The sequence below is a fragment of the Rheinheimera metallidurans genome, from assembly GCF_036983985.1.
Lineage (GTDB): Bacteria > Pseudomonadota > Gammaproteobacteria > Enterobacterales > Alteromonadaceae > Alishewanella > Alishewanella metallidurans.
Genome location: NZ_JALAHQ010000001.1, coordinates 576,717 through 634,387 on the forward strand (window position 1 = coordinate 576,717; position 57,671 = coordinate 634,387).

A 57,671-nucleotide genomic window follows, 5' to 3' on the forward strand; every position below is an offset into this window, starting at 1 on the left:
TGTTTACCGGTTTTTACCTTTAAGCCTAAGGCTTGCATGACTTCAGTAGCAATTTGCAGATCAAGCATGTTGTCAGTAGCTTTAGACGGGCTAACCAGGGCAACGGTGTCGCCAGGATTAAGTTGCACTGGTAAAATACGATTAGTTAATTTGCTGGCAGGGGCAGCAATGACACTCGCGCAGCTGGCTAAAGGGATTAAGGTAGCAGCAAGGGCGCAGTTTTTTATAAATTGTCTTTTATCCATTACGCAACTCCAGTTGGCTAATAATTTATTCAGCTTATCAATAGCAGCTTTACTAAATAATTCCAACTGTGTCTGGCATAAATGCGATAACTGCCACAGTTTTTAGGGGTGGCAGTTATAATAATAAGAGTTTATTTTTTGGTTTTTTTGGCTAATTTTTTGGCCGCTGCTTTAGTTGGCTTTTTCTTTTTTACCGGCACGTTGGCTTCTTTGTTTTTTGCTCTTAAACCTTCTATGTTACGGCGTTTCAGTTTCTGTTCATGATAACGCTCAACTTTAGCCAGAATTCCCATATCGTGTGCTTCTACTAACGAAATTGCCGTGCCTTTTTTGCCCGCACGACCGGTACGACCAATGCGATGTACGTATACATCGGCGGTACGCGGCATATCAAAGTTAATAACGTGGCTAATATCGTCAATATCTAAACCACGGGCGGCAATGTCGGTAGCTAATAAAATATTAACCCGACCCGAACTAAAACGCTCTACCGCTTGCATGCGTTTATCTTGCGGCATTTCGCCTTGCAACCAACCGCAGCGTAAACCAGCAGTTTCTAGCTGGCCAGTTAAGCTGGCTAAACGTTCACGGGTTTTAATAAACACAATAGCTTTGGTAACATCTTCTTGTTTTAGCAAATGAATTAAAAGTGCCAGTTTATGCTGGGCATCATCAGCTAAGTGCACCCACTGCAGAATTTTCGCTTTTTCTTTACGTGACGGAATAGCTTCGACTCGTTCCGGTTCTTTTAGCGCTTTTTCAGCAAAACGCTCTAAATTATTACCTTCTAATGTGGCAGAAAACAAAAATGTTTGCCGGCGGCGGCGTGCTTCTAGCACGATACGGTTCATTTCGCCAATAAAGCCCATATCTAGCATGCGATCGGCTTCGTCTAAAATAAGCACTTCGATTTCATCTGCTTGAAAGCTTTCTTCGTCTAAATATTCGGTTAAACGGCCGGGGGTGGCGACTAAAATATCGTTGTTTTTCTCTAAAGTGTCTTTATGGCTGCCGTAGTTAATGCCACCCGTAATTACACCTACGTTTAAATTGGTGTGCTGGCTAAAAAACTTAAACTCGTCATATACCTGATAGGCCAATTCACGCGTTGGTAGCATAACCAACACTCTAGCGAAACCTGGGTCTTTACGGCCAAAATCCAGTAAGTACTGAATAGCAGGTAGCACAAAGGCTAGGGTTTTACCGGTACCGGTAGGCGCGCTGGCCAAGATGTCTTTGCCTTCTAGCGCTAATGGGATCGCCATTTCCTGGATCAGTGTGGGTTCGACATAACCACGAGCACTAATTGCGCGGTTAATATCGTCGTCCAGTTGAAAATCTGCGAATGTTGTCATCTTGTCCTCAGCATTATTGCCTAACCTGTGACACTGCGTCTGCTTCGCCGTAAACTGGCGGCAGGAGGTGCTAATGTCAGCTGGTTTTCAATGTAAAAAATTCTATGTTGCTCATGACCAATGTGCGATGAAAGTCGGCACTGATGGTTTATTGCTTGGCGCTTTTGCGCCGTTGCCGCAGCCAGGCCGCCCTATTTTGGATATTGGCACTGGTTCTGGCTTAATCAGTTTGATGTTAGCTCAACGTAGCTGCGGTGCAAATCCTATTGATGCTATCGAGTTAGACAACACTGCCGCCTTGCAAGCTGCCACTAACATAGCCAATAGTCCTTGGCCAACAGCTGTGCAACTGATAAAGGGCGACATTCTAACCTATCAGAGCAATAAACGTTACAGCTTAATTGTGTCTAATCCGCCGTTCTTTCAACAAGCATTGCCGGCAACTGATGCCAGACGACATCAGGCCAGACATACCGATAGTTTACCCTTTGCTCGCTTGCTAGAAAAAGCCAAAGCATTGTTAGTAGAAGAGGGGGTTTTTGCGGTAGTACTACCCCTGGTTAGTGCTGAAATATTTTGTGCGTTAGCCCAGCAGCAGGGCTGGTTTATTTCGTGCTATTGCGCGGTTAAAACTACACCCAATAAACCGATACAACGGGCATTGCTATGTTTACGCTTGCAGCCCAGTACGAAAACCGAGTATCAGCTAATTATTACCGCCGCCGATGGTAGCTACAGCCAAGACTATAAAGCGTTATTAAAAGATTTTTATTTGAAGTTCTAATACGCCTATAGCTGCTGCGCTATTTCTTGCAAAATTTGGCTAACCCAGTCGTTTAGTCGCTCATCGGTAAGGTCGTATTGGTTTTCATCATCGAGCGCTAAACCATAAAATAATTCGCCATCCTCGGTTAAGGCTTTAGAGGCAATAAAGTCGTAACCGGCGCTAGGCCAAAAACCAATACGGCTGCATTGTTGCGGCGCTATTACATCGTGCAGCATACCGACGGCATCGATAAACCATTCGGCATAGCCAATTTGATCGCCCATACCATAAATGGCAATAATTTTACCGTTAAGATCAACGCTGCTGATATCATCCCAATGCGCTTCCCAGTCTTCTTGAATTTCGCCAAAATCCCAAGTTGATAAGCCGAAAATTAACGTATCGTAATCGGCCATTTTGCTTAGCGGTATGTGTTTAATATTGTTCAGCTCTACAGTATCAGCACCAATTAATGCTTGAATTTTTTCTGCCACTATTTCGGTGTAACAGGTGGTTGAACCATAGAATAAACCAATTTTCATAGCGCGCTCGCAACAGCAGATAGAACAAATACAGGGACGCGCAGTGTAGCAGATTAGCGGCACGAGAAAAATCCTCTCTTTGCCCAAAGCCCTGGCTTGCGCTACCATGGCGGCAGTTTTTTAGGTGGGTGACCATGGCAGAGCAAGTAGCACAACCCCAAGCGACCGATCTTTCGCTAATTACTGAGTTTCTTGATCAGTTGTGGTTAGATAAAGGTGTAAGTGAGCATACACTTAGCGCTTATGGCACAGATTTAAAGAAATTCGCACTATTTATTGCCACGCAGCAGCATACTTTAATTAATGTAGATAGCTTATTAGTTAATCAGTATTTGGCGCACCGGGTAGATAAGGCCTTTAGCCCGCGCAGCACGTCACGAGCGTTAAGTAGCTTGCGACAATTTTATGCCTATGCCCATCAAACGGGTAAAATAACCAGCAACCCGCTAACCCAGTTACTTAACCCTAAAATAGGCCGCAGCTTACCTAAATCGCTATCTGAGCAAGATGTGGATACCTTGCTAAATGCGCCTGACTTAACCGACCCAATACAGTTTCGCGATAAAGCCATGCTTGAGCTGTTATATGCCAGTGGCCTTAGGGTGTCGGAATTAGTTGGTCTTAGCATGCAACAAATTAACCTGCAACACGGTCTAGTAAGAGTGTTAGGTAAAGGGCAGAAAGAGCGGTTAGTGCCAATGGGCGAAGAGGCTGCGCACTGGTTAATGCGTTATTTGCGTGAAGTACGGGTGGTTTTACTTGGCGGACAACAGCTAGATGTGGTGTTTCCTAGTAGCCGAGCGCAGCAAATGACGCGGCAAACGTTCTGGCACAGGGTTAAGTTTTATGCCAAAGTAGCGCACATTCAGGCTGAGCTATCACCGCATACATTGCGCCACGCTTTTGCTACCCATTTATTAAACCATGGCGCCGATTTACGCGTTGTACAAATGTTGCTAGGTCATAGTGATTTATCAACAACACAAATTTATACCCATGTTGCGCAGGCTAGGCTACAAAGCTTGCATCAGCAACATCACCCGCGCCCCTAGGCGTTGAATAGGAAATAATATGAATAAGTTTGTAATAGCCTTGTGTGGTATTGGATTAATGGCCTCAGTGCAGGCACAAGTTAAGGCTCCTACAGCAGAGTATGACCAAGTTCGTCAACAATTTAGCCAGCTGAATTTAAAAGTGAATTCGGTTGCTGATGCGCCCATGGCGGGTTTGTTGCAGGTGTTTACTGACCGTGGATTATTTTTCACGACAAAAGATGGCCAATATTTTATTGAAGGCAATATTTATGACTTAACTAACAAAGTGTTGGTTAACGACGCGCAAATGCGGCCTTACATTCAGCAAAAGGTAGCGGAGAGTAAAAACGACGTTATTGAATATACCGCTAAAAATGAAAAGTATGTTATTAACGTATTTACTGACCCTACCTGTGGTTACTGCCGTAAGCTACATAACGAAATGCAAGAATATAATGACGCGGGTATTACCGTGCGTTATTTGGCGTTTCCACGCGGTGGTTTAGACTCTGAAACCTACTTACAGATGCAACATATTTGGTGCGCTAAAGACAGCCGTAGTGCTTTGTCAGCCGCTAAAGAAGGTAAGTCAGTTAAGCCCGCGATGTGTAACAACCCAGTAAAGGCGCAGTATGAATTGGGTCAGTCATTTGGTGTTAGTGGTACACCGGCGATAATTTTACCCAGTGGTCGGTTAATCCCAGGCTACCAGCCGGTAAAAGCATTATTGGCGCAATTAAAAGCAGAATCTTAAATAGTTATGACAACGATCAATCGTTTTATTCAGCGCCGGGTTTTGCCCGGCGTTTTTACAGAGTTAGCGGCTGTTTCTCATCCAATATTAGCGCGCTTATATGCTAGCCGAGGCATTAGCGCTATGGCGCAGCTAGAGCGTGGCGCAGGCGCGTTGTTACCGTTTAGCGCATTAAAAGGTATTGATGATGCGGTTAAATTGTTAATTGACGCCTTACAACAGCAGCAGCGCATTGTGGTAGTCGGTGATTTTGATGCCGATGGCGCAACCAGCACTGCAGTATTGCTCAGCGGCCTAGCCGCATTAGGTTTTAAGTATGTTGAATACTTAGTACCTAACCGCTTTGAATATGGCTATGGCTTAACCCCGCCGATGGCTGAATTAGCGGTAGCGCAAGGGGCAGAGCTTATAGTTACCGTCGACAATGGTATTTCTGCCATTGATGGCATAGCGCTAGCCAAAAAGGCTGGAGTGAAGGTGTTGGTTACCGACCATCACCTAGCGGGGCACGAGTTGCCCAATGCCGATGCCATTGTTAACCCTAATCAGCCAGGTTGTACCTTTCCTAGTAAAGCGTTGGCCGGTGTCGGCGTGGCGTTTTATCTATTAATGGCGCTACGGGCAAAACTACGCGAGCAAAACTATTTTACTGAAAACCGCCTAGCTGAACCTAATTTAGCCGAACTGCTCGACTTAGTGGCATTGGGCACCGTAGCCGACGTCGTGCCGCTGGATACCAATAATCGTATTTTGGTGTATCAAGGTTTAATGCGTATTCGCAGCGGTAAATGTCGCCCAGGTATTCAGGCTTTGATAGACGTAGCAAATCGCAATACGGCAAAGTTAACCGCCAGTGATTTTGGTTTTGCGCTGGCGCCACGCTTAAACGCCGCCGGCCGGTTAGATGATATGTCGTTGGGTATAAGTTGTTTGCTAGCTAAAGATTTAGGTCTAGCGCGCCAGTATGCTGCCGAGCTAGATAGTTTAAACGTCGAGCGGCGTGCGATAGAGCAAAGCATGCAAGTTGAAGCTCAAGCATTTTTAAGCCAGTTGTCGTTTGATGGGGCAGAACTACCGGAATGCTTGTGTTTATATCGACACGATTGGCACCAAGGGGTTATTGGTATTTTGGCCGGGCGCATTAAAGAGCAATTTCATCGGCCAACTATCGTGTTTGCCCAAGGTGATGACGGCGAGCTAAAAGGCTCAGCGCGGTCAATTAATGGCTTACATATTCGTGACTTATTAGATGAAATTTCTACTCAGTATCCAGGCTTAATTAAAAAGTTTGGTGGCCATGCTATGGCAGCAGGATTAACCATTGATGAGGACCGGCTAGACACGTTTAAATTAGCGCTAAATTTAACGGCGAAAAAGCACCTCACGCCTGAGCAATTAACTGCGGTTATTTACACCGATGGCGAATTGCCGGCTGACTGTTTTGCGCTTGATTTTGCCCAGTTATTGCAGAACTCTGGTCCTTGGGGGCAAGCCTTTCCAGAGCCGGTATTTGATGGTGAGTTTCAGCTGGTTAGTCAAAAAATGCTCGCCGACAGGCATTTAAAAATGATGCTACAAACCGGTGATGGCAAGCTAGTCGATGCAATTTGGTTTAATGCAGATAACAAAGCTTGGCCGAATGTTAACGTGCAAAAAGTGCAGCTAGCCTATCAGTTAGACATTAACGAGTATCGCGACAAACAAAACTTGCAATTAATTATACGACATATGGTGAGTATTGATGCTTAGTAGGTGCACTGCGAGTAATAAATTTGCTACAATCGCCGCCTATTTTTTATCCCATGATTCAAGGTTACAAACAACAGCATGTTAGAAGTTAATCCGGCATATATCAGCATTAAAGACCTAACTGAACGTACTAACGTGCTTCGGGGGTATCTTTGACTACGATAGCAAAAAAGAGCGCTTAGAAGAGGTTTCTCGCGAGTTAGAAAGCTCGGCTATTTGGAACACTCCAGATAAAGCCCAAGCGCTAGGTAAAGAGCGTTCTAGCTTAGAGCAAATTGTCGGCACTATCGACACGTTAGATCGCGGCCTTGAAGATGTGGAAGGCCTAATTGAACTTGCGGTTGAAGCTCAAGATGAAGAAACCTTTGAAGAAGCCAAAGCTGAATTAGCTGATTTAGACAAGCAACTCAGCTTGCTAGAATTTCGCCGTATGTTTTCCGGCAACCATGATCAGAATGACTGTTACCTTGATATTCAGTCAGGCTCAGGTGGCACTGAGGCACAAGACTGGGCCAGCATACTGATGCGGATGTATTTACGCTGGGGTGAAGATAAAGGCTTTAAACCCGAGTTATATGAAGTTACCGATGGCGACGTAGCCGGCATTAAAGGCTGCACTATTAAGTTTTCTGGCGAGTATGCTTATGGCTGGTTACGCACCGAAACTGGTGTACACCGTTTAGTGCGAAAAAGCCCGTTTGACAGCGGTAATCGCCGCCATACCTCGTTTGCATCGGTATTTGTCTCACCTGAGATTGACGATGATATTGAAATTGAAATCAACCCGTCAGATTTACGTATCGATACCTATCGCGCCTCGGGTGCCGGTGGTCAGCACGTAAACCGAACCGATTCAGCGGTACGTATTACCCACGTGCCCACTAATATTGTGGTGCAGTGTCAAAACGACCGTTCTCAGCATAAAAACCGTGACAACGCTTACAAGCAATTGCGTGCCAAGCTATATGAGTATGAATTGCAAAAGCAAAATGCGGAAAAGCAGGCATTAGAAGATACCAAGTCTGATATCGGTTGGGGCAGCCAAATTCGCTCTTACGTACTAGATGATGCGCGGATTAAAGATTTACGCACCGGCATTGAAACGCGTAACACCCAAGCGGTGTTAGATGGCGATTTAGATAAATTTATTGAAGCTAGCTTAAAGGCTGGCTTGTAGTTGTTAACGATCGAAACTTTCGATCTCAATCAGGAAAAGCACTATGTCTGACCAACCACAACAGCAAGAAGAAATACAGGACGTAAACAAACTGATTGCTGAGCGAAAACATAAGCTGGCTGCGCTGCGTGCTGATGGCTTTATGTTCCCGAATGATTTTCGCCGTGACAGCATATCAAGTGATCTTATTGCCAAATATGATCACTTAAGTAAAGAAGAATTAGAGCAAGAAAAAGTAACGGTTAGCCTAGGCGGTCGTATTCTTACTCGCCGTATTATGGGTAAAGCCAGCTTTACAACTATCTCCGATATGGGCGGCAAAATTCAGTTATATGTAGCACGCGACAGCCTGCCTGAAGGTGTATATAACGACCAGTTTAAAAAGTGGGATTTAGGCGACATTATTGGTGCAACTGGACATTTATTTAAAACTCAAACTGGCGAGCTAACAGTATGGTTAAGTGACATTCGCCTGCTAACCAAAGCGCTGCGGCCACTACCCGATAAGTTTCATGGCTTAACCGATAACGAAGCGCGTTACCGCCAGCGTTACCTCGATTTAATTTCGAATGAGCAATCACGTAATACCTTTTTAGTGCGTAGCAAAACCGTAGCCTATATTCGCCGTTTCTTTACTGACGAAGGCTTTTTAGAAGTAGAAACGCCAATGCTGCAAGCTATTCCTGGTGGTGCTTCGGCACGCCCATTTGAAACCCACCACAACGCGCTAGATATGCAGATGTTTTTGCGTATTGCTCCTGAGCTGTATTTAAAGCGTTTAGTGGTTGGCGGCTTTGAAAAGGTGTTTGAGCTTAACCGCAATTTCCGTAACGAAGGCGTATCTACTCGACATAATCCAGAATTTACCATGTTAGAGTTTTACTGGGCCTATGCCGATTACAACGACTTAATGGACCTAACTGAAAAGTTATTCCGTGGTTTAGCGCTGCACGTTTTAGGTAGTACTGAAGTGCCGTATCAAGGCGAAGTGTTCGACTTTGGTAAGCCTTTTGCACGCATGTCGGTAACCGAATCTATTTTGCACTACAACCCAACAGTTACAGCAGAACAACTTGCTACTCGCGAGTCGGTAGCTGAGCTGGCAAAAAGTTTAGGCATTGAAGTTAAAGCTAACTATGGCCATGGTCGTATTTTAATGGAAGTATTTGATGAATTGGTAGAAACCAAGTTACGTCATCCTACTTTTATTACCGAATACCCAGCTGAAGTATCACCGCTGGCGCGGCGTAACGACCATAACCCAGCTATTACCGACCGCTTTGAATTCTTTATTGGTGGTCGAGAGCTAGGTAACGGTTTTAGCGAATTAAACGACGCTGAAGATCAAGCTGAACGTTTTCGCGAGCAGGTGGCACAAAAAGATGCCGGCGACGATGAAGCGATGTTTTATGATGAAGACTTCGTTACCGCATTAGAGCACGGTTTACCGCCAACAGCTGGCCAAGGTATAGGTATTGACCGCTTGGTTATGTTGCTTGCTGACGCGGCATCAATTCGTGACGTTATTCTGTTTCCGCATATGCGTTTACAGCACGAAAAATAACTATTTCTACCAAAGCTAGAGCTATAATTAAAGCCAGACTGTACAGTCTGGCTTTTTTGCTTTCTTACTCGGTAAAGCTTACTTTAAGTAAGTAATTTCTACCGCTAATAGTCAGCCGCCGTTAATATCTAAAATGTTATTTTTATAGTTAAGCTACTGTTTTGGCAATGTTTTAAATTAATGGTATAGCCATTGCAGTAGTTAAGATGTATTTCACAGCATAGTGCTGAATTTTTTAGCCTTAATCAAGGAGACATCTTATGGCTACTTCACAACCTACATTAGCGCAAAGTAATAGTTCATTAAATGCACCCGTAACTGAACGTGCCAGCCAAGCTGCACATCATGCGGTAGATAACGTAGCAACAAAAGCCTCAGCGGCTGAAGACACGCTACGTAAAACTGCCGCTGAATCAGCCGAGGCTATTGCGCAAAAGCAAGAGGCGATTAAGCAACAACTGCAAAGTTCATACAGCAAAACGCGTGAACTTGCAGCACAAAACCCATTAGCTACTGCCGGTATTGCCTTTGCCGCGGGTGTGCTATTTACTGCTTTACTACGTCGTCGCTAGGCCAAGCTTATGCAAAGCCGACATTCTGCAGAGGCGCCAGAGCAGGCGCCTGCTGCTGATAACCAAGCTGCTCAGCCAAAAAACATGGCTGAGCAAGCCTTTGAACAACTTACTGAACTGGCCGCCATTAGCTGGTCAGTTACGGCTAATTATACCGAGCAAGTAAAGCTTACCGGCCAAACAGCCAATGCCGAATGGCAGCTATCTAGCCGTAGTTTAGTTATTGCTGCCGCACTTATTGTATTCTTTGGTGCCGGTCTTATTCTGCTTTGGGGCAGTATTCTATTACTACTGGGTTATCTGCTATTTCAAGCCACTATGTCATTGGCAATAACTGCGGTGGCACTATTCGTCCTGCAATTTGGCGCATTACTTTGGTGTTGGCGCAGCCTTGCATATGTCTTAAAACAGGTTGGTTTTAAGCAAACTTGGCGGCATATTCGCAGAATGTTGCGGGTTAAAGACAAGGATCCAGGCCATGCTGATTGATAAACTACTAGTACGACGGCGCATTAAGGTAGCGCGGCTGGCAGAAAAAAGCCGCAAGCAGCAACAGTGCATTCAGCTAGAAAGCCAGTTACTAAAACAACGCGCTAGCGAATTTATTGGTACACCACCAGGGTTAATGCTCAGCTTTAGCGCTGGCTGCTTATTTCAACTACGCCATAACAGCGCCGTTAAAACCATGCGCCGTTTGGTTGGGGTTCAATGGTTACGCTGGTTTTAATACGCTAGCACCGCCACCGCAATACAACTCTGAATTACACTCCAACTTTTCGTAAAAATTATAACATTAACAACTATTTGTATAATTAGCACACAGCTGTTTTGTGCTGTGCTATCAATTAACCAGCGTTTATTGATCATGTTTTATATTAGAGAAATTCTAAGGGTGAGCAATGCAACAAGACATTATTGAGTTTTGGTTTACAAAACCAAATAATTCGAAGTGGTTTCGCAAAAGCAAAACCTTTGATCGGGAAATTAGCGTTAAGTTTTCGCCGGTTCATGCTCAGGCGGTACAGTGCGAGTTAGCTAGCTGGCGCTCAAGTGCGTTAGGTAGCCTAGCTGAAATTATCGTTTTAGATCAGTTTTCTAGAAATATGTTTAGAGGTACGGCTGAAGCATTTCGTTATGATGCCTTAGCCTTGGCGTTGGCACAAAACGCGATTGCCAAGGGTTTAGATACAGAATTAACTACCGAGCAAAAAGCCTTTATGTATATGCCTTTTATGCATAGCGAGTCGTTGTATATTCACCAACACGCCGTTGAGTTATTTGCGCAGCTGGGTAAAAAAAGTAGTTTAAATATTGAATTAAGACATCAAGCAATAATTATGCAGTTTGGCCGCTATCCACATAGAAATGCTATTTTAGGCCGTACTTCAACTGCCGAAGAAATTGAGTTTTTAGCCACGCCCGGCTCGAGTTTTTAAATCACTAGGGCAATTTTCATAAATTTTAACGTATTAATATCGGCTGTTGTTGTTTGCCGTCAAAAGTAGCTTTGGGTTGATAAACAACTCACTTAACGATAGGTTAGTGCTCTCATTACGCTACGGAATTAATCTGATCATGGCATTTAAATATAAGCCTATAGTATGTTCATTTGTTGTTAGTGCTTTGTTTGCTTTTTCACCCTCTTTATTCGCAACGGCAGTCGTTACTGATAAAAATATCAATGCTGATAATACCGCCACTATGTGGCCAGGTAGCCAATATAATGCGGCTATTCCCACGTTTAAAAGCGTGTTAGGCTACGACGTAGGTGAGCGTATTACTAGCCATAGCGATATGCTTCGCTACTTTGACGCCTTGCAACAGGCTGAGCCACAGCGAATAAAAGTGGTTGAATATGGCCGCACATGGGAAGGTCGAAAGCTTATTTATGCTGCTATAGGTAATGCGAAGCATATTGCCGATCTTGATGGTTTTGCCAAAAATATGCAGCAGTTATCGGACCCACGTAAAACCAACAAAAATACAGCTAAAGAACTCATTGGCCAATTACCCTCTTCAGTATGGTTAGAATATAGCGTACACGGTAATGAAATTAGCAGTACCGATGCGGCTATGATGATGGCTTATCATTTACTTGCTGCGCCTAATGAGGCAACTAACCAAAAGATTTTAAACAACACCATCGTTTTTATTGACCCGTTACAAAACCCCGACGGCCGTTCACGCTTTATTAGCCGCTATTACGCCACAGTTGGTTTGCAGCATAGTGGTGATAGGTTAAGTGCCGAGCATAACGAGCCTTGGCCCAATGGCCGGTCTAATCATTACCTGTTTGATATGAATCGAGATTGGTTAGCAATAACTCAGCCAGAAACGGCGGGTAGAATTAAAGCCATGAACCATTACCGGCCGTTAGTCGTGATCGACTTGCATGAAATGGGTGGCGATCAAAGTTACTATTTTTCGCCATCGGCCCAGCCGTTTAACCCGCATATGACCAAAACTCAAATTAACAATATGAATACCATTGGTAAAAACAACGGTAAGCACTTCGATCGCTTTGGCTTTGACTTTTTTACCCGTGAAGTTTTTGATGCGTTTTACCCTGGCTACGGCGATAGCTGGCCAACCTTTTACGGGGCATCGGCGTCTACTTATGAAGTGTCATCTTCTCGTGGTGAGCTGTTTAAAAAGCACAGTGGCGAAAATTTAACGTATTTAAATACGGTGCAACGCCATTTTGTTGCCTCGGTGTCGACCGCTGAAGCCGTAGCCGATAATCATGAACAATTATTAAACGATTATTACCAATACCAAGTAACTGCCATTGAAGCTGGTAAAAACAACAAAAATGGCCGGGTTTTTATTATTCCCAATGAGCGAAACAAAGCCGGATCGCACCGCCTTGCTACCTTGATGGCGCAGCATGATGTTGATGTATTTAAGGCCACAGAAGCGTTCTCAAGTTGTGGCAAGCAATATCAAGCGGGGGCTTACTTTATTGATACAGCTCAGCCTAAAGGCCGGTTTGTTACTACAACCTTTAGCAAGCAGGTTGATATGGACAGCCAGTTTATTAAAGAACAAGAACGTCGGCGTAGTCGTAAATTACATGACGAAATTTATGACATAACCGGTTGGTCATTACCGTTAATGTTTGACGTTGACGTAGAGCAATGCGCTAAGCCCGTAACCGTTGCCAGTGAAGTGGTGAATAGCGATGACAAACTGCTCGGCAATGTTAGCAATATCGACGCTACGGTCGGGTTTATTGTGCCTTGGGGTGATATGGCGGCAGGCCGGTTTTTAACCGCTGCGTTGTTGCAAAATATAGTGATTAAAAGTGCCGATAAAGCTTTTGTTTTAGATGACAAGCAACAATTTGCAGCAGGCTCGTTAATTATCGAAAAACGCAGCAATGATGCCGACTTGGCAGCCAAAATTGCAAAAATAGCCGAACAAACCGGTGCGCAAGTGGTGGGTGTAAACACCAGCTGGGTTACCGAAGGCCCCAGTTTTGGTAGTGACAATACCGTTAATATGATTGCACCGAACATTGCTATGGCGTGGGATGAACCCACCAGTTCGCTTAGCGCCGGTAACTCGCGCTTTGTTATCGAGCGCCAATTTAACTATCCGGTTACGGCGATACGCACAGCTATGCTCAAATCGGCTGATCTTGCTAATTATCAGGTGCTTATTTTACCTTCTGGTGACTACAAAGCGGTACTGGGTGAACGTGGCGCCGCCAATATTAAGCAATGGGTAGAGCGCGGTGGTGTGTTAATTACCTTAGGCGATGCCACTAAATTTGCCGCTGAACCTGAAGTGGGTTTGCTAGATGTTAAAAGAGAACGCGCGTTTAAAGATAAAGCCACAACTGACACGCAAGCCGCGAAGCACGCAGACGATGAGGCTATGGTTGATGGTCAATTAATAACCTCAAAAGATAGCTTGATTAAAGCCAGCGAAAACCTGCAAGAAAGCCCAGATTTTGTCGCCGGTGTACTGGCTAATATCGAAGTTGATCAAGAGCATTGGCTTACCGCTGGCGTACATAAAAACTTGGTAGCTATAGCTTATGGCAATGATATTTATACACCAATAAAGCTGGCGTCAGGTAAAAACGTAGCATGGTTTGCTGGTGCCGATAATGTTTTAGCCAGCGGTTATCTGTGGCAAGAAAACAAACAGCAGCTCGCGTATAAACCTTATTTAATTCATCAGCCTATGGTCAAGGGTATGGTAATTGGCTTTACCCAAGAGCCAACGGCAAGAGCTTATCTGGATGGTTTAAACGTAATGTTATTGAATACTATTTTTAGAGCATCAGCTCATGCTTCGCCATTAAGGTAAAATGATGAATTATCGCTTTGGTTGTCTACCACGGTGCTAAATGTATAATAAAAAACGCTAACGCGCATGCGTTAGCGTTTTTTGCTTAGTTTTTGACAGAAAATAGCAGATATTGGCGGTTATATTCTACTCATCCATGTAGAATGCGTTTTTAAAAGCTGGTTCAGCTTTTTACTCATTAGTGCAGATCTGTAGGAATTTCGATGAAAAAAACATTCGCCTTAACTCACCCTAAGCTGAACCCAGCTCGGTTGGTGGATTCAATTAAATATGATATTAAAAAATACCTAAACCGTGAGCGTCGCAAGGCCTTGCCTGATGGTATGGATTACTGGACGTTTGATTGTCGCTTTGGTGCGTCGGTAGATGTTGCTGAAAAAATATTTACTGCTGAAATTAATAAACATATTGATACCGCCGTTGCGCAAGAACTACCAGAATTCTATATTGAAATTCTTGCCAAAGCCTGTAAACACAAGCCGAACACCACAACTGCTGATTAATTTTTACCCCATTCTTGACTGTAGCAATTCTACAGAGGATCTCTTATGCAATTTTCATCTTTAGATTTGGCTCCAGATTTACAACGCGCCGTTGTTGAATGTGGCTACAGTACTATGACACCAGTGCAAGAGCAGGCTATTGTGCCTGCGCGTCGCGGTAAAGATTTACAAGTAACTGCGCAAACGGGTACGGGTAAAACAGCGGCTTTTGCTATTCCTATATTACAGCGCATGCTGGACAAACCTAAAGCCACCGCTGAAAAACGGCCGCGTGCGTTAATTTTAACGCCAACCCGTGAATTAGCTGAGCAGTTAGCCAATACTATTGCTGCCTATGCCCAGTTTGTGCCTATTAGCGTTACGGCATTATATGGTGGCGTTAAAATGGGTGGGCAGGCGAATAAATTAAAAGCCGGTGTTGATATTGTTATTAGTACACCAGGGCGTTTAATTGAACATATGACCTTGGGCAACGTAATATTAACTGACGTTGAGTTTGTCGTGCTAGATGAAGCCGACCGTATGTTAGATATGGGCTTTAGTACTGATGTGCTGAAATTGATGCAAATGACCGCGATCACACGGCAAACCTTGCTGTTTTCGGCAACAACCTCACCGGCGGTGAATGAGTTATCGCATAAAATTTTAAATAATCATCAGCAAATACGTGTAACTAAAATAAACAGTACAGCTGATACCGTAAACCATGTGGTATATCCGGTAGAAGAAAACCGTAAAATTGAATTGTTTGAGCAACTATTAGCTGAAAACAACTGGTTTCAGGTGTTGGTGTTTACGAGCACTAAAGAGCAAGCAGACCGCTTATTAGCTGGCTTACAAAAAAGTAAAATTAACGCTGATGTTTGCCATGGTGATAAAAGCCAAGGCGCAAGACGCCGCGCTATCGCTGATTTTAAATCGGCTAAACTGCAGGTTTTAATAGCCACCGAAGTTGCTGCCCGTGGTTTAGATATTCAAGGCCTTGATTACGTCGTTAACTTTAACTTGCCTTATTTACCAGAAGATTACGTGCATCGTATCGGCCGCACCGGTCGTGCAGGCGCGAAAGGCGACGCTATTTCATTTGTTAGCCGTGAAGAAGAGCAAACCTTAGAGCGCATTCAAAAGCTGATTGGCGCTGATATCAAACGCATTGTTAAACCAGGTTTTGAAGTAAGCAACCGTGGCTCATTGTTAAAAAGTATTTCACGTAAGGTGTTATCCGGCCGCTCAAACAAAGCCAGCGAAACCACCATTAATCTAGATGCTGCTAATAAACCTAAAGCTAAACCTCGCGTTAAAAAGTAAGCCTATACCTTCATTCCACAAAACAGTGCCACCTAAACTAATTGTTACTAGGTGGCACTGGCTTTATCTCGACACGCTTCGTCAGCAAACTCTAATTCTATCGTGGTATGGGCAAAATTGAACTCGGCAAGCTGTTGTTGCAGTTGCTGTTTTAGGTTTTTTATCGCTACTAATGTTATTTCAGTTTTCAGCACTAAATGCACCGTCATTACACTATGCTCACCGTCTAGTGACCAAATATGAAAGTGGTGCAGTTCCGCCACTTCGCCTTTAGACAGTAATAGGGCACGTACCTGTTTCATCAACTTTTTATCTGGCGTGCCTTGTAAAAATAGCAGTAGGGTTTCTTTAAGGTTACGGCCAACGTTAAACAAAATAAACAAGGTAAAAGCAATTGATAAGATAGGGTCTAAAATTGGCCACGGTTTAAACATCAAAACAATAGACACAATTAGTACTGCTACCCAGCCGAGTACGTCTTCCAGTAAATGCCAATTAAGCACGCGCTCGTTTAGTGATTTACCGCCGCTAAGCTTGTAAGCCGCAAAACCATTTACCGCAATACCAAATATCGACAACAACAGCATGCCCTCAGCTTGTGGCATAACCGGGCTAAATAGTCTGGGGATGGACTCTAATAAAATCCAGATTGAGCCAATAGTTAGCACTATGCCGTTAATTAACGCGCCCAGTAATGAAAAACGTTTATAGCCATAAGAGAAAATCGCATTCGATTTTTTATCACTAAGCTTATTCAGCCCCCAAGCGGTACCAATAGACAAGCTATCGCCTAAGTCATGTACGGCATCGGCCATAATCGCCGTGCTATTGGTTAACCAACCGCCAATAAATTCAATAATAGTAAAACTAAGATTGAGAAAAAACGCCCAGCCAATTCTGTTGGATGCAGTATCAGCACGAGAGTGATGATGATGGTGGCTATGGCCGTGATTATGCTGGTGCATTTATTCAGTTCAACTTACTTCATACGACAATCACTATAACCTAACCGATAAAAAGCAATAAAAACAGTGTTGCTTTTTTACTGTGTGCCGCTTAGTATAATGCTATGTGTTGCATAGTATGCGGCATACAGTGTTCGCTGGGTAGTAATAGGAATGAAAAATGACTACTGCACAACTTGATAAAATGCGCTTAGAACTACGCCGTGGTGTGCTAGTGCTGGCGGTATTGGCCTCGCTAAAGCAGCCGCATTATGGCTACTCACTGCGAAAGCAACTGCAAGACGGCGGCGTTGATATAGATGAAGGCACCTTGTATCCACTGATCCGCCGTTTGGCCGATCAAGAATTACTTAGCAGCGAGTGGCGACAAGGTGAAGGCCGCGAGCGCCGTTATTATCAGTTATCTGAGCTAGGTAGCCAGCTGTTAGCGCAACTTACGGATGAATGGCAAAACCTTAATAACGCAATAGGTAAATTGTTATTAGCTAACAGTGGGGAGATAGAATAATGGATTTAGTTAAACGTTATGTGGCTGCCGTACAGCGCGAACTGCCAGACAATAAGCGTGAAGAAATTGGCCGCGAATTAGAAGCCAATATTATGGATCAGCTAGATGCACAAGCGGAGCAAAACGGGCCATTAACCGATAATGCTATTGCTTCGGTGTTAAAAGCTATGGGCCATCCGCGCCAAGTTGCACAGCAGTTTGCGCCTATCGCACCGTTAATTGCTAGCGAACATATGCAAATTTACCGTTATACGCTGTTTATGGTGCTGGGTATTTTGTTGGTGTTGCAAGTATTTAATAGCACGGCCAACTGGCTAGAGCACGACTTTGGTTTGCTGCTATTTGTAAAAAGCATACTAAGCGGCTTTATTGAAGATGCGAGCTTTGCTTTTACCACTATAACGCTAGGTTTTATCGTGATATCCAGAGCTAAACCACAGTATTTACAACAAGCTAAAGAATGGCAGGTAGAGCAATTACCTTCGTTGCAGGCCAGCAAACAGCATATTTCACTGCAAGATATTGTTACCGATTTAATAACAGATACTTTTTTACTGGCGGTTATTAGCTATTTGCTACTGTTGTCACCAGAAGACTTGGCCGGTAAAACGGTATGGCTAACAGCACACACACAACAGGTGTTGCTATTGGGCTTACCGCTATTAGTTGTGGGTGTATTGCTTAGTTTATGGCAGCTAAGTGCTAGGCAATGGAACAAGGGCATGCAACTGCTGAATATTGTGCTGAATATCGGCTTTGTAGTAATAATGCTGTATTTAGCTTTCAACGGCCCACTATTACAAATTGACCAGCAGAATTGGCCACAGATCTATGGCTGGGAAAGATTACAGCACGCTGCTACATGGGCATTACTTATTGGCGCTTGTTGGCCAGCTTACGAAGTAATACGCGACGTAATACGATTACGCCGGCTAAGCCTAAGCAAAATAGGCTAAACACAGTAATAGGTGCCCAAGCACCTTGGGTTAACTCATATGCCGCCGTTAATAGTAAGCCAAACAGCAATACCCAAATAACACTGCCATTGCGCAGCGCTATTAGTTGCTGCTTTAACTCGGGGCTATTGGCATGCTTTATGGGCAGGTGCATACCGCCGACAATTGCTACTACCCCTGCTAATGCGCCAAACATTGCGCCACCCAATAGCAAAAATATTTTAGTTACACCACCTGCTTGGCTAGTTGCAACGGCATCAACATCTTTAACAATAGCCAATGCAATACTGCAAACGCTACGCTGACAACGACCAATTAAACGCTCAAACGCACGCATATCACCTTGCTGAGCAGCCGCCACATCGGGAATAAGTTGTTGCTCTATTATTGAGATGCTCATGTGCCTTAATCCTCTAATGCCGTTGCACTGCGTACGGTTAAGCAATTGCGCTGTTCGAGCAAAATAAAATGCCGTTTCGGCAGCTTAAACTCAACAGTTGATTTGGTTACCGCTTCAACATTCAAACTTTGCGCCGCGTTAGTTTTAAAATTAGCCGCTAACGTACCTGCGACAACACTTAAACTGATAGCAAAGTACTGCCAAAAAGTGATGCGTTTTTTCATCATAATTCCTTAGTAATAAACAAGTGACATTACTAAGTACCGCCAACCGCATTAGCTGTGACAAAAAAATTAAAAGTATTTTTATGTACCGATTAAGTGGTAATTATCACTATGTGTATTGTTAGCATACAGGTGTTTTTGTACAGTGTTGTTAAAACAGGGAAAGACGCTAGAGTGTTAGTGTTATTTAAAAGGATATGTTCATGGATGATTTTTCACCATCAGACTTAAAAAGTATTTTGCACTCCAAGCGGGCCAATATGTATTACTTAGAATATTGCCGAGTAATGCAAAAAGATGGTCGCGTTTTGTATTTAAGTGAAGGACTCACTAATAAAAAGACCGGAGAAAACCAATATTTTAATATTCCCATAGCCAATACCACAGTGCTATTACTGGGTAATGGCACGTCAATTACTCAAGCGGCGATGCGGATGTTAGCTCAAGCTGGGGTATTAGTTGGTTTTAGTGGCGGCGGTGGCACACCTTTGTATATGGCCTGTGAAGTCGAGTGGTTTACACCGCAAAGTGAATATAGGCCCACTGAGTACTTACATGGCTGGATGCAGTTCTGGTTTGATGACAGCAAGCGCTTAAACGCCGCCAAAGTGTTTCAGCAAGCGCGTATTCACTATATTGAAAAAGTATGGCAAAGGGATCAGCAGAAAAACAGGGTTCACTGCCGCACAGGCAGCTTAGAAATGCCCATACAGCGGTAAAAATTCCTCCAATATGTTCACTGCCGCACAGGCAGCTTAGAAATTTGGTTTGAATTGCCGCGTAATAGCATTATTGTTCACTGCCGCACAGGCAGCTTAGAAAAATCCCATTTGAGATAGTGTAGTTTCTATCTGGTTCACTGCCGCACAGGCAGCTTAGAAAACACAATAAGCCATTGCAATTTGTCTGCAAGGGTTCACTGCCGCACAGGCAGCTTAGAAATGATTGGGGCAATACCCTCGAGGGTCAGATCCATACCCTCGAGGGTCAGATCCAAGTGTTAATGCTTGATCTGGCACTCTTAATTGCAAACCCGTCGAATTCGACGGGGCTAGTAAGTAGGGACAATTTTAAATAGTTTTCTTTAACACTGGCGCCGAGGATAGAATAAGCCGAGCAAGTCTACTTGCTACAAATAATTAAACGGAGAGCCAATAATGCGTTTGACCTTAATAGCGCTAATAGCCATGTTGGCTTATCCGGCTTTAGCTGCGCCGCAATATAGCCAATCTGAGTGTCAAAAGCTTAATGCTAAGCGCTTGGAGGTGCAAAAGCAGTTGCGGCAGCCTTATACGGCTGAGCAGGGTAAGCAGTTGCAGGAGCAGCAACGCGAGTTGCTAAAGCTGTTACAACTGCATTGCAAGCTGCCAATAAAAGACCCGCCGCCGGTTATTGCGGCGGTGGTGTTATAGCCGGGGTTACGGTAAAGCGGGTAAGGCCAATAAGCTGCTCTGATTCGGTAACGACTTTTACTTGCCACTTGCCTTCGGCGTTAGCCGGAAATTTTTGTTTGTGGGTCCACGCGCGGTAGCCTTGCTCTCTGCCTCCGGTAATATCTAATACTATGCGATCGACTTCTTTACCGTTTTGTAGCCACACATGGTAAATTTTTTCGTTTAACCCGCGCGGGGCTTTTACCGCAGTAAAGCTAAACAAACCTTGCTGATGCAGCGCTGCGGCGTCAAGCCGATGAATGCTTGGGCCGGGTTTACGTTGCGCATAATCTATTTCGTGAGACAAGGTAATAGCCGTTAAGCGCAGCGCGGCGGGTGGTACAAAGCTGCGTAACTGCCATAAGCCGGCACTAAGTACAGCTAATAACAGTATTACTAGCGGAAAGCGCCACCAGTGACCGGTGGGCATTAAGGTGCTTAAACTGGGTAAGCTAAGCACACCAGCAATAGCCAGTGCGGCGCCTAGGCTTTGGCTAGTGGTAAGTTGAAACAAGGTGGGCAAAATAACCAACAACACCACAAATAAGGCAAACGCATGAAATACGACAAATAGTGTACGCCGTGGTGCCAGTTTTTTGTAATACAGCGGGTCTATTAACGAGATTAAAGCGCAAAGCATAATTAATGCGGTAAATGCGGCTTGGCCGTGGTTCCAGCTGGTAACAGCAAGAAAAAACGGTAGCGCAAAAAACAAACTTTCTTGGTGTACCATTTGTAAGGTAAAGCGCACTAACGTTGGCGGTATGGCAACACCAAAGCGTTGTTCAATGCGTTTACGCAGCCAGTTGTCAGATAACAGCCATAGCCAGCTTAGCAGCAGAAATACGGCAATAAATTGTGCTAATGACTCTTTGCGTTCAACCAGAATATAGCTGGCGATACCGGAGGTAAATGCCAGTACCGCCATTAAACCGGGATAGCGCTGTAGCTGCTCAACTAATTGCAATAACAGTCTTTTTAACGATTTCATCCCGATAAGGTTCCATAAGCGTTGAGCAGGGCGGTAACACAGCATACAGCTATTAGCTTAACCAGCCCTGTTTACGGTGTATATTATCGGTGTTTTTTTAGGTTAACTGCAATAAATTAGCGTTTAAACACTGACTAAAGCGCATTAACTAAACCACGGCTTGCCATTAGTTGCTCAATTTCTGGCAAACTGGCTGGGTCGTCTATGGTTGATGGCACAACGTACTCGCTGCCATCGGCTATTTGCCGTAATAGTTTGCGTAAAATTTTACCCGAGCGAGTTTTTGGTAAACGTTTAACAATTATCGCTTTTTTAAAGCAGGCCAGCGCGCCTATTTCTTGGCGTACCATAGCGACCAACTCAGCTTCTAAAATAGTTTCGTCTACCGTTATGCCATTTTTTATCAGCACTAGAGCTAAAGGTTGCTGGCCTTTAATTGGTTCGTTAATGCCAATAACACAACATTCAGCAATGGCAGGGTGGTTAGCGACAATTTGCTCCATTTCTCCGGTTGATAAACGATGGCCGGCAACGTTAATAACGTCGTCAGTGCGGCCCATAACAAACAAATAACCATCGTCGTCAAGGTAACCGCCATCGCCGCTAGCGTAATAGCCAGGAAAGGTATCTAAATATCCGGCAATGAAACGCTCGTCGTTACGCCAAATAGTAGTTAGGCAGCCCGGTGGCAACGGTAATTGTAAGGCAATATAGCCTTGTTCATTTGGGCGCACGGCTATGCCACTGTCATTAAGAATATGTATGTTAAACCCAGGTACGGGTACGGTTGACGAACCCGGTTTGGTGGGTAGCAAGGTTAAACCGGCTAGGTTCGCCGCTACTGGCCAGCCAGTTTCAGTTTGCCACCAGTGGTCTATTACCGGCTTGCCTAGTTTGTCGCTAACCCATTGATAGGTTGCTGGGTCTAGCCGTTCGCCAGCCATAAAAATACTGCGTAGTGCGCTTAAATCATAGCGTTGTAAAGCTGCCTCGGGGTCTTCTTTTCTAATGGCACGAAAGGCAGTGGGGGCGGCGAATAAAATATTCACTTTATACTCGGCACATACTCGCCAGAAGGCGCCTGCGTCGGGGGTGAAAACTGGCTTACCTTCGTATAATACGGTGGTGCAACCGGCAATAAGCGGGCCGTATACAATGTAAGAGTGGCCGACAACCCAGCCGACATCAGATGCTGCCCAAAATACGTCACCAGGGCGCGCATCGTACACCGCTTGCATGCTGTAATTAAGCGCGACGGCATGACCACCGTTATCGCGCACTACGCCTTTAGGTTTGCCAGTAGTACCTGAGGTATATAGCACGTACAGCGGGTCGGTAGCCTTTACCGGCACGCAACCGTTGCTTTGCGCTTTGCTCATAGCCTGTTGCCAATCAATATCACGGCCAGCTTGCATCTGGGCGTGTAGCTGTGGCCGTTGAAAAATAATGCAGCGCTCGGGCTTATGTTCGGCTTTAGCGATGGCGTCATCAAGTAACGGTTTGTAGGCAATCAGTTTACTAATTTCAACACCACATGAGGCACTCACTACCACTTTGGGTTGGGCGTCATCAATACGCATTGCCAATTCGTGCGCTGAAAAGCCACCAAATACCACTGAGTGAATAGCGCCTAAGCGCGCCACTGCCAGCATAGCAATAGCGGCCTGTGGGATCATCGGCATATAAATAACAACGCTATCGCCTGGGTTTACGTCTAAGGCTTTAAGGACACCCGCAAAACGTGCCACTTCATCGCGCAGTTCGTTATAACTGAAACGTTGCTTAGTATTGGTAACCGGAGAGTCATAAATTAATGCCGTTTGGTCGCCTCGGCCTTGCTCAATATGATGATCGAGTGCTAGGTAGGCGGTATTAAGCACGCCATCGGCAAACCATTGATAATGCGCGCCATCTAATTGCTGTAGTATGTTGCGAGGTGTTTTATACCAGCTAAGTTTTTCTGCCTGCTGTTGCCAAAACTCGACAGGTGATTGCACAGAATGCTGATATTCAAGCTGATAACGGTTTGCAGAAGTAGTAGCCATAATGGTGTCCTCACGGCGTCGATAGAAGGTCAACGACAATAGCTCTACTGTAGCTAATTTTTTGCTGAAGCGAACTTAGACTTAAGCCGCATAGACTTTAGCCGTGCCATAACAGGCGATAAACTTGTATGACACTCTTGGTTATGGTCTGATCGGGTTATCGTCGTGGCAACAAGGAAATGATATGGCAATTGAGATTTCAACTAGCGTTCAGTTAGCGGACAACGAGCTGGAATGGCAGTTTATTCGTGCTAGTGGCGCGGGCGGCCAGCATGTAAATAAAGTATCGACGGCAGCGCAGCTTATTTTTGATATTAATGCTTCTAGTTTGCCGCAGTTTTATAAAGATAAGCTGTTGGCCAAGTCAGACCATCGTATTACCCAAAGCGGCAAAGTAATTATTAAATGCCAACAAAGCCGTAGCCAAGAAATGAACCGTGAAATGGCACTGGCACAGTTTATCGAGTTGGTGCAATCGGTAGCGCGGGTAGCAAAAAAACGTATTGCCACTAAAGCAACGTATGGCAGCCAGCAGCGGCGGTTAGAGCATAAAAAGCAGCGCGGTGCCACTAAAGCACTGCGCCAAGGTAAACCCGATACTTAGATAGTAAGCTTAGCTAAGTGCGCGAGCGCGAATAGATTTACCTTTAATTTTACCCTGTTGGATAAGCTGTAGTGCTAGGCGTAGCGCACTGCGTTTTACCGCAACAAAGCTCCAAATGTCATGCAGTTGAATTTTACCTAAATCGTCATTGCTTAGCTGCTTGCTGGCGGTTAACGCACCAACAATATCACCAGCGCGAATTTTATGTTTTTTCCCGCCATCTAATTGCAAAGTCGCCATTAATGGCTTGGCCGGTAATTGCTGCCCAGTAACTTCGGGTAGCTCTGCCGGCTCAATTTTCATGCCTAAGCCATCTTCTAGGCTAACTAATTTTCCCGCGTCGCTGGCAGTAAATAAGCTTAGCGCCATACCACTTTGCCCTGCGCGTCCGGTACGACCAATGCGGTGGGTGTGAGTGTCGGCGTCGTGCGCTAGCTGGTAATTAAATATCGCGTCTACGCTGCTAATATCCAAACCACGGGCAGCAACATCGGTGGCAACCAACACACAAGCGCTGCCATTGGCAAACTGAACTAGGGTTTGGTCTCGGTCTTTTTGTTCCATATCACCATGTAGTGCTAGCACGCTAAAACCGTATTGTTTTAGGTCGTCGGCTACGTCTTGCGTTTCGCGTTTAGTATTACAAAACACAATGCTACTTTGGCCTTGATAATGCAGTAGCAAAGTGCGTAGTGCGTCAAAACGCTCATCGTTGCCGCTAACTTGAAAAAACTTTTGCTCAATACTGGTGGTGTTGTGCTGCTCAGTTACGGTAATGCGCACTGGCGATTTCAGTAAGCGTTCGCTCAGTTTAGCAATCGCATTTGGGTAGGTTGCACTAAATAACAGTGTTTGCCGATCGGCTGGTGCTTTGGCAATAACGTTATCTAAATCGGCTTGAAAACCCATGTCTAACATGCGGTCTGCTTCGTCTAGCACGAGAGTGGTTAAGTCATCTAAATTTAATCGACCTGCATCTAAGTGATCAATAACTCGGCCTGGGGTGCCAACAATAATGTGCGCGCCATGTTCTAGCGAGCCTATTTGTGGGCCTAGAGGCACACCACCACAAAGGGTGAGTATTTTAATATTATGAATACTACGGGCGAGTTTACGCAGCTCGGCGGCAACTTGGTCGGCCAGCTCGCGAGTTGGGCATAATACTAGCGTTTGCACGCGAAAATATTTGACGTCTAACTTGGCTAATAAGCCTAAACCAAAGGCTGCGGTTTTACCTGAGCCTGTTTTAGCTTGGGCGATAACATCTTGCCCAGCCAAAATTGCCGGTAAGGCTTGAGCTTGAATATCGGTCATGCTGGTATAGCCTAAGTCAGTTAAATTACTGACCAATGCTGCTGGTAGGGCTAAGCTAGAAAAAGAGGTGTTGCTCATGCTGGTACTCCGCAAAAAAACAAACTGCGGGCCTTGGCCTGCAAAAGGGGCGGCATTGTATCAGAATGTTGGGCCTTTGCGTCAGCTAGTTGTTGAAAATTTCGGCAAGGTAACTAAGGCTACCTTGCCGTCTATCTGCCAATGAATTAACGTCTAGTTTAGCGCTTTGGCATTAAATCTAATAAAGCGATAACTGTGGCCTCTACGCCGGTGGTTATGGCTGGTTTAGGGCTAATTTTAAATAATGGGCTATGATGGCTTGGTACTGCTGGGCCACCGGCTTTCTCTGCTGCAAAGGCTTCAGGTGGTGTGCCACCTACGGCAAAGTAAGTGCTAGGAATGTAAGGTTTAGTAGTGAAAAATGGAAAGTCTTCTGCGCCCATGCCTAAGCGCTGATAGCTATTATCAAATATTTTGTCGCCCATATTGGCGGCCCACGCTTTTTTAAGCCGCTGCGTTAGCGGAATATTATTTACTGTTGGTGGTGTTGGCTCGTCAGAAATAGTCACTTCAGGCAGTTGGTCTTCAGGTAAACCTGCGGCTCGGCCTAGGTTTTCTGCTACGCGCTTAATAGCGGCCATTAAGTATTCGCGGGTTTCCCAGTTATCGTTACGCACAGTAAGTTGTAGTAGCGCTTGGTCAGAAATGATATTATTTTTGGTGCCGCTATGAAAGCTACCTACGGTAATTAGCGCTGCTTCTCTGGGCGCAATTTCACGGCTTACAATGGTTTGCAGCGCCATAACAATTTGTGCACCTAGCACGATAGGATCTTTACCGCGATGCGGGCTGGCGCCGTGTGCGCCCACGCCGTGAATAAGAATATCAACACTGTCGACACCTGAATAAGGCGAGCCTTCTTCGGCGACAATTTTGCCAGTTTCAATGTCAGACGACACGTGAAACGCTAAGGCATAATCGGGTTGACCGAAACGACCCCAAATATTGTCGTCCATCATGCCTTTAGCACCACCTACGCGCTCTTCGGCGGGTTGGCCAACTAGCATTAACGTGCCAGACCACTGATCTTTCATTGCGGCCATACGCCGAGCTGTACCTACCAAGCTAGTAATATGCACGTCATGGCCGCAAGCGTGCATTACGCCTACCTCATTACCGTCCCAGTCTTTTTGTACCACTTTAGACGCGTAAGCTAGCCCCGACTTTTCTGCCAACGGCAGACCATCCATATCCGCACGCATCATTACTAGTGGGCCAGCACCGTTTTTCATTATGGCGACGACACCGGTTTTACCCACACCTTCGGTAACGTCAAAGCCTGCTGCGCGTAGCTCTTTAGCTAAACGCTTAGCAGTTTGGGTTTCCATATGCGAAAGTTCAGGGTGTTGATGAAAATGAGTGAATAGGGCACCAAGGTGCTGTTTGTAGTCTTGTTGAATTTGTTCGGGTAGCGAGTTTGCCGCCATGAGCGAAAAACTGCTAAAACACACTAAACTGGCAAGAAGCGTTTTTTTCATTGTTATACTGCCTTAGGTTTAAATAGTGCATTTAACCTAAAGCAGGTAGAAACAAAACGCCAGTGTTTGCGACCAATCACACGTTGGTTGCGGTTTAATTTTTAGCCGTTTTATTTTCCAGTGACGGTTTAGCTTGGTCCTCGTTTTCTGCTTTAGGCAGGCTAATAACCTGATCCGAAGACGTGGCCAAGGTTTTACCTAAGAAGCTACCACCGCGCTCGATGCTTAAATCATCACAGTGCACAACACCATGGGCTTTACCTTGCGGTAAAATTTCTACTGCGTTGGCGTAGCATTCGCCATCAAATATGCCATTAATAATAATTTTATCAGCAGTAACTTCGCCTTTTACGCGGCCTGAAGCGCTGATAATGAGTGATCGATCACAGACCACTTTGCCTTCAATATAACCGTCAACCTGCACATCACCGCTTAATCGGATATTGCCGTTAACTGTACATCCTTGTGCGATGACAGTTGTAACTGCGTGCTTACCTTGGTTTCCAGCATGCTTACTAAAGAATCCCATTTAATGCTCCTTTCCTTCTCAAACACCAGATCAAAATTTGCTGAGTCCCAATCCATAAAACTTTGTGGGTTCAGCGTTCGATCAAGGAAATGTACTTCGTAATGAAGATGTGGTGCGGTAGATAACCCAGTACTACCCGAGGTAGCAATTAGCTCGCCTCGATGCACAAAGTCACCGCTTTTTACTTTGAAACTATCAAGATGGGCGTAAAGCGTAGAAAAACCAAACGCATGGCGCATTTTAAGTAGATTGCCATAACCTTCTTTACTGCTACGCACAACCTCAATTACGCCATCGGCAGGCGCGTAAACCGGCGTGCCACGGCTGGCAGATAAATCGACACCTTTGTGGTGCTTTTGTGTACCTAAAATTGGATGTTGACGCAAGCCAAAACGGGATGAGCGTCGGTTAAACTCTAACGGAGAGCCATTAGGCACTACTTGCAACATAGCTTGGCGAGCTGCTGAGTTAATACTAGCGGTATCCAGCCGGCCTTCTAAATTCTGTGGGTATTGTTGTTCTAAACCCAGTGCCAGCTCAATTTCACCGACCCGATTTATTACTTGTAGCATTTCGTCTTTTTTCAGTGTCAGCTCTTGTTGCAGCTGTAACTTATTGTTTTGTAAGGTGTCTATTTCACTGCGCAAGGTATTAGCTTGCGATGCAAGTTGAACGCGTTGCGCTTTACTTTTATCTACGGTGCGCACTAAGTAATCAATAACTGCAGCGGTGATAATAAGACTGAACAGCAGAAGCCACATTGCGATAATCGCGTTGCGCTTAAATAATTTGCTGACATTAAAATGGCGAGTACCATTGATTGTCGACACAGAAATGATAATACGATCTTTCATTTAGGTAGCTTTCGCTCAATGGTTGATAAATACATAGGAAGGGGAAAATAAGTGTCTTTATAGGCTTTGTCAAGAACTTACTGGCTATTGCTAATAGAAGGTTACCAGCGAGCAAAATGGTCTTCAGCTAAACCAGGCGTTTGATCTAAATAAAGTTTCTCACCGTTTTCTAACTGTATTTCACCGCAAAACACACCACAATATTGACGAAAATTACTGGCTAATAAACCAAAATTTAGTCGTTCTTGCCTACAGTGTTGCGGTGTAAATTGTAAATTTACCTGTTGATCTGAACTGCTAAATTGCCAGGTTTGCTGCGGTAACTGGCGATTAAAATTGATATTTATTGGTGCTAATAGCTGCTTTTTACCATTAAGCCATAAACAGTTTTCTGTAGTGCCTGTTTCGTTAACGCCATTAGCTAAATTTAAACCAAAACAGCCTTGTGGCAGTTGTGCGCTAATGCTACCCCAACGCCAACTGGTTTCACGACGCATATAGCCAGCAGAAAAGTCATAACCGGCTAAGGCGCTGCTTAAATCCAGAGCTTGGCCACGATACTTAAGCTCACCTTGTAACCTAAGCGCATTGTGTTTTTGCGTATAGGTCCAGCCGTTGTATCCAGTGGGGGTGCATAAGGCTAGCGGCTGAGGTGCTACGCCGCCTTGCAGCTGCAGCTCGCCGGTTAATAGCTCACCCTTGAGTGACAGCTGCCAGTTGTAGCCGGTTGGGGTAATACGTATTTGCTGCTTACCGCGCACGCTTGCTGTGCCAGATACGGGTGAGGCGCTCATGACTACACCCAAACTGAGCGGTTTAAGTAGGCTAACTTCATCTAAGGTTTTGCTGTTGCGATCGTAAAAATAACAAAAAGCAGTAGTTGCATAACGAATGTCAGCGATAGCGATACCAATTTGCCAGTTAGCATGACTAATACTAATAAATTGAAACTGTTTAAAATGCAGATATTTCGCCAGGGCCGATGCCGGTTTGTCCATTAGATTAAAATAGGCAAAGCTGTCGATATTAAGCTGGGTTATAGGTGTAGCAAAATGACCAAACCGTGGTTGGCCATAGCAATTGAACAGAGGATTTTCGGTTAGTTGGTTTGGCATAATAAGCTATCAAGCTGGCCAATACGGGCCAGCATTATGATAAAAGCTTAATGATCAGCATGACCATCTAAGCCATGAACGTGGCCGTGATCTAGCTCTTCTTCGGTGGCATCGCGTACAAGTATTACTTCAACGTCAAAGCGCAAGTCTATGCCAGACAATGGATGGTTACCGTCTACTACAACTTCGTTTTCGGTTACTTCAAGCACAATAACCGACTGCTCGCGCCCATCAGGGCCGGCAGCGCGAAAACGCATGCCTACAGCAACATCCATATTATCGAACATTGATTTTGGTACAGCTTGAGTTAGTGCGTCATGGCGCTCACCGTAGGCTTCTACTGCGGCAATATCAGCGGTAAATTTATCACCTGCAGTTTTACCGACTAATGCTTGTTCTAAACCTGGTATCAGTGAACCGTGGCCATATATAAAGACTAAAGGCTCGCCGCCAGCGGAGGAGTCTAATTCGTTACCTTGATGATCGGTAACGGTATAATGCATGGCGACAACTTTGTCCTGAGAAATGGTCATGAAAACCTCTTTAATTTAACGAGTAAGGTAACGGCACTATGCTAAGCGCTGGTGCACTATCGCTGCTAAGCCGCAATGAGTCAGCCGGCGTTATATCGTTAGGCAACACAGCAATTAACCATAATTGGTTGTTAATATTCGCTGCGTTGACAACCTGGCCGCTTCGGCGCCAGTTTTCACCTAGTTGTATTTCAATATCTGTACCTGCGGCAGGCAAGTCGGCGCTATTTGCTTGCAGTATATAAGCAGCCCTTTTGTTACCACCACGGTATTTTAATCTAGCAACGGTTTCTTGGCCAATGTAACAGCCTTTAGTAAAGCTAATGGCGTCTATAGCTTGTAAATTAAGCATTTGAGGCACCAGTGCGCCAATTAGTGGCTGCTCTAAATAGCTATAACCATAGCGAATATGCTGAGCCAACCAGACGTTTGGCGCCGCAAATGGCAATGGCTGTGCCATTAGCTGCTTAGCTGTATCTAATGGCGCAAGTAATAAGAAGTGTCCCTCGGCTAGGGCGAGCAATAGAGCGCCATTATATCGACTTACACTACCGATTGGCGGTACGGCAAAACCGAGCTCGCTAATTAGTGTTGCTATATTGTCGCCACCTAAGCCAAACACTGCGTATTGTTGTTGGCCACTACTAAAGCTCACTTTGGAAAATACACCAAACTTTTTCCACTGCGCGCTAGAGGCGGCCATCTCATCACGAAAGGCAATACTAATTAGTTGCTCATCTATGGTGGCTAAATAAAACTGTGACCACATTTTACCTTTGGCATCACAGTGAGCGCCATGTAAAAAGTTATCATTGGTTAATTGGTCAAGGTCGCAGGTAGTTTGGCCTTGCAAATACTTTCGATTATCAACGCCACCTATTAACAAGCTTTCAAAAGCGGGCAGAGGCGCAATAAATGCGCCTTGAACTTGACTAGATAAGCTAGAGTATTGTTCAGCGGTTAACCAAGATGTATGCATAATAATTTTGTACTCTATATCTGGCGGACAACGTATAAGCCTATGATTGGGGGAAACGCGTAAAAGCTCAACCCTGTTTAGGAATTTTTGTTAGAATTGGTAACAGTAATCTTACTCGGTCTGCAGTGGCAGAATGTTTTTCAAGGAAAATTATGACTGACTTAATGATTAAACCACGGCTGCGCTGGGCGTGTCGTCGCGGTATGCTCGAGCTAGATGTATTGTTGGCTCCGTTTGTTGAAGAGGGTTATGACGCACTGACGCTAGAGCAGAAGTACGATTTTGAACGTTTACTTGCTGCTGATGATCCCGATTTATTTTCTTGGTTTATGGGACATGCTAAATCATCAGACGCGGCGATACAGGCTTTGATTCAGGTAATTTTGGATCGTGTCCGCGTATAATATTGTTATACGGCCATCGCGTTATGCGAAAGCGGCGCTGATCTTGCTAGCATTTATGCCAGCATTGGTGTTGGCGTTCTCGCCATTAACTGGATTTTGGCTGTATATAGTAGCTGTGGCGTCGTTTACCTATTATTGGCAATGGTTCGCGCAGTTTCAACGATTAACAGTAACTGCTACGTTGGCGTTAAACTTAGACGGCGGTTTACAGTGGTTTGGTAAAATTGCGGGTAGTGGCAACTTAAGCGCAGGTGGGCTTATTTGCCCTTACGCACTTAAGTTGTGCTGGCGCGATAATTTACATCACCGTCTGCATCAGCGTTGGGTTTTTGTCGATCAGTGCTCTGATGAGCAGTTCAGAGCACTGGCTCGGGCAATTAACCAGTGTAACTGGTCGGCTTTATCTACCCGCAGCGTTTAGTTATCGCTGCTCGCTGTATCCTTTGGTGTCAGTATTGACGGCTGGCTAACAGCTAGTTTGTCGGGGTAATCTAAATTGTAATGCAAACCGCGACTTTCATTGCGCTGCATGGCACAACGTATAATCAGCTCGGCAACTTGCACCAAATTGCGTAACTCTAGCAAGTTATGGCTAAGACGAAAGTGCCGGTAGTACTCGCGAATTTCACGCTGCAATAATTCAACCCGATGCAATGCGCGTTCTAAGCGCTTGTTGGTGCGGACTATACCAACGTAATCCCACATAAATAACCTTAGCTCATGCCAGTTGTGGGTAATAACCACTTCTTCATCCGAGTCGCTAACGCGGCTGTCGTCCCACGGCGGCAACAAGGGTAAATCGCTACTAGGGTCTAGCTGTGCCAAAATATGCTTAGCAGCTGCTCTAGCAAATACGACACACTCAAGTAATGAGTTACTTGCCATACGGTTAGCACCATGTAAACCGGTGTAAGCGACTTCGCCCACTGCATATAAATTTTCAATATCGGTTTGACCATTAAGATTGGTCATAACGCCGCCACAAGTATAGTGAGCTGCTGGCACTACAGGTATCGGTTGACGGGTGATATCAATGCCTACACTTAAGCACTTGGCATAAATTGTCGGAAAGTGTTCAATAATAAAGTTTTTTGGTTTATGGCTAATATCTAAATACACGCAGTTTGCGCCAAGCCGCTTCATTTCGTAATCAATCGCGCGGGCGACAATATCACGAGGAGCTAATTCAGCGCGCTCATCAAATTCGGGCATAAAACGGCTGCCGTCAGGCCGTTTTAAATAGGCGCCTTCACCACGCATGGCTTCAGTAATTAAAAAGTTGGGTGCATCTGGATGATACAGACTAGTTGGGTGAAACTGGTTAAATTCCATATTAGCAACACGACAACCAGCACGCCACGCCATTGCAATGCCGTCGCCACTGGCAACATCAGGGTTACTCGTATAAAGGTATACTTTACTTGCGCCGCCGGTAGCTAAAGCTATAAAGCGCGCGCGAACTATTTCAACCTTGGCGGCATTTTTATTCCAAATATAGGCGCCATAGCAACGTTTAACATTTTGCTTAATTTTACTGCCGTTAATCAGATCTATCGCATTGTAGTTTTCTAGCAATTGAATATTCGGGTGTGCTTTTACTTTATCAACTAAGGCAATTTGTACAGCTTGCCCGGTCGCATCTGCAGCATGCAAAATACGGCGGTGGCTGTGGCCACCTTCACGGGTGAGGTGATATTTAAGCCCGCCATCTTCATCTTGATACTGGTCAAAGGGCACGCCTTGGGCAATAAGCCACTCCATCGCCGCTTTGGCATTACCGGCAGTAAACTGCACGGCAGTTTTATCGCATAAACCGGCACCAGCGATTAAGGTGTCGTTAACATGCGAGGCAATGCTGTCGTTTTCGTCAAATACTGCCGCAATACCGCCCTGAGCATAAAAGGTTGACCCTTCACGTAATGGGCCTTTACTTAGTACCAGTACTTTAGCGCTGTCGGCCAACTGCAAAGCCAGCGATAGCCCTGCGGCGCCACTGCCAATAATTAAAACGTCACAAAGATATTCTTTTGCTTGCGTCATGCGATACACTTGCTATCAGTTTATGTCTGGCCATTGTAACTATTTTGCCATATTTAACAGAACTATTTCTGCGTTGTACGGTCATACCAGCAAGCTAGACCAACGCCAGTTAGCATAACAGACAGTATTACAGGGGAAAGGCTCGAACATGAGCGAGCAAGAATTGGACTGGCAGATTGTCCAGCGCGTGCAGCAAGGCGATAAAGCTGCGTTTAATGTACTAGTAAAAAAATATCAGCACCGGATCGCGAACTTAATTTCGCGTTACGTCTCTAACCACGGAGACGTAGCAGATGTCGCTCAGGAAGCTTTTATTAAAGCGTACCGAGCTATGCCAGGTTTTCGCGGTGAAAGTGCATTTTATACTTGGCTGTATCGTATAGCGGTAAACAGTGCTAAGAATTATTTAGTTGCCAATGGTCGCAAGCCACCGGCAACAGATGTTGACGTAGAAGATGCCGAGTACTATGAAGGCAGCGATGCGTTAAAAGAACAAGACTCACCAGAAAAGCTATTGTTGTCTGATGAGATACGTAATGTGGTGTTTGGCACCATTGAAAAATTACCAGACGAGCTACGCACAGCAATTACGTTGCGTGAACTTGAAGGGTTAAGTTACGAAGAGATCGCGGAAGTGATGGGGTGCCCAATAGGTACTGTTCGCAGTCGTATTTTCAGAGCGCGTGAAGCCATTGATTTGCAGCTTAAGCCGTTAATAAGCTAGCAGTCAGAGCAAAAACCAGTAATTAGGACAGGAAACATTATGTCGTCAGAAAATCAGGATTGGCTCTCTGCTGCCAGTGATAACAAGGCACTAACTAAGGTACAGCTTGATAGCTTGCTTGGTGATGCCCAGCTACAGCAAAAGTTACAGCGTTACCATCTGATAGGCTCGGCCATGCGTAGTGAAGTATCAAGTGCACTACCTGCTAACTTTGCTGATAATTTTATGGCACAACTGGCTGATGAACCGGTATATCAATTACAGTCTGACCGTAACTTAATGCAGCGTATTAAGGCGTATGTTGCTGTTGCAGCCAACGGCAGCTGGTTACAACCGGTGGCACAAGGCGGTATTGCCGCTGCAGTAGCGTTAATTGCCGTGTTTGGTGTTCAACAGTATCAACAGGGTGAAGAATACTTAACGCCGCAACCATTATTGCAAACGCAACCTATTGCCGGTTTTGCTACGCCAGTGAGCTTAAGCCAAACCACAGTAACCGATCGTTTTGCTGCGCAGGAACAACAGGCTATGCTTGAGCAACAAAAGCGGCTACAGGCTATGTTAAATGCCCATCGCCAACAATTGCGAGTAATGGAGCAAACGCAGCAGGCAAAGCAAAGTGCGACACCTCACAATGGGTCTGAACAAAACGAGCAATAATGATGCGATTCTCTGGCGTATGTAGTGCCATAGTGTTGATAGTAGTGTCAGGACTTGCCCAAGCTGAACAAGCAGGCTGGGCATTGTTCGATAAGGTTCAACACGCTGTTAAGCAATATAATTTTGATACCTCTTTTGTCGTGTTAAAAGGCGGTAAAGTAGATACTTATCGTTGGTTACATGGCCGCACTGAAAACCAAGAAATTGAACACCTTATTCCTTTAGATACCAGTGGCGTAGATATTTTACGCCGCGACGCTATTGTTTATTATTTATTAGCTGACCGGCCTGCTTTTGTTACGCAGAGCCATAGTATTCCAGAATTGCCAGCGTTATTTTTTGAATCTAAACAAGAAATTAGTAAATTATATAATGCTGTTGCAGGTAGCAGCTCGCTAATGTCAGGTCGCAGTGCTCAGCTACTTCGATTAACGGCAAAAAATGCTGGGCGCTATAACTACTGGTTATGGTTAGATGATGAATCCGGCTTTCCGCTTAGAATAGATACCTTATCTGATCAGCAAAATGCATTAGAGCGCTGGTTAGTTACTCATATGCAAATTAATCCAGAGATGCCTGACAGTTTACGCGCGTTAATGGAGGCCGAATTACCCGCAGCCACTTCAGTGACAAATAAGGCATTGGCAAATAATAATCAAAAATTAACGTGGCTACCGGAAGGCTATACCGAGGTGGCAGAGCCGGCCAGTATTCCGCAGTTAGAAAAAAGCTTACTTAGCTACTGGCTATTGAGTGACGGTTTGCATCAGGTGTCAGTATTTGTGCAAAACCCCCAACATTTGCCAACCCAAGCGTATCGAGACGGTGCCACCACTATTTATGTGCAAACGGCAAACCAATTAGAGGTTACCGTTATTGGCCCAGTAAGTATTGATACCGCCCGTCAGCTGGCCGCGGCAGTGCGCTAATGGTAGAAGAAATTGCCACAGTGGTATCAACAGAATATAACGGTATTTGGTTAACCACTACGCCCGTATCCAGCTGCAATGCTTGTAACGTTAGCGATGATTGCGGTACGGGCATAGTTGCGAAAACCCTTACGCCAAAAAACATCCATTTTTTTGTGCCAAGTGAGCTTAAATTACTACCTGGCGAGCAAGTGAAAATTGGCTTGCAAGAAGACAGCCTAGTGATGGCCGCGTTAATGGTGTACTTGCTGCCATTAATATTGATGATGGTGTTGGCCTTATTAGCTAACGCTGCTGGGTTTAGTGAAGGTTGGATAATGGTGGCTGCAGCGTTAGGGGCAACCATTGGCTTTATGTTGGCGCGCTATTATGGCGTTAAGCAAGAAAAAACCACCAAAATTCATATTCTTGAAATTTTGCCTTCGTTAGGTATTAAACCTTACGCGTTAAAATAGCGCTGCCATAGCGTAAGCTTAACATTGGCCGTTAATAACACATAGCCAGCTGGCAACGGATAGAGTACAATTCGCACTAATTTATCGAAATAACCCGCGTTAATGCAGGAGGTTGTAACTTGCTATAGCAAAGTTTGCGGCCTTGCATGACGCTTACTGTTTTGCGGACAAAATGCCTAAACTTAATCACATCAGAAATTTTTCTATCATCGCCCATATAGACCACGGTAAATCGACGTTATCTGATCGGCTAATTCAATATTGTGGCGGTTTGTCTGACCGCGAAATGCAGCAACAAGTGCTGGATTCTATGGATCTTGAGCGCGAGCGCGGCATTACGATTAAAGCACAAAGTGTAACCTTAAATTACACTGCCGATGATGGCGAAACCTATCAGTTAAATTTCATCGATACACCTGGCCACGTTGACTTTACCTATGAAGTTAGCCGCTCGTTGGCGGCTTGTGAAGGGGCATTATTGGTCGTTGATGCTGGGCAGGGCGTTGAAGCGCAAACGGTAGCAAACTGTTACACCGCACTAGAAATGAATTTAGAAGTACTGCCAGTACTAAACAAAATTGACTTACCTCAGGCCGATCCCGACCGCGTAGCACAAGAAATTGAAGACATTATAGGTATTGAAGCCATAGGTGCGGTGCAGTGTTCTGCTAAAACTGGCTTAGGCATTAAAGATGTGCTTGAAACCATAGTTAAGAAAATACCACCTCCAGAAGGTGAGCCTGATCAGCCTACACAGGCGTTGATCATTGACTCATGGTTTGATGCCTACCAAGGCGTTGTGTCGCTGGTAAGAGTAAAACACGGTTCGATTAAGGCAAAAGACAAAATTAAAGTTATGTCGACAGGCCTATCTTACGAAGTAGATAAAATTGGTACCTTTAGCCCTAAAGCGACCAATACCGGCGAGTTGAAAACTGGTGAAGTAGGCTTTGTTATCGCCGGCATTAAAGAAGTTAAAGGTGCACCGGTTGGTGATACGTTAACACTGGCAAAAAACAGCGCACAAACGCCACTACCTGGTTTTAAACGCATAAAGCCGCAGGTGTATGCTGGTGTGTTTCCGGTATCAAGCGATGATTACGAAGACTTCCGTGACGCCTTATCAAAATTAAGCCTAAACGACTCGTCATTATTTTATGAACCAGAAAGTTCTGGTGCATTAGGCTTTGGCTTCCGTATTGGTTTCCTGGGTATGTTACACATGGAAATTATTCAGGAACGGCTAGAGCGCGAGTACGATCTTGACCTTATTACCACCGCCCCGACCGTAGTGTATGAAGTGCTGAAAAAAGACGGCACAGTAGTAATGGTTGATAACCCAAGTGCGTTGCCTGCGGTAAATGATATTGAAGAAATACGCGAACCTATAGTGGAAGCGCATATTTTAGTGCCACAAGAATACTTAGGTAGTGTTATTACACTGTGTATAGAAAAGCGTGGCGTGCAAACCAATATGTTGTATCACGGCCGTCAAGTTGCCATAACTTATGAGCTGCCAATGGCAGAAGTGGTAATGGACTTCTTTGACCGTTTAAAGTCGACCAGCCGTGGTTATGCATCTTTAGATTATGCGTTTAAGCGTTTTCAAGTATCCAATATGCAGCGGGTAGATATTTTAATTAATGGTGAACGGGTTGATGCTTTAGCTATTATCAGTCATATCGATTTTGCTCAAGGCCGTGGTCGTTTGTTGGCAGAGAAATTAAGAGAGCTTATTCCTCGCCAGATGTTTGATATCGCCATTCAAGCGGCTATTGGTAATCACGTTATTGCTCGTACCACCATTAAGCAAATGCGTAAAAACGTACTAGCAAAATGTTACGGTGGCGATATAAGCCGTAAGAAAAAGCTGCTGCAAAAGCAGAAAGACGGTAAAAAACGCATGAAGCAAGTGGGTAACGTAGAAGTACCACAAGAAGCCTTCTTGGCCATTTTGAAAGTTGGTAGTTAATTAAGGGTTATACATGGCAGGTTACTTTGCAATTGCACTGGTATTGGCAACATTGGTTAGTGGTTTAATTTGGTTGCTTGATATTTATGTGTTGGCGCCAAAACGACAGCAGAAACTTTCCGCAGTGCAATCAGCCAGTAACGACGTGCCAACCGCACTGAGTGACGAGTTGCTAAAAGAACCGCAGTGGGTCGAAACCGCTAAGTCGATATTTCCGGTAATAGCGTTAATTACTATTTTCCGCTCGTTTATGTATGAACCGTTTCAAATTCCATCAGGTTCAATGATGCCAACCTTATTAGTAGGCGATTTTATTTTGGTTGAAAAGTTCTCATACGACGTAAAAGATCCGGTGTGGCGTAAAACGCTTTATAGTAATGCTAAGCCGCAACGTGGTGATGTTGCCGTGTTTAAATACCCGAAACAGCCTACGATAGACTATATTAAACGAGTCATCGGTTTGCCTGGCGACCGCGTTATTTATCGGAATAAGCAGTTATTTATTCAACCAGCGTGTACTCAAGAGCTTAAATCCGACTGTCCTGCATTGGAAAGCATAGCGCTTAGCTTGAAAAACGAAGGCGAGTTTTACCAGCAACAATACCCGCAACGCCGTTACACCGAACAGCTTGGTACCGTAGCACACGATATATTGCAAACACCGGCGCGTCGCGAGTATACCGAGTTATTTTATAAACAAAACGGCACAGCGATTGACGAGTTTGTCGTACCCGATGGCCATTATTTCGTCTTAGGTGATAACCGTGACAATAGCGGTGATGGCAGGTTTTGGGGTTTTGTGCCAGAAGACAATATGGTGGGTAAGGCGGTATTTATTTGGATGAGCTTCGAATTTAATACTGATGAAAATAGCTGGATCCCAGGCTGGATACCTACAGGCGTGCGGTTTGACCGGCTTGGCAGTATTCACTAAGCGCCAGCGCACCCGTTTAAGAGACAAACATGCAAAAATCGTTAAATCCACTGATAGCCCGTTTAGGCTATCAGTTTCAACAGCCCGACCTATTAGAGCAAGCACTTACTCACCGCAGTTGTAAAGGCCAGCACAATGAACGGCTAGAATACCTTGGCGACGCGGTGCTAAGCTTAGTGATTGCTGAAACCCTTTATACTCATTTTCCTAAAGCGCGTGAAGGTGACTTAACTCGCATGCGTGCGGCGTTGGTAAAGGGGGTTACCTTGGCCGAAATTGCCCAAGAATTACGTTTATCTGAGTACTTACGTTTAGGCCCTGGCGAGTTAAAAAGTGGCGGTTTTCGGCGCGAGTCTATTTTAGCTGACGCAGTCGAGGCCATTTTAGGTGCTATTTATTTAGACTCTGGCATGGACGCGTGCAAAGAGCGTATTTTGTTTTGGTTCGGCTCACGGTTAGAGGTTATAACGCCAGGCGAGCAAAAAGATTCTAAAACATTGCTACAAGAATATTTGCAAGGGCTGCGCTTAGCGCTGCCAGTGTATGATGTAATTGCCACTTTAGGTGAAGCGCATCAGCAAACGTTTACCGTACGCTGCACTATTGCAGGTATGGCACCTTTTACCGCTACCGGCAGTTCACGCCGCAAGGCAGAGCAGGACGCCGCTCATATGGCGCTGGAAAAAATTAAGCATGACAGATAGCACCGTAACGCCAACTTATGCCGCATTAGTTGCTATTGTAGGCCGACCTAATGTGGGTAAATCTACATTGCTAAATAAGCTGGTTGGCCAGAAGGTAAGTATTACCTCAAAGAAGCCACAAACTACAAGACATCGTATTGTTGGCATAGACACGCGTGATAATTACCAAACAGTATATGTGGATACGCCTGGCTTACATAGCGAAGAAAAGCGCGCCATTAATCGGGTAATGAACCGAGCTGCGGCCAGTTCAATTCTGGATGTAGAATTTGTGCTGTTTGTCGTTGAAGGCACGCGTTGGACTGACGATGATCAAATGGTACTTAATCGGCTAATTGCATCAAACAAGCCAGTAATACTGGTGGTGAATAAAGTAGATTTGTATCGTGATAAAGACACCTTACTACCGCATTTACAATGGTTAGGCGCACAGCTTAACTTTATTGATGTCGTGCCGTTGTCGGCTGAAACTGGCGACAACGTTGAAGCATTACGTACCGCAGTGCAAGGGCATTTACCGCCGTGCGAATTCTTTTTCCCTGAAGATTACGTTACCGACCGATCAATGCGGTTTATGGCCGCTGAAATTGTCCGTGAAAAGCTGATGCGCTTTTTAGGCGAAGAATTACCTTACTCAGTAACCGTAGAAATTGAACGCTTTAAGTGGGAAGAGAAACACTATCATATCGCCGCATTAGTGTTAGTTGAGCGCGAAGGCCAAAAACGTATGGTTATCGGCAATAAAGGTGAGCGCATAAAAACGATTGCGACTGAAGCCAGAATAGATATGGCCGCAATGTTAGAGCAGCCAGTGTTTTTAGAGGTTTGGGTAAAAGTAAAATCAGGTTGGGCTGACGATGAGCGCGCATTGCGTAGCTTAGGTTACGGCGAAGATTAATCAACCATGCAGCCACAGCTTTGGCCTGCCTACATTCTGCATAGCCGCCCGCTTGGTGAAAGTAAGCTAATACTTCAACTATTACTGCCTGAACAAGGGCGTTTATCCGCGGTAGTGCGAAAGAAGCAGGGCAAGCAACGCTTGGCCTTGCAACCCTTTCAAGAGTTTATGTTGCAGCTGGTAGGCCGTAGTGAGCTTAAAACCGTATCAACTATTGATGAAGCAGCACCGGCACTGGTTTTAACCGGTAAGGTGCTATACAGCGGTTTGTATTTAAATGAATTAGTTTGTCGGTTATGGCCCGATAATTTGGCTGCAGAGCAGCTATTTTACCTGTACCAGCAATGCTTGCAGCAGTTAGCTGCAGTGCAACAAGGCGTGGTAGAGCTAGAGCCATGCTTGCGGGAATTTGAGTTTGCATTATTAACGGAGTTAGGCCAGCCAATAGATTGGCAATATGATAGTGCGGGCGGCGCATTAAATGCTCATGCTTATTATCAGTGGTACAGCGAACAAGGTTTTGTGCAAATGGCTAAAGGATATCGCGGCGAGGTATTACTTAATATTGGCCTTAAGCAATGGCAATGCGATGAAACGAAGCGCAGCGCCAAGCAACTTAGCCGGCAAATTCTTGCGCCGTTACTGGGCAGCAAGCCGTTGGCGAGTCGTGCATTATTTGCCGGTAGTTAATTTATAACGTTATTTTTATTTGGAGTCAGGCATGCATAACCCTATTTTTCTTGGCGTTAATATTGATCACGTTGCTACTTTACGTCAGGCGCGCGGCACCTATTATCCAGAACCGGTGCATGCGGCCTTAGTTGCCGAGCAGGCTGGCGCCGACGGTATTACCGTGCATTTACGCGAAGATAGACGGCATATTATTGACCGTGATGTATTTGTATTACGCCAAACTATTGCTACTCGATTAAATTTTGAAATGGCGGTAACTGATGAAATGCTAGCGATAGCGACTGAGTTAAAGCCACACTTTGCTTGTTTTGTACCAGAAAAACGTGAAGAGCTCACCACCGAAGGCGGGCTAGAAGTGGTTGGCCAGCTGGCGCGTATTACCGATGCGGTTACGCAAATGCGTGAACAAAATGTGTTGGTATCATTGTTTATTGATGCCGATCACCAACAAATTGAAGCGGCAGCTAAAGCCGGTGCACCCTACATTGAAATTCATACCGGGAAGTATGCGCATTGTACTGATATTAATGCTCAAGCTACAGAATTAAAGCGTATTGCCGATGCTGCGGCGTTTGCCTCCACACTTGGCCTTATCGTTAATGCTGGCCACGGTTTGCATTACCATAACGTACAGCCGATAGCCGCTATACCGCAAATGTACGAGCTAAATATAGGTCATGCTATTGTTGCCCGAGCCGTGTTTAGTGGTTTAGATGCAGCAGTGCGCGAAATGAAGCGCCTAATGGTTGAGGCGCGCGGTTAACGTGGCCATTATTGGTTTAGGTACCGATATCGTTGAAATTGCGCGTGTTAGCCAAAGCTTAGCGCGCAGTGCTGGCTTAATAAAGCGGGTGTTAACCGCTGATGAGCAAGCGATTTACCATGCCATTGCAACGAAGAATATGGCCAATAATACCATGACGATAAGCGATGCTGATAATGCCGCGCGATATTTTGCTAAACGCTTTGCTGCTAAAGAAGCTGCGGCCAAGGCGCTTGGCACCGGCATTGGCCGTGGTGTGTCATTTCAGCATATTAACGTTAGTAATAGCGCCGATGGCGCGCCGCAGTTAGCTTTAACTGACTATGCCGCTGAACTAGCTGCCAATAAAGGTGTAACGCATATCTGGTTGTCAATTACCGATGAGCAAGCTTATGCTGCAGCTACGGTGATTTTAGAACGACAGTAATGCTACGCTGCTAAGTATTTGTTTTTACCAATCCCATATCCACTGTTGGCTTTCGTGCCACAACGCTTGCATTACATCGTCCAATTCCAGTAATTCAGGTTCAAGTTGTGTCGCGGTTTTACCCAGTTTCAATTGGGTTTCAAGTAATTCTGCTAATTGTTTTAACCGTGGTACACCGGTATAACAACAGGCGCCGTGCAATTTATGTATTTGTTGCAGTAGCTGTTGTATATCATCTGAGGCCAACGCCTGCTGTATTGCTACGCGGCTAGCCGTAATGCTATTAACTAGCATTAACAACATTTCCTTCATTAAACTGCATTTACCGCTAGCGCGCTCTAACGACAATGGCCAGTCGACAAGTTTACTTATGGGCCAACTGCGATCTGTCTCTGCTACGCGGCTACTAGGGCAAAACTCCTGCAAGCAACAGTGCAATATATTTTCATCTAAAGGTTTACTTAAAAACTCATTAAAGCCCAGTTTAAGTAAACGCTCGCGTTCACCGTCAATAGCATGTGCGGTAACGGCAATAATGGGGGTATGTTCGTTTAGCGAGCTTTGACGGATGCGCTGACAAGCGGTAATGCCATCCATAACAGGCATATTAATATCCATAAAGATAATGTCATAGGCGCGCTGTGTTGCTTTATGCCACGCTTCAGCGCCATCTTGCGCAGACTCTATTTGCTCAACATGTTCCGCTAACAGGGTATTAATAAGCTTTAAGTTGGCACCATTGTCATCAACCGTAAGCACTCTAATGCTGGCTTGGCTGCGCACGGTTTGCTCGTCGACTACTTTTTGCTGCGTTAGGTAGGGGCTGGCCAATGCGCTGGCTAATTTTCGTAAGTGCGGCGGTTTTGATAAACAGCCATCGGCACCCGAGCTTAATAGCGTTTCGCGTAAATGCGGTGATAACGTATTTACCAGTAGATAGGTGTTACTGCAGTGCGGTTTTATTTGCTGCATTAATGCCAGCACTTGATTAACTTGGTTTAGCGCCACTGTGCGGCCAATTAAACCGATATCATAATGTTGGTTATGTGCCAGCGCTTGCTGCAACTGGCCTTTAGTAGCACAAGCAGTAACTTGCAAACCCCAGCTATGCAATAAACTTAGCGTCGCCTCGCGAGAGTGCTGCTGTGATTCAAAGTATAATAAGCTTTTATTTTCTAATACCTCTAATGGCAGATTGTCAGCAACGGATAATTGGTGGCGTAAGCATTTAACGGTAAACCAAAAAGTAGAACCTTCAGCTTGTTTACTTTCAAAGCCAATTTTACCGTTCATGGCTTTAACCAGTCGTTGTGAAATCATTAAACCTAAGCCAGAACCACTTTGATGGCTGCGCGCATCGCTATGGCTAAAACCTTGGAATAGCTGGCTTTGCTGCTCTTCGCTTATGCCTTGACCGGTATCTTGCACTGAGCAATGCAAAATGAGCTGCTCTTCGTTTAGCAATGTGGCTGACACGCGAATAACTATGCTGCCATGCTCGGTAAATTTAATCGCATTCCCGGCAATGTTCATTAAAATTTGGACAAAACGCACCGGATCGGCCACCACATCATCAGGGCAGGAGGGTTCAACCATTAATACCAGTTCGAGTTGTTTCTCAAAGGCGTTTGCCGCTAAAAGCTCAATAGCATCATTTAACAAATCTCGTAACGAAAACGGCTCGGGGTTTATGGATAGCCTACCTTCTTCTAATTTAGAGAAGTCTTGTACGTCGTTTACTAGATGCAGCAGGCTATTGGCAGATTTTTGAATAATAGTTAAATAGTCATGCTGACTACTAGTTAATTGGGTTTTAAGCAGCTGGCGGCTAAAGCCGATAACTCCGTTGAGCGGGGTACGTAATTCATGGCTCATTTTTGCCAAAAATTCAGATTTTTGCCGGTTATCCTCTTGCGCTTTGCGCTTAGCAAACTCAAGTTCAATATTCTGGACTTCTAGCTGCTCCATACTTTGCTGTAAGTCACAAGTAACCTGTTCAATTTGTTGTTGTAATTCATTTTCCTGTGCGCAAAGTTGCATACCTAGTAGGTTTAGATTTTGTTGTAATACCACCAGTTCATTAATTATGGCGCTGGTATCAACTTCAACGGTTTCGCCATTAAGTAGCTGTTGTAAATTGCGTACAATGTGTTTTATTGGTCGGTGTAGGTTGCGCAATAGCAGTAGGGTTGGCAACATTATTAGCAGCATAAAAGCCAATGTTAGCGCTGCAGTGTTTAATAGCATATTTTGCTGCTGTAATTGCAATTGAGCTTTAGGCAGTTGTAATAACAAATAGCCTAACTGCTGCGAATGCGCACTATCGGTGCTGGTTAGCAGCGGCTGATAAAATATTACGCTGTTGTTGTTTTCTGAAAGTAAACCAAAGGCCGGCAATGTGTCGCTGACGTTTAGCCGTAAGCTTTTATCAAATTGCTGCGAGTTGGTATGTAACACCGGCTGGTACTGGGCATTAAACAGACTGATATTGCTTAGCCGTGGCGAATTAAACCGGTGCGCACTTTCTAATAGCTGTTGTAAGGCGGGCATATTTTGTCGGCTGAGCAAATCTTGGCTACTCATTGCCAGCGGCAAGGCAATATCGCGAGCGCGTTCGTTAAAAGAAAAGGCTAACTCATGATAGCGAACATAGCTAAAATACCCTGCACAGAATACACTGACCAGCAATGCAGGCAGTAGGCTGCAAAGCCATAACCAAGTGCGTAATCCAATTTTTTTCATTGTCGCAGGCTGTACTGTAATTATCGTTGTTTGGATAATGACATAACACATCGCCGTTGCCTACAACCTGATAGAGAAGCCATGCTTAACATATACAAAGCCAAACCTAAAACGAGCTTATTGGGTAAAACCCTAACCTTTCAGATTGATAGCGCCGATTATGAGGTGCAAGGTATTGGCCAATATCAGCAAAAAATTGCGTTTGTTAGTGGCGCTTTACCCGGTGAGCGGGTGCAAGCCAAAATACTAGAAGATAAACCCGGCTTTATTAAAGCGACAACAATAAAAGTATTGCAACCCTCGGTATTACGGGTAACGGCGCCTTGCCACTACGCTGCTATATGTGGCGGTTGTCAGCTGCAGCATCTAGATATCCAAGCGCAGCGCGACTTAAAGCAGCAAGGTATAGATCAGTTAATTAGGCACCAAACAGGTTTAAGCGCTTTACCGTGGCAAGCCATGTTGGTAGATGATGACCACGGTTATCGTCGTCGCGCCAGAATTGGCATTTGGTACGATAAAAAGCAGCGCCGTGTTAGCGTGGGCTTTCGCCAAAGTGGCGATAAACAGATTGTGGCAATAGCAGACTGCATGGTGTTGTCGCCGCTACTCGCACCAATATTTACTGAGTTAAATAAGGTTATTCCGCAATTAAAAGATCCAGCCGCCGTAACCCATGCCGAAGTATTGCAGGCGGGCGAGCAAGCTTTTATTACTTTGCGCCATACCAAGCCCTTAACGGTTGAAGAGCAGCAGTTATTTATTGCTGCTTGGCCTGAGGCTGTTTGGCTGGGCGAGGCAGAGCCAAGTGTCATTCATTATTGGCAGCCAGCAGTGCAACCGCATTATTACTTAGCAGAGCAAAACCTACGCTTAGAATTTGCTACTGATGCCTTTATTCAAATTAATGCCGAGCTTAATCAAAAAATGGTCACTCAGGCGCTTAACTGGTTGAATATCAACGCTAACGATGTGGTGTTAGATTTATACGCGGGTATTGGCAATTTTACCTTAGCGTTGGCACAGCAGGCTAAAACCGTGTATGGCATTGAAGGCGTTAGCAAAATGGTGCAGCAGCTGGCAACTAATGCCCAGTTAAACGGTCTGAGCAACGTTGTGGCGTTTCAAGCTGATTTACATTTAGCTTGGCCTAAAACCAGTTGGAATAAGCCAATATATAGTAAGGTGTTGCTTGACCCTGCACGTGCCGGTGCCGTGGGTGCCGTTGAACAAATTACTAAATTAAAACCACAGCACATATTATATGTGTCGTGTAATAGTGCGACCTTTGCGCGTGATGCCAAACATTTACTACAAACTGGCTATCGTTTAGAGAAAATCTGTGGCGTAGATATGTTTGCCCACACCAGTCATTTAGAGTTAATGGCATTGTTTAGCCGGTTGTAACATAAAAAGGAGTCAGTACATGGTTAGGGTTCGTCAGTCACACAGCAATGAGTACAACAGTGGTGAAACACTGGCGTGGTTATGTTCGTTAGATCTGACAGAGAAAAAGATCACTAGCCTAATGAATGCTGAACAGTGGCTAAAACAACACCAGTTACTTGATACTGAGCTGGCCGTGCGCACCGGTTGGGAGATGGTCGAAATTCTGGCCGAACTGCGCATGGACAGCGATTCGTTATTAGCGGCATTGTTGTTTCCGCTACTGGATGCGGGTTTAGTGACTATTGAGCAGCTGGAACCTGAATTTTCGACCAATGTATTGATAATGTTGCGCGCGGTGCAGCAAATGGAAGCTATTCGTACTATTCCTACCGGCCCTAACCAAAGTGTTAATCCGCTACAGGCCGATAATCTGCGGCGTATGCTGCTGGCCATGGTTGAAGACGTGCGCGCCGTAGTTATTAAGCTTGCCGCGCAAATTTGTTATCTGCGCGAAGTGAAAAATGCTGACGAAGAAACGCGTGTGTTGGCAGCTAAAGAAACCAATGCCATTTTCGGGCCTTTAGCTAATAGATTAGGCATTGGTCAACTAAAGTGGGAGTTAGAAGATTTAGCATTTCGTTATTTGCACCCACAGCTATATAAACAAATTGCCAGCCTACTAGAAGAAAAGCGTTTAGATCGAGAGCAATACCTGCAAGATTTTGTTAGCTCGGTGCAGCAAAAAATGGCCGATGCGAATGTAAAAGCCGAGGTGCAGGGGCGGCCAAAACACATTTTTAGCATTTGGAAAAAAATGCAAAAAAAACAAGTGGAATTTGACCAACTATATGATATCCGTGCAGTACGCATTATAACTGAACAAGTACAAGACTGTTATGCGGCACTGGGTTTAGTGCATACCAGCTGGCGGCATCTCCCCAAAGAATTTGATGACTATATTGCTACGCCAAAGCAAAATGGCTATCAGTCTATTCATACCGTAGTACTTGGCCCACAAGGGCGCGCGATTGAAATTCAAATACGTACTCGGCAAATGCATGAAGACTCAGAACTAGGTGTTGCCGCGCATTGGCGTTACAAAGAAGGTAATGCGTCGGGCAAAGGCAGTGCGAATGATGAGAAAATTGGTTGGCTGCGTAAATTATTGCAATGGCAAGAAGATGTTGTCGACAGTACCGATTTAGCTGAAGAACTACGCAATCAGGTTATTGAAGATCGGGTTTATGTGTTTACGCCCAAAGGCGATATTGTCGATTTGCCAATGGGCTCTACGCCCCTCGATTTTGCCTATTATGTGCATTCGAATGTTGGCCATCGCTGCATTGGCGCAAAAATATCTGGCCGCATAGTGCCCTTCACTTACCAGTTAAAAACTGGCGATCAGGTTGAAATTTTAACCGGCCGTGAGTTGAATCCTAGCCGCGATTGGCTAAACCCTAACTTAGGCTATTTAAAGTCCAGCCGCGCGCGCTCAAAAGTGCAGTATTGGTTTCGCCTGCAAGACCGCGATAAAAACCTTGCCGCGGGTAAAGAGTTGCTTGATACCGAATTGGCTCGGTTAAATTTAGTGATGAACCAGCCCGCAAAAGTGATTAGCCGATTTAATGTTAACTCGATGGAGGAGCTATTAGTTGGTATTGGCGGCGGAGAAATTAAAGTTACCCAAGTGGTGCACTTTATTCAAAGCCAATACGGTAAAGCGGAGCAGCCAGATATTGATCCGCGTTTAATTACCAAGCCGCTAGCACCAACTAAAGCTAAAAGCGATGTAGTCGTGCAAGGGGTGGGTAATTTATTAACCCACATGGCGGGGTGCTGTCATCCGTTACCGGGTGACGCCATTGTTGGCTATATTACGCAGGGGCGCGGCATTGCCATTCACCGTGATGACTGTGATCAATTTAAAACCTTGCAAGACACTCACCCAGCTCGGGTGGTGGATGCAACTTGGGGCGACAAATATGCCTCAGGCTATGAGGTTGATATTCGTATTGTTGCACACGACCGTAATGGTTTACTGCGTGATATCACCAGCATATTAGCTAATGAAAAAGCCAACGTAACGAAAATGAGCAGTAGCTCAGATATTAAAGCGCAAACCGCGGTAATTAATATGACCCTAGAGTTGTATAACCTCGACTCGCTAAATAAATTATTAAGCAAAATTAGCCAGATAGACGATGTAGCCGAAGCTAAACGCGCGCATCATTAATAGTAAAAGGAAAACTGTGCCAGACAATATTAACCGCCTGTTAGCCATTATGAGCCGGCTGCGTGACCCGGAGCACGGCTGCCCATGGGATCTAAAGCAAAGCTATGCCAGTATTGTGCCCTACACCCTAGAAGAAGCCTATGAAGTGGCCGATGCCATAGCGCGGCAAAGCTTTGACGAACTAAAAGACGAGCTTGGTGACTTACTGTTTCAGGTGGTCTTTTACGCACAAATTGCTAAGGAAGAAGGCCGCTTTGCCTTTGATGATTGCGTAGCCGCCATATGTGACAAACTAGAGCGGCGCCACCCACATGTATTTGGCGAATTAAACCTAGCCGACGCTGATGCAGTATTAAAAAACTGGGAAGCGCTAAAAACTGAAGAACGCAAAGACGTAGGCCAAAACAGCGTGTTGGATAATATTCCACAGGCCATGCCAGCGCTAAGCCGGGCTTATAAATTGCAAAAACGCTGCGCTAACGTCGGTTTTGACTGGCCAAGTGTTGATGGCTGCTGGGATAAAGTAAAAGAAGAAATTCTTGAAGTTGAAGAAACTGCAGCTGACAGCCCAGAACTTAGCGAAGAGTTGGGTGATTTAATGTTTGCACTGGTAAACGTGGTGCGTAAACACAAACTAGATCCAGAAGCTGTGCTGCGAGCGGCCAATAGCAAGTTCGAACGGCGTTTTCGCGCGGTTGAGCAAGCGTTAGTGCTTAATGGCAAAACGCCTGAGCAATCTAACTTAGATGAAATGGAACAACTATGGCAGCAAATAAAACAGCAGGTTTAAATCAGGGGCGCTGATAATAAACCCGCGCCCCAGCGAACTAATATTAATTGACTTCGTCAGGTTCAGTGAATTCTAGGTTGGCGGCTTTTACATGTTTATCACGTAATTTGCCTGTAACAGAACTGAGCTTACGCTGCATTTTCTCTGCCGCGCCAGTAATGGCTTGGCCAACCGTCGCGGCATGTTCAGTGATCGCTAGCGGGTCTAAACCATCAAAACGCGCTTCAATAGTACAGCGCTTATCATGACCATCGTGTTTTTGCTGGCCATTCTCATCACTTAAGTGCACTTCAATACGGGTCAGGTTATCAGCAAAACGATTTAGTTTGCTTTGTAATATATCACGGGCAAACTCGGCCAACCGTTCGTCGGATTTAATGTGGCGGTCTGTGTGTAGTTGAATTTGCATAGGCTACTCCTGTTGTTGACTAAGTGGCGAGACGTTGAATTTTCTAGCTCGCCTATGTCGCATGATATTCCATCTGTTAATACATATCTGGTGACGACTTAAGCGTTCGACAAGGCCCTGCTGACAAAGTTTTTTTAAAATGCTTATAACGCGCAGAATATCGTATGTTATTTCTATTAGGGCATATCAAATGTGACCAGTGTGATAAGTTGAGCGCACCTAACTTATAAAGTTTATTTTATGATTTTTAAATGTTAATTTAAATTGGCTTTTATGATGCATTATTGTTTGGCGCAATGAATGGACAATTTAACAAGGAATGTCGAGTATGAATATTAAAGGGTTAGCACTCAAAGTTATAACACTTGTGCTTATAGCGGGTTGTACAACTTTAAATGCTACTAATACCCCGGTCTCTGACTTGGTAATAAAAGAAAATCTTAATGAACCTGCGATTTGTCAGAATGATCCTCACGTATTTGCGTTAAGAGACGCGCTAAACCCTTTTTATATTTCCGCACTCAGCCTTCAGCTGCAGAACGTGATGACAGAGATGATGACGTCAGGGCGTTACAAAAGTTATTCTGAGGCTCTCGCTAACATATCAATGGATGTTTCCAAAAAAAAATGTCGGGGAACAATAATACAGGATCAAACGTCGTATACACTGCAAGTTGGGCGACAGAGAGCCAGAGCACTCGAATTTTAGATATAACTTATAGCTCACCGCAAGCGTCATCAATATCTCGTTTACGCTGGGTTATTACTCTGAATAAGATAGACGAAGACGTAAATCTGAGCCAAGTTAATAGTTTTATAGATGGTACGGCATTGCATGATCTAATGAACAGAGATGGTCCCCAAACACCAAAAATAACTTTCTGTCTTGTAAGCGTATTGATGGATGCTTTTCAGAGCGTTAATTACGATAAGATCATATCTTCTGGCGATATTGCAAATTGGTTGGGAAGTAGCCCTATAATAGGTAATAGGTTGGCGGAGAAGCACGAAAATGATCTAGGTCGGATATGCAAGTATAGCTTTTCTAGCCAAAACGGTACCATGGTTGCAGAGTTCCTTGGACGTTGTCCTTAATTTAATAATTACATTACCTTAAGTATTAGGCTGACAGCTGACAGAAAGATAAATTGCGTTAGCTGTCAGCTTTACATTGAGTGCGTCGCTGCGCTTTGCTATACTTTCCTCCCGTCCTGATACCAAATATTAGCCAACCTTTATCGTCCCTGTGTTTACACTGGGTGCGTGGTTATTTTTGGTATTCATCTATTGATTAACATTGTCTCAGGGGTCTTATGACTACAAGATATATCTTTGTGACGGGTGGCGTGGTTTCATCGCTCGGTAAAGGCATTGCCGCAGCGTCGCTGGCTGCTATTTTAGAAGCGCGAGGCCTAAAGGTAACCATTCTTAAGCTCGACCCCTACATTAACGTTGACCCCGGCACCATGAGCCCAATTCAGCATGGTGAGGTGTTTGTTACCGAAGATGGCGCTGAAACTGACCTAGATTTAGGCCACTACGAACGTTTTATTCGCACTAAAATGACAAAGTTAAACAACTTTACCCAAGGTCGTATCTACGCCGATGTATTACGTCGCGAGCGTCGTGGCGATTACTTGGGCGCGACTATTCAGGTTATTCCGCATATTACCAATGAAATTAAAAGCCGCGTTATTGCTGGCGCTGAAGGCCATGATATTGCCATTGTAGAAATTGGTGGCACGGTTGGTGATATTGAGTCTTTACCGTTTTTAGAAGCGATTCGTCAGTTAGGTGCTGAAGTAGGCCGCGAGCGCACTTTATATATGCACCTGACATTAGTACCATACTTGGGTACTGCCGGTGAAATTAAAACTAAGCCAACTCAGCATTCAGTAAAAGAGCTGCGCTCAATTGGTATTCAGCCAGATATTTTGATCTGCCGTTCAGACCGCGCAATTCCAGCCAACGAGCGCTCTAAGATCGCCTTGTTTACTAACGTAGAAGAAAAAGCGGTTATCTCGTTAAAAGACGTATCAAGTATTTATCAAATTCCAGCCTTGTTAAAGTCTCAAGGCTTAGACGATCTTGTTTGTCGTCGGTTCTATATTGAAGCACCAGAAGCTAACCTAGCCGAATGGGAGCAGGTGCTGTATCAGCAAACTAACCCAACCGGTGAAGTCACTATTGCTATGGTAGGTAAATATACCGAGCTGCCAGATGCGTATAAATCGGTCAACGAAGCATTATCACACGCAGGCTTAAAAAACCGTGTTACCGTGCACATTAAGTATATTGACTCGCAAGATGTTGAAACCAAAGGCATGGGCATGTTAGCCGGTGTTGATGGCATTTTAGTGCCGGGTGGCTTTGGCGAGCGCGGTGTTGAAGGTAAAATTATGACTGCGCAGTATGCCCGTGAAAACAACATACCTTATTTAGGTATTTGTTTAGGTATGCAAGTGGCGCTAATTGAATTTGCGCGTAACGTAGTGGGTATGAGCCATGCTAACTCAACTGAATTTAACCCAGATACACCTTATCCAGTAGTGGGTTTAATTACCGAATGGCGCGATGCCGACGGTTCGGTAGCAACACGTACTGACGAGTCAGATTTAGGCGGCACTATGCGCTTAGGCAGTCAAAAGTGTAATTTAGTTGATAACACTAAAGCGCGCGAAATATATGGCCAAGCGGTGATTAGCGAACGCCATCGCCATCGTTATGAAGTTAATAATAACTTGCGACCACAATTAGAAGATGCCGGCTTAGTGGTGTCGGGTTTGTCTGCTGATAACCAACTGGTTGAGATGATTGAAATACCCGCGCATCCATTTTTTGTTGCTGCGCAGTTTCATCCGGAATTTAACTCAACACCTCGTGATGGCCATCCACTGTTTCAAAGCTTTGTTGCTGCGGTGTTCAAAGCGCAAAAACAGAAATCGGTATAACCTATGCTAAGCCGTGTGAATATATCCGCGGCTGTTTTTTTTAACAGGGAAATTTAAGCATGTCTGAAATTATAAAAATTATCGCTCGTGAAATCATGGATTCTCGCGGCAACCCAACGGTAGAAGCCGATGTTTATTTAGCTAGCGGCGCAATGGGCCGTGGTTGTGCGCCATCAGGTGCATCAACGGGTTCACGCGAAGCATTAGAATTGCGTGATGGCGATAAAACCCGCTATTTAGGTAAAGGCGTTACTAAAGCCGTTGCGAATATTGTTGGCCCTATTCAGACTGCACTAAAAGGCAAACAGGCTGATCAGCAGCAACAAATTGACCAGATCATGATTGATTTAGATGGCACTGAAACAAAAAGTAACCTAGGCGCGAACGCGATATTAGCGGTGTCTTTAGCGGTGGCGCGTGCTGCAGCTGCGGATAAACACATTCCGCTGTATCAGCATATTGCTGATTTAAATGGCACGCCTGGTGTGTATAGCATGCCAGTGCCAATGATGAATATTATTAACGGTGGCGAACACGCTGATAACAACGTTGATATTCAAGAGTTTATGGTACAGCCGGTTGGCGCAAAAAGCTTTGCTGAAGCGCTACGTATGGGTGCCGAAATTTTCCATAGCTTGAAAAAAGAATTACAAAAACGTGGCCTTAATACGGCAGTAGGCGACGAAGGTGGCTTTGCCCCTGATCTTAAGTCAAATGAAGAAGCATTAACGGTAATCGTTGAAGCAGTAAAAGCGGCTGGTTACGAAATGAATAAAGACGTAACCTTGGCCCTAGATTGTGCCGCTACTGAATTTTACAAAGACGGTAAATACGTATTAAGCGGCGAGAATAAAAGCTTTGATGCATATGGCTTTAACGACTATTTAGCCGGCTTAACTCAGCGCTACCCTATAGTGTCAATTGAAGACGGTTTAGATGAAAGCGATTGGGATGGTTGGAAAGATCTAACCAATAAACTTGGTGATAAGATACAACTGGTTGGCGACGATTTATTTGTTACTAATACCAAAATTTTAGCCCGTGGCATCGCGCAGGGTATTGGTAACTCTATTTTAATTAAAGTTAACCAAATTGGTACCTTAAGCGAAACCTTAGCCGCAATTAAAATGGCGAAAGACGCCGGTTTTACTGCCGTAATTTCACACCGCAGTGGTGAAACCGAAGATGCGTTTATTGCTGATTTAGCAGTGGGTACTGCAGCTGGACAAATTAAAACCGGTTCACTGTGTCGTTCAGATCGGGTAGCGAAGTACAATCAGTTATTGCGTATTGAACAAGAATTAGCTGGAAAGGTGCCTTATAACGGCCGTAGCGAAATTAAAGGTCAGTAATTGCTGACAATATAAAACAAAGCCACCGTCAGGTGGCTTTGTTTTTAGCGACAAAACTTTATGATGACTAAGGGTTTTTGCTTTGCAAAGTTCAGCCAATTAGCTAACATCTGGTCATGATAGATACCCGTGTTAATCAGCCGCATTTCTGGCAGGTGTCCAGAGAAAATCAGACGTATACCGAGCTATGTAACGCTTTGTATGAACGCGAGCTATTACGTCTATCGCAATTAAGCACAGAGCAATTATTAAGGTTACCTAACCGACTTGCCAGCTTGCCGTTTTATATCCGTCGTGCTGCCAGTAATATCTTACAACAAAAAAATCAGCTTGAACTGGATAGCCAAAATGCCTCTTGGTATCACAAGCAAGCAAGTTCATGCCCAGCGCGTAAACAACACGCCGATCCTATTGATGCGTTTTATAATAAGTACGCCAAACCGGGTTTAATTGTACCCCTGTATATTACCCAGCTTACGCAAGAGCAAATCGTTTTAGATAGTGTAGATGAGGTTGATAGCGAAGGTCTTAGGTTACATTGCAATGAACACGGTTGGTTTAGTTTTTCTGGTACGCCGCTTGAATCGCAAAATAGTGATAAATTTCTATTAAAACCGGTTAAAACTATTGTTACTGCAGCCTGCTGTGGTCATCAATGGTTAAATGGTGACAAAAAGCCACCGCGACGCCTTAGTTTGCGTGAGCTGCTATTAGCAAGTCGACTAAACTGGCAAAACTTTGCTAAGCCATTACCAGCATTGTTGGACTAATCGTGGTTTCCTACTTTGCATTCATCGGCCAAGGCTTCATAATAACTAAAGCTTTTTTAACGAAGTTGTAATATGCGAATACTCACCTTACTACTTATTGTCTTACTCGGCTTGCTGCAATACCGTTTATGGTTTGGCGAACATAGTATTGCCGACTATTTTCGCCAGCAAGAAGAGCTACGCAGCCAGCAAGCAAGTAACCTAGAGCTAGCGAAACGCAATAGATTGTTGCTTGCGGATGTAAAAGACTTACAACAAGGGCTTGATGCCATTGAAGAGCGAGCGCGAAACGAACTTGGTCTGATTAAAGAAGATGAAGTGTTTTTTCGTATGATTAGCCAACATGGTGATAACGGTGGCAGCAATGACTGACCCCGTTTTGCCAGCAATAGCCGCTATAATGCCGGCAGCTGGCATTGGCTCACGTATGCAAAGCAGTGTACCCAAACAATATTTACAACTGCATGGCAAAACTATTTTGGAGCATAGTGTCGCTAAACTGCGTTCGGTGCCGGCTATCCAACAACTATGGTTAGCCTTGGCCGCTGATGATCCTTACTTTGATACCACAGCATTGGCTAATGATGACATTATCCGCGTAAAGGGTGGTGATGAGCGAATGCACTCGGTGTTAAACGCGCTGTGCTTTATTGATGAATATCAGTACCCTTGGGTTTTAGTGCATGACGCCGCTCGGCCGTTGGTACGTAAAAGTGATATTGAACAGCTGATTAAGCGCTGTATCAGCTCCGGTGAAGGCGGTATTCTGGCTTGTCGAGTGCGCGATACAATGAAGCGCGGCGAAAATACCGTCAGTGAAACAGTAAGTCGCGAGCATTTATGGCATGCGCTAACACCGCAATTATTCCCGACGGCCATTTTAAAGGCCGCACTTAATGACGCGATATTGGCTGGTATTAATGTTACTGATGAAGCCTCAGCCATGGAATGGGCAGGGCATAAGGTGTTGCTAGTTGAAGGCCATAGCGACAATATTAAAATTACGCAGCCAGCTGATTTAGCGCTGGCTGCGTTTTATCTGGAGCAGTCAATTTAATGAAAATGCGTGTAGGCCATGGTTTTGATGTACATGCCTTTGGCGGCGATGGGCCAATTACACTTGGTGGTGTAAAAATAGATAATCCACAAGGGCTATTGGCGCACTCCGACGGTGATGTAGTGCTGCATGCCTTGTCAGATGCGCTACTCGGTGCTTTAGCAATGGGTGATATTGGCCATCATTTCCCTGATACCGATGCTGCATTTAAAGGCATTGATAGCCGTATTTTATTACGCAAAGTGTATGCTGATATACAAACTGCGGGTTATAGCGTGGGTAATTTAGATATTACCATCATGGCGCAAGCGCCAAAGATGGCTCCGCATATTACGGCAATGCGCCAGTGTATTGCTGACGACCTAGCTTGTGAGTTGTCTCAGGTTAACGTTAAGGCCACCACCACTGAAAAGTTAGGCTTTGTTGGGCGCAAAGAGGGCATAGCAGTTGAAGCGGTAGTGTTATTGGTTAGCGCATGATTAACAATAAACCTTTAGCCTATTTATATGCTGAACCGACAGCTACCGCGTTACTACGCCAGCAAGCTGATGATTTTATTGTCGATGAACAGCTAAACTTTAGCCCCAGTGGTGCTGGCGAACATGTGCTGCTGCAAATTGAGAAAATAGGCCAGAATACCCAATACGTGGCCAAGCAGTTGGCAACGCTAACGGGGCTTCGTGTCCGCGATATTAGCTATGCCGGTTTAAAAGATCGACATGCGGTAACTAGGCAGTGGTTTTGCTTTAAATGGCCGATTAAACAAGAACTCGATTGGCAAAGTTGGCAGCTTGAAGGGTGTAAAATCCTCGATATGCAGCGCCATTATCGTAAGTTACGTTTGGGCGCTTTAAAAGCGAATCTATTTAAAATTCGCCTGCGCGAGGTATCTAACGCTGCTGATGTGCTTAAACGCGCGGAGCTATTGCTAGACGGTGTACCTAACTATTATGGTGAGCAGCGCTTTGGCATCAATGGTGGTAATTTAGTGCTGGCTGAGCAGCTATTTAGTGGTCAAAGTATTACCGATCGCAAGTTACGCGGCTTAGCCTTGTCGGCAGCCCGATCTTTTATCTTTAACCAGCAAGTGGCGGCGCGTATTAACCATGGGTTATTTAACCAAATAGTAGATGGTGATGTGCTACAACTGGATGGTTCAGGTTCGGTATTTCGCGCAGCGCAAACTGATAGTGCGTTGCAGCAACGTTTGACTGAAAAAGACCTACATATAACCGCAGTACTTGCTGGCATTGGCGAACCTATGGTTAGCGCAACCGCCGCTGAATTTGAGCAGCAAGTGTTAGCTCAGTATGCCTCGTTAGTGCAAGGGCTAGAAGATTACCGCTTAAAAGCTGAGCGCAGAGCCATTAGGCTAGTGCCACAACAGTTGGCGATACAGCAGCAGGGCGCAGATATTAACCTTAGCTTTGCCCTGCCTGCAGGTTGCTTTGCGACTAGCGTGCTGCGCGAGTTAGTGAATTAT

General features: G+C 44.9%; 58 protein-coding genes, 1 pseudogene and 1 CRISPR repeat array (2 of these 60 cut by a window edge). Of the genes and pseudogenes, 41 read left to right on the plus strand and 18 right to left on the minus strand.

Annotated elements, in window-relative coordinates; genetic code table 11:
• Positions 1 to 245 carry the beginning of a S66 peptidase family protein gene (locus MN199_RS02735; RefSeq protein WP_335738331.1) on the minus strand. The gene continues 811 nt to the left of window position 1, outside the view, so only the first 245 of its 1,056 coding nucleotides appear in the window; the start codon lies at positions 243 to 245; its stop codon lies off the left edge, out of view.
• A 131-nt stretch (positions 246 to 376) separates the two neighbouring features.
• Complete coding sequence (srmB, locus tag MN199_RS02740) at positions 377 to 1,600, minus strand: ATP-dependent RNA helicase SrmB (protein WP_132582093.1); 1,224 nt, start codon at positions 1,598 to 1,600, stop codon at positions 377 to 379.
• Positions 1,601 to 1,673: 73 nt separating this feature from the next.
• Here srmB and MN199_RS02745 point away from each other — a divergent pair, with 73 nt between their 5' ends.
• On the plus strand, positions 1,674 to 2,384 hold the full coding sequence (locus tag MN199_RS02745) for a tRNA1(Val) (adenine(37)-N6)-methyltransferase (protein WP_335738332.1): 711 nt from the start codon (positions 1,674 to 1,676) through the stop codon (positions 2,382 to 2,384).
• A 5-nt stretch (positions 2,385 to 2,389) separates the two neighbouring features.
• On the opposite strand, the gene fldB is transcribed toward MN199_RS02745, so the two are convergent.
• A complete protein-coding gene (gene fldB / locus MN199_RS02750; RefSeq protein WP_132582097.1) occupies positions 2,390 to 2,908 on the minus strand; it encodes a flavodoxin FldB in 519 nt (172 codons plus the stop codon).
• 134 nt (positions 2,909 to 3,042) lie between these two features.
• Here fldB and xerD point away from each other — a divergent pair, with 134 nt between their 5' ends.
• The 12 genes from xerD to MN199_RS02810 all read left to right on the plus strand — a co-directional run bounded on the left by xerD (position 3,043) and on the right by MN199_RS02810 (position 15,886).
• A complete protein-coding gene (xerD, locus tag MN199_RS02755) occupies positions 3,043 to 3,960 on the plus strand; it encodes a site-specific tyrosine recombinase XerD (protein ID WP_335738333.1) in 918 nt (305 codons plus the stop codon).
• A 19-nt stretch (positions 3,961 to 3,979) separates the two neighbouring features.
• Complete coding sequence (gene dsbC / locus MN199_RS02760) at positions 3,980 to 4,696, plus strand: bifunctional protein-disulfide isomerase/oxidoreductase DsbC (RefSeq protein WP_132582101.1); 717 nt, start codon at positions 3,980 to 3,982, stop codon at positions 4,694 to 4,696.
• Between the two features lie 6 nt (positions 4,697 to 4,702).
• Positions 4,703 to 6,445 (plus strand): single-stranded-DNA-specific exonuclease RecJ, encoded by a 1,743-nt coding sequence (gene recJ, locus MN199_RS02765; RefSeq protein WP_335738334.1) that lies wholly within the window; start codon positions 4,703 to 4,705, stop codon positions 6,443 to 6,445.
• Positions 6,446 to 6,523: 78 nt separating this feature from the next.
• A protein-coding gene (gene prfB, locus MN199_RS02770) for a peptide chain release factor 2 (RefSeq protein WP_165907371.1) occupies positions 6,524 to 7,622 on the plus strand; the annotation gives its coding sequence in 2 pieces (ribosomal slippage) (positions 6,524 to 6,598 and positions 6,600 to 7,622; 1,098 coding nt in all).
• 43 nt (positions 7,623 to 7,665) lie between these two features.
• Positions 7,666 to 9,186 (plus strand): lysine--tRNA ligase, encoded by a 1,521-nt coding sequence (gene lysS, locus MN199_RS02775; protein WP_132582107.1) that lies wholly within the window; start codon positions 7,666 to 7,668, stop codon positions 9,184 to 9,186.
• Between the two features lie 260 nt (positions 9,187 to 9,446).
• Positions 9,447 to 9,758, plus strand: coding sequence for a DUF883 domain-containing protein (locus MN199_RS02780; protein WP_132582109.1), 312 nt, complete (start codon positions 9,447 to 9,449; stop codon positions 9,756 to 9,758).
• 9 nt (positions 9,759 to 9,767) lie between these two features.
• On the plus strand, positions 9,768 to 10,247 hold the full coding sequence (locus MN199_RS02785) for a hypothetical protein (protein WP_132582111.1): 480 nt from the start codon (positions 9,768 to 9,770) through the stop codon (positions 10,245 to 10,247).
• Positions 10,237 to 10,485, plus strand: coding sequence for a hypothetical protein (locus MN199_RS02790; protein ID WP_132582113.1), 249 nt, complete (start codon positions 10,237 to 10,239; stop codon positions 10,483 to 10,485). Before MN199_RS02785 ends, MN199_RS02790 begins: the two co-directional genes overlap by 11 nt.
• Positions 10,486 to 10,657: 172 nt before the next feature.
• Positions 10,658 to 11,194 carry a DUF924 family protein gene (locus MN199_RS02795; protein ID WP_335738335.1) on the plus strand — a complete coding sequence of 179 codons (537 nt, stop codon included), beginning with the start codon at positions 10,658 to 10,660 and terminating at the stop codon, positions 11,192 to 11,194.
• Positions 11,195 to 11,333: 139 nt separating this feature from the next.
• Entirely contained in the window at positions 11,334 to 14,075 is a 2,742-nt protein-coding gene (locus MN199_RS02800) for a M14 family metallopeptidase (RefSeq protein WP_335738336.1), read from the plus strand.
• Between the two features lie 203 nt (positions 14,076 to 14,278).
• The gene (locus MN199_RS02805; RefSeq protein WP_335738337.1) at positions 14,279 to 14,578 is read left to right on the plus strand and encodes a DUF6172 family protein; all 300 of its coding nucleotides are present in this window, start codon (positions 14,279 to 14,281) and stop codon (positions 14,576 to 14,578) included.
• Between the two features lie 45 nt (positions 14,579 to 14,623).
• Positions 14,624 to 15,886, plus strand: a complete 1,263-nt coding sequence (locus MN199_RS02810; RefSeq protein WP_335738338.1) for a DEAD/DEAH box helicase — start codon at positions 14,624 to 14,626, stop codon at positions 15,884 to 15,886.
• A 47-nt stretch (positions 15,887 to 15,933) separates the two neighbouring features.
• Here the strand turns inward: MN199_RS02810 and MN199_RS02815 are convergent, their stop codons facing one another.
• On the minus strand, positions 15,934 to 16,851 hold the full coding sequence (locus MN199_RS02815; protein WP_335738339.1) for a cation diffusion facilitator family transporter: 918 nt from the start codon (positions 16,849 to 16,851) through the stop codon (positions 15,934 to 15,936).
• A 160-nt stretch (positions 16,852 to 17,011) separates the two neighbouring features.
• On the opposite strand from MN199_RS02815, the gene MN199_RS02820 reads away from it, so the two are divergent.
• On the plus strand, positions 17,012 to 17,359 hold the full coding sequence (locus MN199_RS02820; protein WP_335738340.1) for a PadR family transcriptional regulator: 348 nt from the start codon (positions 17,012 to 17,014) through the stop codon (positions 17,357 to 17,359).
• A complete protein-coding gene (locus MN199_RS02825) occupies positions 17,359 to 18,315 on the plus strand; it encodes an HAAS signaling domain-containing protein (protein ID WP_132582125.1) in 957 nt (318 codons plus the stop codon). The genes MN199_RS02820 and MN199_RS02825 overlap by 1 nt, the downstream gene beginning before the upstream one ends.
• Here MN199_RS02825 and MN199_RS02830 read toward each other — a convergent pair.
• Together MN199_RS02830 and MN199_RS02835 are read right to left on the minus strand one after the other, a co-directional pair.
• Positions 18,233 to 18,715: a hypothetical protein gene (locus tag MN199_RS02830; RefSeq protein WP_335738341.1), complete on the minus strand. Its 483-nt coding sequence runs from the start codon at positions 18,713 to 18,715 to the stop codon at positions 18,233 to 18,235. The two genes, MN199_RS02825 and MN199_RS02830, sit on opposite strands and share 83 nt — an antisense overlap.
• A 5-nt stretch (positions 18,716 to 18,720) precedes the next feature.
• Entirely contained in the window at positions 18,721 to 18,939 is a 219-nt protein-coding gene (locus MN199_RS02835; RefSeq protein WP_335738342.1) for a hypothetical protein, read from the minus strand.
• Positions 18,940 to 19,142: 203 nt separating this feature from the next.
• Here MN199_RS02835 and cas1f point away from each other — a divergent pair.
• Together cas1f and MN199_RS02845 are read left to right on the plus strand one after the other, a co-directional pair.
• Positions 19,143 to 19,598, plus strand: a pseudogene (cas1f, locus tag MN199_RS02840) (type I-F CRISPR-associated endonuclease Cas1f); the annotation flags it as partial.
• Between the two features lie 14 nt (positions 19,599 to 19,612).
• A CRISPR array of direct repeats spans positions 19,613 to 19,881; the repeat unit is 29 nt; unit sequence GGTTCACTGCCGCACAGGCAGCTTAGAAA.
• A 215-nt stretch (positions 19,882 to 20,096) separates the two neighbouring features.
• Complete coding sequence (locus tag MN199_RS02845; protein WP_335738343.1) at positions 20,097 to 20,351, plus strand: hypothetical protein; 255 nt, start codon at positions 20,097 to 20,099, stop codon at positions 20,349 to 20,351.
• Here MN199_RS02845 and MN199_RS02850 read toward each other — a convergent pair.
• Together MN199_RS02850 and MN199_RS02855 are read right to left on the minus strand one after the other, a co-directional pair.
• Entirely contained in the window at positions 20,329 to 21,363 is a 1,035-nt protein-coding gene (locus tag MN199_RS02850) for a DUF5924 family protein (protein ID WP_335738344.1), read from the minus strand. The genes MN199_RS02845 and MN199_RS02850 overlap by 23 nt on opposite strands.
• Positions 21,364 to 21,497: 134 nt before the next feature.
• Positions 21,498 to 23,408, minus strand: coding sequence for a propionyl-CoA synthetase (locus tag MN199_RS02855; RefSeq protein WP_335738345.1), 1,911 nt, complete (start codon positions 23,406 to 23,408; stop codon positions 21,498 to 21,500).
• 184 nt (positions 23,409 to 23,592) lie between these two features.
• Here MN199_RS02855 and arfB point away from each other — a divergent pair, with 184 nt between their 5' ends.
• Entirely contained in the window at positions 23,593 to 24,012 is a 420-nt protein-coding gene (arfB, locus tag MN199_RS02860; protein WP_132582143.1) for an alternative ribosome rescue aminoacyl-tRNA hydrolase ArfB, read from the plus strand.
• 9 nt (positions 24,013 to 24,021) lie between these two features.
• Here arfB and dbpA read toward each other — a convergent pair whose 3' ends face one another.
• From dbpA to ygfZ, 7 genes are all read right to left on the minus strand, one after another.
• Positions 24,022 to 25,404 (minus strand): ATP-dependent RNA helicase DbpA, encoded by a 1,383-nt coding sequence (gene dbpA, locus MN199_RS02865; protein WP_335738346.1) that lies wholly within the window; start codon positions 25,402 to 25,404, stop codon positions 24,022 to 24,024.
• A 158-nt stretch (positions 25,405 to 25,562) separates the two neighbouring features.
• On the minus strand, positions 25,563 to 26,882 hold the full coding sequence (locus MN199_RS02870; protein WP_132582147.1) for an amidohydrolase: 1,320 nt from the start codon (positions 26,880 to 26,882) through the stop codon (positions 25,563 to 25,565).
• A 94-nt stretch (positions 26,883 to 26,976) separates the two neighbouring features.
• On the minus strand, positions 26,977 to 27,306 hold the full coding sequence (locus MN199_RS02875) for a bactofilin family protein (protein ID WP_243695557.1): 330 nt from the start codon (positions 27,304 to 27,306) through the stop codon (positions 26,977 to 26,979).
• An 8-nt stretch (positions 27,307 to 27,314) separates the two neighbouring features.
• Positions 27,315 to 28,265, minus strand: a complete 951-nt coding sequence (locus tag MN199_RS02880; RefSeq protein ID WP_335738347.1) for a M23 family metallopeptidase — start codon at positions 28,263 to 28,265, stop codon at positions 27,315 to 27,317.
• A 101-nt stretch (positions 28,266 to 28,366) separates the two neighbouring features.
• Positions 28,367 to 29,380 carry a DUF2804 domain-containing protein gene (locus MN199_RS02885; RefSeq protein ID WP_335738348.1) on the minus strand — a complete coding sequence of 338 codons (1,014 nt, stop codon included), beginning with the start codon at positions 29,378 to 29,380 and terminating at the stop codon, positions 28,367 to 28,369.
• A gap of 47 nt (positions 29,381 to 29,427) precedes the next feature.
• Positions 29,428 to 29,913 carry an FKBP-type peptidyl-prolyl cis-trans isomerase gene (locus MN199_RS02890; RefSeq protein ID WP_132582155.1) on the minus strand — a complete coding sequence of 162 codons (486 nt, stop codon included), beginning with the start codon at positions 29,911 to 29,913 and terminating at the stop codon, positions 29,428 to 29,430.
• 10 nt (positions 29,914 to 29,923) lie between these two features.
• A complete protein-coding gene (gene ygfZ, locus MN199_RS02895) occupies positions 29,924 to 30,892 on the minus strand; it encodes a tRNA-modifying protein YgfZ (RefSeq protein WP_335738349.1) in 969 nt (322 codons plus the stop codon).
• A gap of 152 nt (positions 30,893 to 31,044) precedes the next feature.
• Here ygfZ and MN199_RS02900 point away from each other — a divergent pair, with 152 nt between their 5' ends.
• The gene (locus MN199_RS02900; RefSeq protein WP_132582159.1) at positions 31,045 to 31,296 is read left to right on the plus strand and encodes an FAD assembly factor SdhE; all 252 of its coding nucleotides are present in this window, start codon (positions 31,045 to 31,047) and stop codon (positions 31,294 to 31,296) included.
• Entirely contained in the window at positions 31,283 to 31,717 is a 435-nt protein-coding gene (locus MN199_RS02905) for a protein YgfX (protein WP_132582161.1), read from the plus strand. The genes MN199_RS02900 and MN199_RS02905 overlap by 14 nt, the downstream gene beginning before the upstream one ends.
• Here MN199_RS02905 and nadB read toward each other — a convergent pair.
• Positions 31,714 to 33,336 carry an L-aspartate oxidase gene (gene nadB, locus MN199_RS02910; protein WP_132582163.1) on the minus strand — a complete coding sequence of 541 codons (1,623 nt, stop codon included), beginning with the start codon at positions 33,334 to 33,336 and terminating at the stop codon, positions 31,714 to 31,716. The two genes, MN199_RS02905 and nadB, sit on opposite strands and share 4 nt — an antisense overlap.
• Before the next feature lie 148 nt (positions 33,337 to 33,484).
• Here nadB and rpoE point away from each other — a divergent pair, with 148 nt between their 5' ends.
• The 11 genes from rpoE (at position 33,485) to acpS (ending at position 42,495) form a co-directional block, all read left to right on the plus strand.
• On the plus strand, positions 33,485 to 34,060 hold the full coding sequence (gene rpoE / locus MN199_RS02915; RefSeq protein ID WP_335738350.1) for an RNA polymerase sigma factor RpoE: 576 nt from the start codon (positions 33,485 to 33,487) through the stop codon (positions 34,058 to 34,060).
• A 39-nt stretch (positions 34,061 to 34,099) separates the two neighbouring features.
• Positions 34,100 to 34,720: a sigma-E factor negative regulatory protein gene (locus MN199_RS02920; RefSeq protein WP_132582167.1), complete on the plus strand. Its 621-nt coding sequence runs from the start codon at positions 34,100 to 34,102 to the stop codon at positions 34,718 to 34,720.
• The gene (locus MN199_RS02925) at positions 34,720 to 35,649 is read left to right on the plus strand and encodes a MucB/RseB C-terminal domain-containing protein (protein ID WP_243695558.1); all 930 of its coding nucleotides are present in this window, start codon (positions 34,720 to 34,722) and stop codon (positions 35,647 to 35,649) included. Before MN199_RS02920 ends, MN199_RS02925 begins: the two co-directional genes overlap by 1 nt.
• The gene (locus MN199_RS02930) at positions 35,649 to 36,104 is read left to right on the plus strand and encodes a SoxR reducing system RseC family protein (RefSeq protein ID WP_335738351.1); all 456 of its coding nucleotides are present in this window, start codon (positions 35,649 to 35,651) and stop codon (positions 36,102 to 36,104) included. Before MN199_RS02925 ends, MN199_RS02930 begins: the two co-directional genes overlap by 1 nt.
• A 172-nt stretch (positions 36,105 to 36,276) precedes the next feature.
• Entirely contained in the window at positions 36,277 to 38,076 is a 1,800-nt protein-coding gene (gene lepA, locus MN199_RS02935) for a translation elongation factor 4 (protein WP_335738352.1), read from the plus strand.
• Positions 38,077 to 38,089: 13 nt separating this feature from the next.
• Positions 38,090 to 39,010 (plus strand): signal peptidase I, encoded by a 921-nt coding sequence (gene lepB, locus MN199_RS02940; RefSeq protein ID WP_335738353.1) that lies wholly within the window; start codon positions 38,090 to 38,092, stop codon positions 39,008 to 39,010.
• Positions 39,011 to 39,039: 29 nt separating this feature from the next.
• Complete coding sequence (gene rnc / locus MN199_RS02945) at positions 39,040 to 39,714, plus strand: ribonuclease III (RefSeq protein ID WP_132582175.1); 675 nt, start codon at positions 39,040 to 39,042, stop codon at positions 39,712 to 39,714.
• Entirely contained in the window at positions 39,704 to 40,612 is a 909-nt protein-coding gene (gene era, locus MN199_RS02950) for a GTPase Era (protein WP_335738354.1), read from the plus strand. Before rnc ends, era begins: the two co-directional genes overlap by 11 nt.
• Before the next feature lie 6 nt (positions 40,613 to 40,618).
• On the plus strand, positions 40,619 to 41,302 hold the full coding sequence (gene recO / locus MN199_RS02955; RefSeq protein ID WP_335738355.1) for a DNA repair protein RecO: 684 nt from the start codon (positions 40,619 to 40,621) through the stop codon (positions 41,300 to 41,302).
• Positions 41,303 to 41,333: 31 nt separating this feature from the next.
• Positions 41,334 to 42,068, plus strand: coding sequence for a pyridoxine 5'-phosphate synthase (gene pdxJ / locus MN199_RS02960; RefSeq protein ID WP_335738356.1), 735 nt, complete (start codon positions 41,334 to 41,336; stop codon positions 42,066 to 42,068).
• Between the two features lies 1 nt (position 42,069).
• Positions 42,070 to 42,495, plus strand: a complete 426-nt coding sequence (gene acpS, locus MN199_RS02965) for a holo-ACP synthase (protein WP_335738357.1) — start codon at positions 42,070 to 42,072, stop codon at positions 42,493 to 42,495.
• 24 nt (positions 42,496 to 42,519) lie between these two features.
• Here the strand turns inward: acpS and MN199_RS02970 are convergent, their stop codons facing one another.
• Positions 42,520 to 45,237, minus strand: a complete 2,718-nt coding sequence (locus MN199_RS02970) for a response regulator (RefSeq protein ID WP_335738358.1) — start codon at positions 45,235 to 45,237, stop codon at positions 42,520 to 42,522.
• Positions 45,238 to 45,318: 81 nt separating this feature from the next.
• On the opposite strand from MN199_RS02970, the gene rlmD reads away from it, so the two are divergent.
• From rlmD to mazG, 3 genes are read left to right on the plus strand one after another with little or no spacing between them, the layout of a single operon-like run.
• Positions 45,319 to 46,644 carry a 23S rRNA (uracil(1939)-C(5))-methyltransferase RlmD gene (gene rlmD / locus MN199_RS02975; RefSeq protein ID WP_335738359.1) on the plus strand — a complete coding sequence of 442 codons (1,326 nt, stop codon included), beginning with the start codon at positions 45,319 to 45,321 and terminating at the stop codon, positions 46,642 to 46,644.
• 19 nt (positions 46,645 to 46,663) lie between these two features.
• Positions 46,664 to 48,859, plus strand: a complete 2,196-nt coding sequence (relA, locus tag MN199_RS02980) for a GTP diphosphokinase (RefSeq protein WP_335738360.1) — start codon at positions 46,664 to 46,666, stop codon at positions 48,857 to 48,859.
• Positions 48,860 to 48,875: 16 nt separating this feature from the next.
• On the plus strand, positions 48,876 to 49,649 hold the full coding sequence (gene mazG / locus MN199_RS02985; RefSeq protein ID WP_335738361.1) for a nucleoside triphosphate pyrophosphohydrolase: 774 nt from the start codon (positions 48,876 to 48,878) through the stop codon (positions 49,647 to 49,649).
• Positions 49,650 to 49,692: 43 nt separating this feature from the next.
• On the opposite strand, the gene MN199_RS02990 is transcribed toward mazG, so the two are convergent.
• Positions 49,693 to 50,058 carry an HPF/RaiA family ribosome-associated protein gene (locus tag MN199_RS02990; RefSeq protein WP_132582193.1) on the minus strand — a complete coding sequence of 122 codons (366 nt, stop codon included), beginning with the start codon at positions 50,056 to 50,058 and terminating at the stop codon, positions 49,693 to 49,695.
• Positions 50,059 to 51,371: 1,313 nt separating this feature from the next.
• Here MN199_RS02990 and MN199_RS02995 point away from each other — a divergent pair.
• From MN199_RS02995 to truD, 7 genes are all read left to right on the plus strand, one after another.
• Positions 51,372 to 53,009: a CTP synthase gene (locus MN199_RS02995; protein ID WP_335738362.1), complete on the plus strand. Its 1,638-nt coding sequence runs from the start codon at positions 51,372 to 51,374 to the stop codon at positions 53,007 to 53,009.
• 59 nt (positions 53,010 to 53,068) lie between these two features.
• Entirely contained in the window at positions 53,069 to 54,361 is a 1,293-nt protein-coding gene (eno, locus tag MN199_RS03000; RefSeq protein WP_335738363.1) for a phosphopyruvate hydratase, read from the plus strand.
• A gap of 116 nt (positions 54,362 to 54,477) precedes the next feature.
• Positions 54,478 to 55,131, plus strand: coding sequence for a hypothetical protein (locus tag MN199_RS03005; RefSeq protein ID WP_335738364.1), 654 nt, complete (start codon positions 54,478 to 54,480; stop codon positions 55,129 to 55,131).
• A 72-nt stretch (positions 55,132 to 55,203) separates the two neighbouring features.
• Positions 55,204 to 55,503, plus strand: a complete 300-nt coding sequence (ftsB, locus tag MN199_RS03010; RefSeq protein ID WP_132582201.1) for a cell division protein FtsB — start codon at positions 55,204 to 55,206, stop codon at positions 55,501 to 55,503.
• On the plus strand, positions 55,496 to 56,188 hold the full coding sequence (ispD, locus tag MN199_RS03015; protein WP_335738365.1) for a 2-C-methyl-D-erythritol 4-phosphate cytidylyltransferase: 693 nt from the start codon (positions 55,496 to 55,498) through the stop codon (positions 56,186 to 56,188). The genes ftsB and ispD overlap by 8 nt, the downstream gene beginning before the upstream one ends.
• Complete coding sequence (ispF, locus tag MN199_RS03020) at positions 56,188 to 56,667, plus strand: 2-C-methyl-D-erythritol 2,4-cyclodiphosphate synthase (protein ID WP_418338065.1); 480 nt, start codon at positions 56,188 to 56,190, stop codon at positions 56,665 to 56,667. The genes ispD and ispF overlap by 1 nt, the downstream gene beginning before the upstream one ends.
• On the plus strand, positions 56,664 to 57,671 hold the 5' portion of the coding sequence (gene truD / locus MN199_RS03025) for a tRNA pseudouridine(13) synthase TruD (RefSeq protein ID WP_335738366.1). Its footprint extends 36 nt past the window's final position; the window shows 1,008 of its 1,044 coding nt (coding positions 1-1,008); the start codon lies at positions 56,664 to 56,666; the stop codon falls past the right edge of the window. Before ispF ends, truD begins: the two co-directional genes overlap by 4 nt.

Coding starts and splice junctions, on each gene's coding strand:
- srmB (WP_132582093.1), bottom strand. CDS start 1,600: ATGACAACATTCGCAGATTTTCAACTGGACGACGATATTAACCGCGCA.
- MN199_RS02745 (WP_335738332.1), top strand. CDS start 1,674: ATGTCAGCTGGTTTTCAATGTAAAAAATTCTATGTTGCTCATGACCAA.
- fldB (WP_132582097.1), bottom strand. CDS start 2,908: ATGAAAATTGGTTTATTCTATGGTTCAACCACCTGTTACACCGAAATA.
- xerD (WP_335738333.1), top strand. CDS start 3,043: ATGGCAGAGCAAGTAGCACAACCCCAAGCGACCGATCTTTCGCTAATT.
- dsbC (WP_132582101.1), top strand. CDS start 3,980: ATGAATAAGTTTGTAATAGCCTTGTGTGGTATTGGATTAATGGCCTCA.
- recJ (WP_335738334.1), top strand. CDS start 4,703: ATGACAACGATCAATCGTTTTATTCAGCGCCGGGTTTTGCCCGGCGTT.
- lysS (WP_132582107.1), top strand. CDS start 7,666: ATGTCTGACCAACCACAACAGCAAGAAGAAATACAGGACGTAAACAAA.
- MN199_RS02780 (WP_132582109.1), top strand. CDS start 9,447: ATGGCTACTTCACAACCTACATTAGCGCAAAGTAATAGTTCATTAAAT.
- MN199_RS02785 (WP_132582111.1), top strand. CDS start 9,768: ATGCAAAGCCGACATTCTGCAGAGGCGCCAGAGCAGGCGCCTGCTGCT.
- MN199_RS02790 (WP_132582113.1), top strand. CDS start 10,237: ATGCTGATTGATAAACTACTAGTACGACGGCGCATTAAGGTAGCGCGG.
- MN199_RS02795 (WP_335738335.1), top strand. CDS start 10,658: ATGCAACAAGACATTATTGAGTTTTGGTTTACAAAACCAAATAATTCG.
- MN199_RS02800 (WP_335738336.1), top strand. CDS start 11,334: ATGGCATTTAAATATAAGCCTATAGTATGTTCATTTGTTGTTAGTGCT.
- MN199_RS02805 (WP_335738337.1), top strand. CDS start 14,279: ATGAAAAAAACATTCGCCTTAACTCACCCTAAGCTGAACCCAGCTCGG.
- MN199_RS02810 (WP_335738338.1), top strand. CDS start 14,624: ATGCAATTTTCATCTTTAGATTTGGCTCCAGATTTACAACGCGCCGTT.
- MN199_RS02815 (WP_335738339.1), bottom strand. CDS start 16,851: ATGCACCAGCATAATCACGGCCATAGCCACCATCATCATCACTCTCGT.
- MN199_RS02820 (WP_335738340.1), top strand. CDS start 17,012: ATGACTACTGCACAACTTGATAAAATGCGCTTAGAACTACGCCGTGGT.
- MN199_RS02825 (WP_132582125.1), top strand. CDS start 17,359: ATGGATTTAGTTAAACGTTATGTGGCTGCCGTACAGCGCGAACTGCCA.
- MN199_RS02830 (WP_335738341.1), bottom strand. CDS start 18,715: ATGAGCATCTCAATAATAGAGCAACAACTTATTCCCGATGTGGCGGCT.
- MN199_RS02835 (WP_335738342.1), bottom strand. CDS start 18,939: ATGAAAAAACGCATCACTTTTTGGCAGTACTTTGCTATCAGTTTAAGT.
- MN199_RS02845 (WP_335738343.1), top strand. CDS start 20,097: ATGCGTTTGACCTTAATAGCGCTAATAGCCATGTTGGCTTATCCGGCT.
- MN199_RS02850 (WP_335738344.1), bottom strand. CDS start 21,363: ATGAAATCGTTAAAAAGACTGTTATTGCAATTAGTTGAGCAGCTACAG.
- MN199_RS02855 (WP_335738345.1), bottom strand. CDS start 23,408: ATGGCTACTACTTCTGCAAACCGTTATCAGCTTGAATATCAGCATTCT.
- arfB (WP_132582143.1), top strand. CDS start 23,593: ATGGCAATTGAGATTTCAACTAGCGTTCAGTTAGCGGACAACGAGCTG.
- dbpA (WP_335738346.1), bottom strand. CDS start 25,404: ATGAGCAACACCTCTTTTTCTAGCTTAGCCCTACCAGCAGCATTGGTC.
- MN199_RS02870 (WP_132582147.1), bottom strand. CDS start 26,882: ATGAAAAAAACGCTTCTTGCCAGTTTAGTGTGTTTTAGCAGTTTTTCG.
- MN199_RS02880 (WP_335738347.1), bottom strand. CDS start 28,265: ATGAAAGATCGTATTATCATTTCTGTGTCGACAATCAATGGTACTCGC.
- MN199_RS02885 (WP_335738348.1), bottom strand. CDS start 29,380: ATGCCAAACCAACTAACCGAAAATCCTCTGTTCAATTGCTATGGCCAA.
- MN199_RS02890 (WP_132582155.1), bottom strand. CDS start 29,913: ATGACCATTTCTCAGGACAAAGTTGTCGCCATGCATTATACCGTTACC.
- ygfZ (WP_335738349.1), bottom strand. CDS start 30,892: ATGCATACATCTTGGTTAACCGCTGAACAATACTCTAGCTTATCTAGT.
- MN199_RS02900 (WP_132582159.1), top strand. CDS start 31,045: ATGACTGACTTAATGATTAAACCACGGCTGCGCTGGGCGTGTCGTCGC.
- nadB (WP_132582163.1), bottom strand. CDS start 33,336: ATGACGCAAGCAAAAGAATATCTTTGTGACGTTTTAATTATTGGCAGT.
- rpoE (WP_335738350.1), top strand. CDS start 33,485: ATGAGCGAGCAAGAATTGGACTGGCAGATTGTCCAGCGCGTGCAGCAA.
- MN199_RS02920 (WP_132582167.1), top strand. CDS start 34,100: ATGTCGTCAGAAAATCAGGATTGGCTCTCTGCTGCCAGTGATAACAAG.
- MN199_RS02925 (WP_243695558.1), top strand. CDS start 34,720: ATGATGCGATTCTCTGGCGTATGTAGTGCCATAGTGTTGATAGTAGTG.
- MN199_RS02930 (WP_335738351.1), top strand. CDS start 35,649: ATGGTAGAAGAAATTGCCACAGTGGTATCAACAGAATATAACGGTATT.
- lepA (WP_335738352.1), top strand. CDS start 36,277: ATGCCTAAACTTAATCACATCAGAAATTTTTCTATCATCGCCCATATA.
- lepB (WP_335738353.1), top strand. CDS start 38,090: ATGGCAGGTTACTTTGCAATTGCACTGGTATTGGCAACATTGGTTAGT.
- rnc (WP_132582175.1), top strand. CDS start 39,040: ATGCAAAAATCGTTAAATCCACTGATAGCCCGTTTAGGCTATCAGTTT.
- era (WP_335738354.1), top strand. CDS start 39,704: ATGACAGATAGCACCGTAACGCCAACTTATGCCGCATTAGTTGCTATT.
- recO (WP_335738355.1), top strand. CDS start 40,619: ATGCAGCCACAGCTTTGGCCTGCCTACATTCTGCATAGCCGCCCGCTT.
- pdxJ (WP_335738356.1), top strand. CDS start 41,334: ATGCATAACCCTATTTTTCTTGGCGTTAATATTGATCACGTTGCTACT.
- MN199_RS02970 (WP_335738358.1), bottom strand. CDS start 45,237: ATGAAAAAAATTGGATTACGCACTTGGTTATGGCTTTGCAGCCTACTG.
- rlmD (WP_335738359.1), top strand. CDS start 45,319: ATGCTTAACATATACAAAGCCAAACCTAAAACGAGCTTATTGGGTAAA.
- relA (WP_335738360.1), top strand. CDS start 46,664: ATGGTTAGGGTTCGTCAGTCACACAGCAATGAGTACAACAGTGGTGAA.
- MN199_RS02990 (WP_132582193.1), bottom strand. CDS start 50,058: ATGCAAATTCAACTACACACAGACCGCCACATTAAATCCGACGAACGG.
- MN199_RS02995 (WP_335738362.1), top strand. CDS start 51,372: ATGACTACAAGATATATCTTTGTGACGGGTGGCGTGGTTTCATCGCTC.
- eno (WP_335738363.1), top strand. CDS start 53,069: ATGTCTGAAATTATAAAAATTATCGCTCGTGAAATCATGGATTCTCGC.
- MN199_RS03005 (WP_335738364.1), top strand. CDS start 54,478: ATGATAGATACCCGTGTTAATCAGCCGCATTTCTGGCAGGTGTCCAGA.
- ftsB (WP_132582201.1), top strand. CDS start 55,204: ATGCGAATACTCACCTTACTACTTATTGTCTTACTCGGCTTGCTGCAA.
- ispD (WP_335738365.1), top strand. CDS start 55,496: ATGACTGACCCCGTTTTGCCAGCAATAGCCGCTATAATGCCGGCAGCT.
- ispF (WP_418338065.1), top strand. CDS start 56,188: ATGAAAATGCGTGTAGGCCATGGTTTTGATGTACATGCCTTTGGCGGC.